Raw genomic sequence first — 57,671 nt, forward strand, 5'->3', positions numbered from 1 at the left:
CGCAAAAGACTTTGCGCACTATATTGCTCAATGCCTATTACTTGAGCATCATGCCCCAAGCGCCCTGTTTTCTTTCCAACACTTTGGATGCCCTCTGCATGAATGACCAACCCCGCAGTCTTGCCTCGACCCTGTTTCCGGTTGGCCTGCTACTTATCGCCATGGCTTCGATCCAATCGGGAGCCTCCCTGGCCAAAAGCATGTTCCCCATTGTGGGCGCCCAGGGGACGACAGCGCTTCGACTGGTGTTCGCCAGCATCATCATGCTTCTGCTACTAAAGCCCTGGCGCGCCAAATTCACCGCCAAGACACTACGTTCGGTCCTGGTCTACGGCATGGCCCTGGGCGGAATGAACTTCCTCTTCTATATGTCGTTGAGAAGCGTGCCACTGGGAATCGCCGTCGCCCTGGAGTTCACGGGACCATTGGCTGTTGCCCTCTATGCGTCACGCAGGGCACTCGACTTTGTCTGGATCGCCTTGGCTATCATCGGATTACTCCTGCTGATACCGACTGGAGCCACCGAGACTCCCATCGATCTGGTCGGGGCCGGTTACGCCCTGGGGGCTGGTGTCTGCTGGGCGCTGTATATCCTGTTTGGGCAAAAAGCCGGCGCCGAGCACGGAGTCCAGACCGCAGCGCTGGGTGTACTGATTGCTGCCTTGTTCGTGGCTCCTATCGGTATTGTTCACGCAGGCACTGCCCTGCTCACACCTGCACTGATTCCCGTAGCGCTGGGCGTCGCCATCCTGTCCACCGCCCTCCCCTACAGCTTGGAGATGGTTGCCCTGACACGCATACCAGCCCGAACCTTTGGCACCCTGATGAGTATCGAACCTGCTTTCGGCGCACTCTCTGGCCTATTGTTCCTGCATGAGTACCTATCCCTGGCGCAGTGGACCGCCATTGCCTGCATCATCTTCGCTTCCGTAGGAGCAACCATGACCATGCGCCGTGAGTCCAAACCATTAGTTGCAGCTGATTGAGACGCAAGTCTGGTAATTGGCGCTCAATTAGGCCATGTTTAGTCGGCTACTCAACGTCACCCAGGAAGTTGCCAGACAGGGATATCGCCAACGGTACTGCAGTCACACTCGGGCATCAGATCCGAGGCTAGCGATAAGGACGGGGATGAAACGATTTTTGATACTGTTGACCATACTTGCCATTGCAGGCTGTGCGGCAACCAGCAAGACCGAAGTCAAACGGGGTAAAAAAGGACTCCACATCAATTGCTCGGGCTTGTCCTCCTCATGGGACAAGTGCTACACCAAGGCAGCCGAGTCCTGCGGTCCGAAGGGCTACAAGGTGATCGCCAAATCCGGCGACACGGTTGAAGATCCGGGAGACTACCCTTTCGGCCTCAACCCTGCCGGTTACACCAGCCGCAGCATGATCGTCATCTGCAAATAGGTTGACCTGCCTGTTCTCAAGCAGCTACTGCAGTTGCTTGAGAATCTGTTCGTGGCTGGACGCCAGGATCTGCTGCTGGATATCCGGACTCACGAGCATCCGCGCCACCACCAGCGCACCTACACACTGTGACAGTATCGACCAGGCCAGGCTTTCGCTCCCCAGCGTTTGCGCCCAAGCCTGATGCAAGCGACAGATCAGATTCTCGGACTGTTGCCGCACCTCGACACTGCCCCGGGAAATCTCCGCCCCCAGGGCAGGAATGGCACAACCAGCTGCTGGTTGCTGCAAGTGCGCCATACTCAAGTACTGCTGCAGGCAACGCTGCAACTTCTCCTGATCGTGCTGCCCATGCCCACCCAAGCGCTCCAGGCTCTGCTTCAACTCACGCTCGACAATCGAACCAAATAGCTCGTCCTTGGAAGCGAAATGGCTATAGAACGCCCCACCGCTCAGGCCAATGGCTTTCATCAAGGCATCGACACCCACGGTGGAAAACCCTTCATTCTTGGCCTGGCCTGCGCTGCTTTGCAGCAAACGCTCCCGGGTTTCCTGCTTGTGACCGGCTGAATAGCGCATCCCTGAAAAGCTCCACCAGTGTTCTTGACGATCGAAAAATCATAGCATAACGTTCGTTTACCTAACGATCGTTTACTAAAGAGCGAACCCCATGACTACAACCTTGAACAAGAAAGTCGTACTGGTGGTCGGTGCCGGCGATGCCACAGGAGGTGCCATTGCCAAACGTTTCGCCGCAGAAGGTTTTATCGCCTGCCTCACTCGACGCAACGCGGACAAACTGCAGCCCCTGGTGCAAAGCATCCAGCATGCCGGAGGCCAGGCCCATGGTTTTGCCTGCGACGCCCGCAAGGAAGAGGAAGTGATCGCCTTGATCGAACAGATCGAAACCCAGATCGGCCCGATCGAAGCATTCGTTTTCAATATCGGCGCCAATGTGCCCTGCAGCATCCTTGAAGAAACCGCGCGCAAGTATTTCAAAATCTGGGAAATGGCCTGTTTTTCAGGTTTTCTCAATGCCCGCGAAGTGGCCAAGCGCATGGTCACTCGCAAACGCGGCACCATCCTGTTCACCGGTGCCACGGCAGGTGTTCGTGGCGCTGCGGGCTTTGCCGCCTTCGCCGGAGCCAAGCACGGCATCCGCGCCCTGGCCCAGAGCATGGCCCGGGAACTGGGCCCAATGAACATCCACGTCGCCCATATCATCGTCGACGGTGCCATCGATACCGACTTCATCCGTACCAGCTTTCCCGAGAAATACGCACTCAAGGACCAGGACGGCATCCTCGATCCCGTACACATCGCCGAGAACTACTGGTACCTGCACAATCAACCACGAGATGCCTGGACCTTCGAACTGGACCTGCGCCCCTGGAACGAGCGCTGGTAATCCGCCCCGACAAGAACAATCATCGAGACCGAATCATGAGCAAAACCGTGGAGTTCTTCTTCGACCTGGGCAGTCCGACCGCCTACCTGGCCTACACCCAGTTACCCAGAATCTGTGCCGAGACCGGCAGCCAGCTGACGTACCAACCCATGCTGCTCGGCGGCATATTCAAGACCACCGGCAATGCCTCGCCCATCAGCATTCCTGCCAAGGGCCGCTACATGCTGCATGATCTGGCGCGCTTCGCTCGACGCTATGAGGTCGAGCTTGAATTCAATCCGCATTTCCCCATCAACACCTTGCTGCTGATGCGTGCGGTGACCGGTGTTCAGATGCATCTGCCTGAGCGCTTCGTCGAGTTCATCGACTGCCTGTTCCGCGCACTCTGGGTCGAACAGCGCAACCTCAACGATGCCGTCGTCATCACCCAGGTCCTGGAGCGAGCCGGCTTCGATCCACAGCAGGTCCTCGACCTGAGCAATGACGAAGAGGTCAAGGCCCGGCTCAAGGACAACACCGATCTGGCATTGAAACGAGGGGTGTTCGGTGCCCCCAGCATGTTCGTGGGTGACGAGCTGTTTTTTGGCCAGGACCGCCTGGATTTTGTCCGCGAGGCTCTCGAGCGACATTGAACCCTGCACGCCCGGTCACACACCGGGAGTGCAGCTGGCCATCACCCGCCTTGCACGGGTGATGGTCGATTTCAGATCGCCGCCGTACGAACCTGCAACCACTCCAGCGCCGCCCCTTGCAACAAGGGGCTCAAGCGCTGGCGTACCTGGTCATGATAGGCGTTGAACCAATCACGCTCATCCTGGGTGAGCAGCGCAGGCTCCAGGCAGCGAGTGTCGATCGGGCACAGGGTCAGGGTTTCGAACGTCAGGAACTCACCGAACTCGGTACTCCCCGCCTCGCGGTTCAGCACCAGGTTTTCGATGCGTACCCCCCACTGCCCTGGTCGATATGTCCCAGGCTCGATGGACGTGATCATCCCCGGCTGCATTGCAGTCTGCGGCGCCGGTGCAGCCTGATAGGCGATAACCTGCGGACCTTCATGGACATTGAGGAAATAACCGACCCCGTGCCCAGTGCCGTGTCCGTAATCCACGCCGTCGGCCCAGATTGGCGCACGGGCAATGGCATCCAGCAGTGGCGAGAGGATCCCCTTGGGGAACCGGGCTCGAGACAAGGCGATGACCCCCTTGAGCACACGGGTGCAGTCACGCTTCTGCTCGGTGCTTGGCGTACCGATCGGCACCATACGGGTGATATCGGTAGTGCCCCCCAGGTACTGGCCGCCGGAATCGATCAGCAGCAGGCCATCGCCCTCGATCACCGCGTGCTCCTCGGCAGTGGCGTGATAATGCGGCATCGCACCATTGGCATTGAACGCCGCGATGGTGTTGAAGCTCAACGACACATAACCCGAACGCCGTTCACGGGCTGCCGTCAGGCGTTCGTCGATGGTCAGCTCGGTGATACGTTCATGACCCAGGGCACCGTCCAACCAGGCGAAGAACTCGCACAGCGCCGCACCGTCCTGCTCCATGGCCTGGCGAATATGCTCGGCATCGGCCAGGCTCTTGCGTGACTTGGCCAGGGTCGTGGGGTTGAGCCCTTCGACCAGCCGCACCTGCGGATCGAGGTGCTCCAGCAGCCCCACCGTGACCCGTGCCGGATCGATCTGCAGGCTCACATCACCAGGCACCGTACGCAGCGCCGCCGCCACTTGCGAATAATCACGCAGGCTGACGCCATCGGCTTCAAGCACCGCACGCAGCTGCGCATCGACCTTGTCCAGGGCCACGAACAGGGTGGCCTGCTGTTGGCTGATCAGGGCGAAGGAAACGAATACCGGGTTGAAGGACACATCAGCGCCACGCAAGTTGAACAGCCAGGCGATGTCATCCAGGGTGGCGATGAAATGCCAGTCCGCTCCCCGCTCCTTCAACGCCTCGCGCAGCATGGCGAGTTTTTCCACCCGGCTTTGCGTGGCCTGGGGCGGCAGGTGCTGGTAGACCGGCTGGTCGGGCAAGGCCGGACGATCGCTCCAGGCCTCCTGGAGCAAGTCGATATCAGTACGCAACCTGGCTCCGCGCTCTGCCAGCTTGTCGCCCAGGGTACGGGCCGAGGCCAGCGCCATGACCGCACCATCCACCGCCACCACGCCACCGGCCGGCGTCTGCTGCGCCAACCAATCCAGGGGGCCGGGCTGGCCTGGCTGCAGCTTCACCAACTCGATGCCACTGCCCTTGAGCTCCTTGCTGGCTTGTTCCCAGTACCGGCTATCGGCCCAGACACCCGCGAAATCCGCAGTCACGATCAGGGTGCCGACCGAACCGTGGAAACCCGACAACCATTGGCGCCCTTGCCAATAACCCGGCAGGTACTCCGACAAGTGCGGGTCGGCTGAAGGCACCAGCAAGGCATGGATGCCTTCACGGTTCATCAGTTGGCGAACGTGCGCCAGGCGCTGGGGAACCCCTGCGTTGGTCGAAGGCTGCGTACTCATTGTGTCTCCTTAACCGGCTAATCATTGTTATGGAGGGTCGGAAGCGCCCGACCCTCAGGTATTGGCCCCGACCCAGAATGCCGGAGCGCTGGAGGTTGTCGTCTTGATCAGTTGTACCGCGCGATCCACATCCTGCTCGGTGGTGAACCGCCCCAGGCTCAAGCGGATGGTCCTGCCAGCCTGTCGGGCATCGAGCCCCAGCGCCAACAGCACATGAGAGGGTGCATTGCTTGCCGAATTGCAGGCGGAGGTAGAGGAAAACGCCATGGATGCGCTCAATGCAGCCGCGTCGAACTCACCTTCATCGAAGGTCAGGCTCAGGGTATGGGGAATGCGCGAAGCAGCACTGCCATTCAAGCGCAGGCCAGGGACATCAGCCAATTGCTCCAGCAGTCGCTGGCGCAAGGAGACGATCTTCGCGGCCTCCTCCTCCCAGGCCTGGCCAGCCAACTCAAAGGCCGCACCCATGGCGGCAATCTGGTGGGTGGCCAGTGTCCCGGAGCGCAAACCGCCCTCATGCCCGCCACCATGGATCTGCGCCTGCACGTGCTGGCGGGCGCGAGAGCCGACATACAGCGCGCCGATCCCTTTGGGGCCATAGAGCTTGTGAGCGGAAAACGACATCAGGTCCACCGGCCAATGGGCAAGATCGATGGCGACCTTGCCCGCACCCTGGGCGGCATCCACATGGAGCAGGGCCCCCCGCTCGCGGACCGCTCGGCCAATCGCCGGAATGTCATTGATCGTGCCCAGTTCATTGTTGACCAGCATCAGCGACACCAGGACGGTATCGTCCCCCATGGCCTCACTCACAGCCTGGGGGGTGATCAGTCCATCGGCATCAGGGGCCAGGTAGGTCACCGCTACCCCACTGTCCTCCAGTTGCCGGGCCGTATCGAGCACGGCCTTATGTTCGATCTGACTGGTGATGACATGGCCACCGGCCAGGCCACGCGCCTGCATCACACCCTTGAGCGCCAGGTTATTGGACTCGGTCGCACCCGAGGTCCAGACGATCTGCTCCGGTTGCGCACCGACCAATTGCGCCACCTGCTGCCGGGCGTGCTCGACACTGCGGCGCGCCTGCTGGCCGAAGGCATGGGAGCTGGAAGCCGGATTACCGAAATTGGCGTCGAAGCCCAGACACTGGAGCATCACCTGGATGACTCGCTCATCCACCGGCGTGGTGGCGGCATAGTCGAAATAAAGAGGACGTGCGTTCATGGCTGAAAACCTGCGGGGCTTGTTCCCGGACCGGGTCGACTCGAAAAAGAAGCCTCATCGATGCCTCACTCGCAGAGGACGCATCAACGGCAGTCAGCGAAGCGATACCGACCCGATGCTTAAAGGAAGAGGACTTCATTTAAAAGTGCGTAGGAACGCTCCTAGCAACCAGCTTAACAGGCCAGGACCGCAAAATTGAAGTGGGACTTAACAAAGGCTGTCAACGAGCAGTGGCGCCAGGGACAGCACCAACAGCACCGCCATCCCCAGATTGAACAGGCGTAGCCAGCGCGGATTGCGCAACACATTGCGTAGCAGGCTGCCACAGGCCGCCCAAAGACTGACCGTCGGCGCATTGATCAGGGCGAACACCGCAGCAATCACCAGCACATTGGTGAAGTAGCCTTGCAACGGGGTATAGGTGCTGATAGCGCCCACGGCCATCACCCAGGCCTTGGGATTGACCCACTGGAAAGCCGCTGCGCCCCAATATCCCAAGGGTTGGCCCTGCCCCTGTTGCTCATCGGACATGGGACCTGAACGAGCGATCCGCCATGCCAGGTACAACAGGTAGGCCGCACCGACATAACGCAGCACGCCATATAACAGTGGGTAAGCCTGGAACACCGCGCCCAACCCCAGGCCGACCGCCAGCACCAGCACGAAAAAACCACAGCTGATGCCAAGAATATGCGGGATCGAGCGGCCGAAACCGAAGTTCACCCCTGACGCCAACAGCATGGTGTTGTTGGGCCCGGGAGTAATCGAGGTGACCAGGGCAAACAGGGCGAACGCCAACAGCAGGTCGGGCGAAAGGGACATAAGAGGCAGGTTTCCTGGACAAGATCGATCAGGATTCGACCCTAACCTGCGACTGCGGCGAAACCTACGGACAGTTGGCCAGAACTTCGACCCGTACAGTTGCTGTCAACTGGCGGGCTGATGACGACTGAGATTGCGCTGGGCACTCATTTCACCCTGGGTATCGAAAGCTGCGGAATGACCTGCCAACTCGGCCTTTTTCTGCTGGTACTCATCGAATGACAAGCCCCGTCGGTTCAGGGCCTCCAGCGCCAGCTCACGAGTTTCCTCGACGGTGTAAGGGCGCAATTCGGGAGCTTGCGGGCTGGCACAACCGGCCAGAACACTGGAAACCAATAACAGCAGGGCAACGGGAAAAGCCTTCATGGCGAACACCTGGAGCAGCTTGCGAACGATGGACACAGGCTACTCGCGGGCCCGACGACGCAAAAATCATCCCGCTCGATAGTCGCTATCGACTGTTTCGCGACCAGGGCAAGCCACTCTTCAATATTCCTTTAAGACCTATAAATATGGAAACAAGATCTTTTAAGGAATAACAACAACCCTCTATAACAACAGTATCCCGCTGCCAACTGTTGCCAGGGCAACTGTTGCGCTGGCAACAGTCGATCAACAAAACAGTGCTGGCCCAACAACAGGCAAAGCCGCTTTCAGGGCGTAAACCCCGTGATACCGGGCTTGCAGGCGTTGGTACAGCTCTTGCTCCAGAGCCTGGCATCACTCATCGCTCATCGAGCCACTGTTTACCAAGGAGCTGTCCATGTCCCGTCCCTTGAATGTCGTCGCGCTCTCCGGTGGAACCTGGCGTCCATCGCGGACCCTGGTCCTGACCCAGGCCTTGCTGGCCGAGCTCTCAGCCCAACTGCCCATCGACAGTCACCTGATCGAACTGGGCGACATTGCCCGGCCAGTCGGTGCGGCCTTGTCCCGCCAGGAACTGCCGGGCGAGGTCGAGGCGCAACTGCAGGCCATCGAGAACGCCGACCTGCTGATCGTCGCCGCACCGGTGTATCGCGGGTCCTATCCGGGCCTGCTCAAACACCTGTTCGACCTGATCGACCTCAACGCCCTGGTGGACACGCCGGTATTGCTGGCCGCTACGGGTGGTAGCGAGCGGCATGCCCTGGTCCTGGACCACCAGTTGCGCCCACTGTTCAGCTTCTTCCAGGCCCTGACCTTACCGATTGGCGTATACGCCACCGAGGCTGATTTCAGTGACTACCGAATCACCAGTGAGCTGCTGCAGGCGCGCATCCGCCTCGCCGCCGAACGAGCTGCACCGCTGTTTACCGCCCACTCGGACAAACTGTTGAAAATCGCCTGAGGAACAATCATGGATGTGTTCTGGTTTCTCCCGACCCACGGCGATGGTCATTTCCTGGGCACCACCCAGGGGGCTCGTCCGGTCACCCTCAATTACCTCAAGCAGGTGGCCCAGGCCGCAGACACCCTGGGCTATCACGGCGTGCTGATTCCCGCCGGGCGCTCCTGTGAAGACTCCTGGGTCATTGCCTCGGCCCTGGTGCCATTGACCGAGCGCCTGCGTTATCTGGTAGCGATCCGCCCCGGAATCATCTCCCCAACAGTATCGGCACGCATGGCCGCGACCCTTGATCGCCTGTCCAACGGTCGCCTGCTGATCAACGTGGTGACCGGCGGCGATCCCGACGAGAACCGTGGCGATGGTAGCTTCCTCAGCCACAGCGAACGCTATGAAGTCACCGACGAATTCCTGCACATCTGGCGTCGGGTCCTGCAAGGCGAGGCCGTGGATTTCCAGGGCAAGCACCTGCAGGTAGAAAATGCCAAGGCCCTCTATCCCCCGGTGCAAAAACCCTACCCACCGTTGTATTTCGGCGGTTCTTCCGAGGCGGCCCATGAACTGGCCGCCGATCAGGTGGATGTCTACCTGACCTGGGGCGAGCCGCCGGCCGCAGTGGCACAGAAGCTCGCCGACGTGCGTGAGCGCGCAGCCCGCAAGGGCCGTCGGGTGAAGTTCGGGATCCGCCTGCACGTCATCGTGCGCGAAACCGAGGAACAGGCCTGGAAGGATGCCGACCGCCTGATCGAGCACATCAGTGATGAAACCATCGCCGCGGCCCAACAATCTTTCTCGCGCTTCGACTCCGAAGGCCAGCGGCGCATGGCCGCCTTGCATGGCGGGCGCCGTGACCGATTGCAGGTCGCACCCAACCTCTGGGCCGGGGTTGGCCTGGTACGCGGTGGTGCCGGCACGGCCCTGGTGGGCAACCCACAACAGGTGGCCGAACGCATCAAGGAATACGCAGACCTGGGAATCGACAGTTTCATCTTCTCCGGCTACCCGCACCTGGAGGAGGCCTATCGCTTCGCCGAACTGGTATTCCCGCTGCTGCCGGAACCCTACGCCAGCCTGGCCGGTCGCGGTGTCACCAACCTGACCGGGCCGTTCGGCGAAATGATCGCCAATGACGTACTGCCCAACCACGCCTGAGACCTGCCGCCTGCCGTCGTCACGGCAGGCCTGCACCGCCCCTTCCCCGGCCACAAACGGCCCAGAACGAGGAACATCGCGTGACTGCCACACCGCAAAGCGCCCTGTTGTCCCCCCAGCAAACCGCCCGCCAGCTGGCCGCCGAGTTTGCCCTGACCGCCGTCGAACGTGATGAGCGCGGCGGCACCCCCAAGGCCGAGCGTGATGCCCTGCGCCACAGCGGCCTGCTGGCCCTGAGCATTCCCCGCCAGTTCGGTGGGCTCGGTGCCTCCTGGAGCGAAACCCTGGGAGTCGTCCGCGAATTCGCCAGGGTCGACAGTTCCATCGCCCATGTCTTCGGTTTCCACCACCTGATGCTGGCTACCGTGCGCCTGTTCGCCCGGCCCGAGCAGTGGCAACCCTGGTTCGAACAGACGGCACGCAAGAACTGGTTCTGGGGCAATGCCCTGAATCCGCTGGATACCCGCACGGTGGTCAGGAACCTGGGGGGCTGGCGCGAGTTCTCCGGCAAAAAAAGCTTCTGCTCCGGGGCCAGCGATTCGGAAATGCTCATCGCCTCGGCGGTGGACGAAAGCAACGGCGGCAAGTTGCTCATCGCCGCCATTCCCAGCGGCCGCAGCGGCATCACCCTGCACAACGACTGGAACAACATCGGCCAGCGCCAGACCGATAGCGGCAGCGCCACCTTCGAGCGGGTCAGGGTCGAGGAGTCGGAGTTGCTGCTGGACCCGGGCCCTCTGAGCACACCATTCGCCTGCCTGCGTCCACTGATCGCCCAGCTGACCTTCACCCATATGTTCCTTGGGATCGCCGAGGGCGCATTCGCCGAAGCCCGGCAATACACCCTCGGCGAAACCCGGGTCTGGCATCGCTCCAGCGCCCGGGACGTACGCCAGGACCCTTACATCCTCAGCCACTACGGCGAGTTCTGGGTGGCCCTGGAAGGCATACGCCTACTGGTGGAACGCGCCGCGACCCTGCTCGACCAGGCCTGGGCCAAGGGCGCCAAGCTCAGCGCCGAAGAGCGTGGGCACCTGGCCACGGCGATTGCCACCGCCAAGGTCGCCGCCAGCCGCCAGGGCCTGGAGCTGTGCAGCCGATTGTTCGAAGTCACCGGGGCACGCTCGACCCACGCCTCCCTGGGCCTGGACCGACACTGGCGCAACCTGCGCACCCAGACCTTGCACGACCCGCTGGACTACAAACTCCACGAACTGGGGGACTGGGCGCTGAACCAGGCGCTGCCGACCCCGACCTTCTATTCCTAGCCTTGCCTGCGGAGAATGCCCATGCAGCTACTGACCCTGCCCCTCTCGCCCGCCCTGGCGACTTCGATCCGTGCTACCGCCCAGGTATTCGAAGACCCGAAATCCCAGGCCCTGCTGGCACACCTGCAACAGGTGGCGCCGAGTGAGGCCAGCGTGCTGATCATTGGTGAGACCGGGACCGGCAAGGAACTGGTGGCACGGCATATCCACAACCTCAGCGCCCGCCGCCATCGTCCCTTCGTAGCGGTGAACTGCGGGGCCTTCTCGGAATCCCTGGTGGAGGCCGAGTTGTTCGGCCATGAAAAAGGTGCCTTCACCGGGGCCCTCAGTGCCAAGGCCGGCTGGTTCGAGGAGGCCGATGGCGGCACCCTGTTCCTGGATGAAATCGGGGACCTGCCCATGGCTATCCAGGTCAAGCTGCTACGGGTCCTGCAGGAACGTGAAGTGGTGCGCCTGGGCTCGCGCAAGAGCATCCCGATCGACGTCCGGGTCTTGGCTGCCACCAACGTACAACTGGAAAAGGCCATCAACGCCGGAAATTTCCGTGAAGACCTGTACTACCGCCTGGATGTGGTCAATCTGGAGTTGAGCCCGCTGCGCGAGCGCCCTGGCGATATCCTGCCGCTGACCCGGCATTTCATCGAGGCCTACAGCCAGCGCCTGGGCTACGGCAGCATCAGCATCAGCCCGGAGGCCGAACACAAGCTCAAGCACTACAGCTGGCCAGGCAATATCCGCGAGCTGGAAAACGTCATTCACCACACCCTGCTGATCTGCCGCGACGGCATCATCGCCCAGGGTGACCTGCGCCTGTCGAACATGCGTATCGAGCGCGCCGACGACAGCTACCCTGGGCTTGACGATTCGGCCGAGGGCTTGCTGGAACGAGCCTTCCAAAAACTCTTCGCGGAACAGGCCGGTGCCCTGCATGAAAAGGTCGAGGATGCCCTCTTGCGTGCCGCCTATCGTTTCAGCCACTACAACCAGGTGCATACCGCCAACCTGCTGGGCCTGAGCCGCAATGTCACCCGCACTCGGCTGATCAAGATCGGAGAGCTGGCAGTGAACAAGCGTCGCCCGATAGATGCCCCCAGCGAACGCACCCTGCAGCTGTCGATCTAGCTAACCGGCCAGGCGACAGTGCAAGGCGTTGTCATGGCTGCGGGCAATGCTGCTGCGTACCTGGAACGAGCCGAAGGTCACGGTCCTGGCCCGATAAGCGAGAATCAACTGCCAGAAATCCTGCTCCCCACTCTCGAATCCCTGGAAAGCCGCCTCGCCAGCTTCCCGGGTTTGCCATTGCAGGTAATTGAGCACACGCCGGCCATCGTCGCTGACCTGCACGCTGGCACTGAGGAAACCACCATGATCCTGGGCCAGGCGCTCACTCTGCTCGACCAGGGCCAATACCAGGGGTTCCTGTTGATGAGGCTCGATCTCGAACTCGATCAACTGGGTGAAGCTGTGGTTTTTTTCAAAGACGCTCATGGGTCATTCCCTACTGCGTAAGAGGATCTTGCGGCTGGATGTGCGGCAGGGTAAAACCTCTAGTTAAGTAAAGGTCAAGCCTGTTTTTCACTTTCGGTACCCTCCAGATGATCGATCACGACAGCATCCACAAGGAACTCACCGTCGGCCAGCTGGCGGCCCGCAGCGGGGTAGCCGTCACCGCACTGCATTTCTACGAAACCAAGGGATTGATCAAGAGCCAGCGCAACCAGGGCAATCAACGTCGCTACCCACGCTCGGTGCTGCGTCGGGTCGCCCTGATCAAGGTGGCCCAGCGCCTGGGTATTCCCCTGGCGGAAATCGGCCGGGCCCTGGCTACCCTGCCCGATGATCGCGCACCCACCGCCGCGGATTGGCAGCGCCTGTCGGAACAATGGAGCCGTGAGCTGGACGAACGTATCCAGCAACTGAGCCTGCTGCGCGAGCGCTTGAACCTGTGCATCGGCTGCGGCTGCCTGTCGATGGACGGTTGCCCACTGCGCAACCAGGGCGATTACCTCGGGGAAACCGGCCAGGGCGCCCGGCTACTGGAGCCCGATGCTCCCAACGACGACTTGCCATCCTAGCCAGCGCGGCTCGGCAACGGCCGCCGAGCCGCAGGCATCGCCAGGCAAACTGCCAGGGTTTTGTGACCCGGCTACACCTCGTCGGCCTATCCCACCCCTGCAACATTCCGGGTATAGAGTGAAATCTGCTTGTTCCCCCCACAATAAGAGCAAGGAGCCCCACCATGAGCGTCAAACCCATTCCCGAAGGCTTCATTGGCGTCACGCCCTACCTGGGTATTCGCCAGGCCGCCGAGGCCATCGAGTTCTACAAGAAGGCCTTTGGTGCCGTACAGACCCTGCGCCTGGACATGCCCGATGGCAGCGTCGGCCATGCCGAACTGATCATTGGTGGCGCCCCCATCATGCTCGGCAGCCCTTGCGAGGAGACCCCGATGGGCAGTCCGGAAGCCCACAAGACCTCGGTGGGCCTGCACCTGTATGTGGAGGATGTAGACAGCTACTTCGCCCGGGCGATTGCCGCTGGCGCCAGCGAAGCGGAACCGATCAAGGACCAATTCTATGGCGACCGTAGCGGCGCCCTGCGCGATCCTTTCGGGCATGTCTGGTTCATCGCCACCCGTAAGGAGAACCTGACGGTCGAGCAAATCAATGAGCGCGCCGTGCAGTTGTTCCAGCAACAGGCCCATTGACTCCCCCGGCGCCAGTTTCCACCGGAGCTGGCGCCGGCCCGACCAGCGGCAATCCCACCTCGCTTCCTATTTATCTTCCCACCTGTCGTTGCGATAAATGCCCTTGCCTGCAAGCTTCAACAGGCTCTGTAACATTTACTTTCATGTCGCCTTTCGGGATTTACGATTCTCATTCGTCTTAATTAGATGCAGCAGGCCGCGTTGGCCATGACCCTGCCCAGCGTGAACCACGCCAGGCCCGGTCCGGGTTCCAGTGCCGCTCCACTCCTCGAATCAAGACGCCCATTCAATGTCGAAGAAATCCCGCTCAAAAATCTGGTTTCTGGTGCACAGCTGGCTGGCACTGCCCATCTGGTTCTTCGTGCTGATCGTCTGCGTTACCGGCACCCTGGCAGTGGTCAGCCAGGAAATCGTCTGGCTGGCCAACCCCGATGTTCGCGCCAGCAAGCCCACCGATGATGCCCAACCGCTGAACTACGACCAGATCGTCCAGGCCATCAAGCGTGCAGAGCCCCAGACGCAGGTAGAGACCATCATCACGCCGGATGAAAGCCACTTTGCCCTCAGTGTCAGCGTCAGCTATCCGGACGGCCGCTCACCCACGCTCTACGTCAATCCCTATACCGGAGCCATCCAGGGCACGAGCCCGGACTTCGACTTCCAGGCCTTCACCCGTGCCCTGCACGGCTGGTGGCTGGTCCCCTTCACCAACGGCTACAGCTGGGGCTGGTACCTGGTGTCGCTCCTTGGCGTACCGATGCTCATCTCGCTGATTACCGGCCTGGTGGTCTACAAGAAGTTCTGGAAGGGCTTCCTCAAGCCGACATTGCGCCTGCGCCATGGCGCCCGGATCTTCTGGGGCGACTTCCACCGCCTGAGCGGCATCTGGTCGATCTGGTTCATTGCCGTGATCTCCATCACCGGTATCTGGTTCCTGATTCGCGCGATCCTGGGCGACAACCACATCAGCATCTCCAGCGAACCCATCGTCCCGGTAATCGCCCGGGAACAGGTGCCAGTCAGCGCCGACGGCAGCCCGACACCGATGATCAGCCTGGATCAGGCCATCGCTACCGCCACCCAGAAGATCCCTGGCTTCGATATCAGCTTCGTCAGCCTGCCAAGCAATGCCTACAGCCACCTGTACGTTGGCGGGCGCGGCTGGTATCCGCTGATGTTCCAAACCGCCAATATCAACCCCTATACCGGCTCCCTGGATGCCTCGCACCTGTTGGGCGACCGCTCCACCCTGGAGTTCGTCACCGAGTCCATGCGCCCCTTGCATACCGGTGACTTCGGTGGGATCTGGGTCAAGCTGATCTGGTTCTTCTTCGGCCTGGTACTGAGCATGATGGTCCTCAGCGGCCTGCTGATCTGGACCAAGCGCACCGCCCTGGCCACCGCCAACGCCCTCAAGCGCGAGGAAAAGGCCGCCCGTGCGCGCCCCGTACGTACCCCCACCCCGGCATTGAGCAGGGAAACCTCGGAGAGCCCACTGTGAGCCGGACCCACACCGCTACCCCTGACTCGCCCCTGAGCCGGTTCTGGCACAAATGGCGCTTTCACCTGAACATCCTGCTGGTGTTGATTCCCCTGGGTTTCATGCCCAAGTACTTCGCCGATGCCGCGCTGTTTCGTGGCGATAGCGGCCTGGGCGAACGGGAGATCGGCGAAGTCCAGGTCGGCCCCTGGAGCCTGCGCCTGGCCGAAATGCGCGATGAAGCGCCTCGCAGCGACGGCCCCGCCGGTTATCTAAAACGCTTCAACGCCGCCCTGTGCCAGGCCTGCATCGAACCGGTCAAGGCCACCTACCTGCGCATCGGCAAGCCTCGCAGCCTGCGGGCCGCCGGGGTGATCTTCTTCGGCAGCCCGTACCGCATGGGGGCCAGCCTGCCCATCCCGGAAAAGACCAAGGCCGACGCCGAACTGTGGATCACCATGGAAGGCTGGGACGGCAGCATGCACCAGGCGGCCATTCCCCTGAGCCAGGCCTCACCGGCCACCGTGGCCTGGCTCGAAAAACAAGGAGGCAAACCATGACTCGCGCACTCTTCACCCGGCGCCTCGGCGCCGCAGCCCTGCTGCTCGCGGGCACGACGTTCAGCCACAGCGCCCTGGCCCACAACCCGATGTGCGAGTGCAAGGCCATCGATGCCGAGCAGATTCGCTGCACCGGCGGCTTTTCCGACGGCAGTGGCGCCCCGGGTGTGACCCTGGACGTGATCGGCTACGACGAGACCATCCTGGTACCCGGCAAGCTGGGCAACGACTCGACCCTGACTTTCAAGAAGCCTGCCGCGGAGTTCTACGTACTGTTCGATGCCGGCCCCGGCCACGTCGTCGAGATCGACCAAGCGGATATCGAGGCCCAATGAACGCCACTACCCAAGTCGTGCGTCCCGCCGGCGCCGGTCACGAAACCCTCTATGTCCTGCTGCTGTGCCTGGTGATCCTGTGCAGCGCTGCCAGCGTGGTGCTGTGGCACAGCGAAGCGGACACCAGCAGTGCCATCGCCGCCCATCAACTGGATGCCCGCCGCGACCTGAGCGCCGGCGAACAAGGCATCTATGCCGACCTGCGGGTGACCCTCGACGAGATCCGCCTGCTGCTGGCCGAAGGTCAGGCCCTGCCCAGCCCCGAGCAACTGGCCGAGGAAGGTTTCGCCCCCTTCGCCCAGGACGCCAGCTCGGTCAGCCGCGGCGGACACGCCTGGCAGGCGCTGGACCAGGCCTACCTGGGGCTGAGCCAGAACCCCCAGGTAGCCGGCTCCTTCCTCATGCGCATCGCCCCCGAAAATGCCACCCAGGTAGACATCTGGCTCAACCGCAGTCCCTCGGCCAGCGTCCCCCACGACCTCGGCCAGCAACAGTTGATCGCTGCCGGCTGGCAGCAGGTGGTGGCGCAATTCGATGCCGGAGTGACCCGCCAGCACCGCCACTGAGTCCACGCCGTCCCCCGAGAGAAGAACACTAGCCCATGCCCATTTCATCTCCACGTCGCCCCGTCCTTCAGGTGTTGCTGATCAGCCTGCTGGCCCTGCTCCTTAGCCCCATGGCCAATGCCGATGCCGCCAAGCGCCTGCGCATCGGCATCACCCTGCATCCCTACTACAGCTATGTAGCCAACATCGTCGGTGACAAGGCCGACGTGGTGCCGCTGATCCCGGCGGGCTTCAACCCCCACGCCTACGAACCCCGCGCCGAGGACATCAAGCGCATCGGCACCCTGGACGTGATCGTGCTCAACGGCGTGGGCCATGACGACTTCGCCGACCGCATGATCGCCACCAGCGAGCGCCCGGACATCCCGGTGATCGAGGCCAACGAAAACGTACCGCTGCTGGCCGCCACCGGCGTCGCTGCTCGAGGTGCCGGCAAGGTGGTGAACCCGCATACCTTCCTGTCCATCAGCGCGTCCATCGCCCAGGTCAACAACATCGCCCGGGAGCTGGGCAAGATGGACCCGGCCAATGCCAAGACCTACACCCAGAATGCCCGCGCCTACGGCAAGCGCCTGCGGCAGATGCGCGCCGATGCCCTGGCCAAGCTGACCCAGGCGCCCAACGCCGACCTGCGGGTAGCCACGGTGCATGCCGCCTACGACTACCTGCTGCGCGAGTTCGGCCTGGAAGTCACCGCCGTGGTCGAGCCAGCCCACGGCATCGAGCCCAGCCCCAGTCAGTTGAAAAAGACCATCGACCAACTGCGTGAACTGGACGTCAAGGTGATCTTCTCCGAGATGGACTTCCCCTCCACCTACGTCGAGACCATCCAGCGCGAGTCCGGGGTCAAGCTCTACCCCCTTTCACACATTTCCTACGGCGACTACAGCGCCGACAAGTACGAGAAGGAAATGAAGGGCAACCTCGACACCGTGGTCCGGGCCATCCAGGAGGCCGGGGCATGACCGCCATCGAGACCCTGCTACGAGGCCCGGCCGTGGAATTCGACCAGGTCAGCCTGGTCCTGGGCCGCACCACCATCCTCGACCAGGTGACATTCCAAGTGCAGCCCGGCAGCGTGCACGCGCTGGTCGGCCCCAACGGCGGCGGCAAGAGTTCGCTGATCAAGACCCTGCTGGGACAGATGCCCCACCAGGGCCAGTTGCGCCTGCAATGGCCGACGAGCCCAGGCATCATCGGCTATGTACCCCAGGCCCTGGAGTTCGATCGTGGCCTGCCGATGACCGTGGACGACTTCATGGCCGCCATGTGCCAGCGCCGGCCGGCCTTTCTCGGCCTGAGCCGGCACTACGCCAAGGCCATCGGCGAAGCACTGGAGCGCGTCGGCATGCAGGACAAGCGCAAGCGCCGCATGGGCGCCCTGTCCGGTGGCGAGCGCCAGCGGGTGCTGCTGGCCCAGGGCCTGATCCCGGCGCCGCAACTGGTGGTCCTGGACGAACCCATGTCGGCCCTCGACGAAGCCGGGATCCAGGTCTTCGAACGCCTGCTCCAGGACTGGCGCCAGAGCGGCATTACCCTGTTGTGGATCGAACACGACCTGGAAGCTGTAGGCCGCCTGGCGGACCGGGTCACCGGTCTCAATCGCCGGGTGCTGTTCGACGGCCCGGCGCAGCAGACCCTGACGCCGGAGCGCCTGCTCAGCCTGTTTTCCACCCATCCACGAGCCGCCGGGAGCGCTGCCTGATGAGTTATGAAGCTTTCCGCCTGATGGTCCAGGGCTGGGCCTCTTCAGGCTACCTTCCGGAAGCCCTGGCCTACGGTTTCGTGGTCAACGCCCTGCTCGCCGGCCTGCTGATCGGCCCGGTGCTCGGCGGCCTGGGCACCCTGGTAGTGGTCAAGCGCTTCGCGTTCTTCTCCGAGGCCGTGGGCCACGCCGCCCTGACCGGGGTCGCCATCGGCATCCTCCTGGGCGAACCCTACACCGGCCCCTACGGCAGCTTGTTCGGCTACTGCTTGCTGTTCGGCATCCTGCTCAACTACCTGCGCAATCGCACCGGCCTGGCCCCGGACACGCTGATCGGGGTGTTTCTCTCGGTGTCCCTGGCCCTGGGCGCCAGCCTGCTGCTGATCCTGGCCGGCAAGATCAACGTACACATCCTGGAAAACGTACTGTTCGGCTCGGTGCTCACGGTCAATGGCGATGACCTGCTGGTGCTGCTGGTGGTCGGTAGCATGGTCCTGGGCCTGAGCCTGCCGCTGTACAACCGCATCATGCTGGCCAGCTTCAACCCACAGCTGGCGGCGGTGCGTGGCGTAGCGGTGAAGGCCCTGGACTACCTGTTCGTGATCCTGGTGACGCTGATCACCGTGGCCGCGGTGAAAGTCATCGGCGCGATCCTGGTCGGCGCCCTGCTGGTGATCCCGGCCGCCGCAGCACGCCTGCTCAGCCAGTCACTCAAGGGGTTCTTCTGGATCTCGGTGAGCATCGCCACCCTCTGCACCTTGTGCGGCATCCTGCTGCCGATCGTCTTCGACCTGCCGGTCCCCTCCGGCGCCGCGATCATCCTGGTGGCCGGCATCTGCTTCGCCCTGGCCGCCATCGCCCGCGGCACCGTCCCCAGCCTGAAAGGGAATATCGGATAAATGCACAATTCATCACCCAATCTGTCACTGCCGCGCCTGGCCTTGGTCCTGGTTCTCGGCGGCCTGCTCCATGCCCCGACTCTGTCGGCAGCGGACAATGTCCGCCAGGGCCCGGCACCCACCGCCACCCGACAACCACTGACGGTGCTGGCCTCGCTGCCGGTGACCTTCGGCCTCGGCCAGATCCTGCTGCAAGGCACCGACGTCAAGCTGGAGCGGGCCGCCCCGGCCAACCTGCCGGGCTCGCGGCAAACCGCCTACTTCACCGGGCGCGGCGCCCCGGCCCTGGGCAAGCTGGCCCAGGGTGCCGACGCGGTGATCGGCCTGCGCTCGATCTGGCCGGACGACCCGCTGTATCCCAATGCCCGGCGCAGCAATATCCGCATCGTCGAAATCGATGCCGCACGCCCCGTGGATGGCGCCCTGCCCGGCATCGCTCTGCAGCCGGGCAAGAGCGACGGCCTGAACGCCCAGCCATGGTTGTCGAGCAATAACCTGGGACGCATGGCCGACGTACTGGCGGCCGACCTAGTGCGCCTGGCTCCCTGGGCCAAACCGCAGATCGAGAGCAACCTGGCCAACTTGAAACAGCGCCTGCTCAAGCTCAGCGCCGACAGCGAGGCGCGCCTGGCCGAAGCCGACAACCTCAGCGTGCTGAGCCTGTCGGAACATTTCGGCTACCTGGTCAGTGGCCTGAACCTGGAGCTGCTGGAGGTGGATGCCCGGGCCGACAACGAATGGACGCCCGAGGCCCTGAAGAAACTGCAGGCTCGACTCAAGGACAACGACGTGGCCCTGGTCCTGCATCACCGCCAGCCGTCGGAAGCACTGAAGGCCGCCATCAGCGCCGGCGGCAGCCAGTTGCTGGTGCTGGAAACCGACAGCGCCGACCCTGCCAGCGAGCTGGAAACCAACCAACAGAAGATCATCCAGGCCCTGGCCCCGAAAAGCTGAGCCTGTAACCGTTGCCGAATCTGAAAACGGTCTGGGCGGCACCCCGTCGCAGGGCTGCAATGCGTCCATGACCTGGAGGCTCGGCAACGGCTACAAGTGGCGCGGCGGCGCTTACATATTTCCTCAAGATCGCGCTCATTTCCCGATGCTAGTCTGCGCCTCGCCTAAATAGACGCTAGGAAGAGCGCCATGAGCGATTACGTAAACCTCAACAAGACCAACTGGGACGAACGCGCACCCCTGCATGCTGCTTCGCCGGACTATTGCGTACAGCGTTTCATCGACGACCCGCAATACCTCTCCGACGTGGTGCGTTTCGACCTGCCGCTGCTGGGTGACATCCGTGGCCTGCGCGGCGTGCATCTGCAATGCCATATCGGCACCGACACCCTGTCCCTGGCCCGCCTGGGCGCACAGATGAGCGGCCTGGACTTCTCCCCCGCTTCCCTCGCCGAGGCCCGTACCCTGGCCCAGCGCTGCGACACCGCCATCGACTACCACGAGTCGGATGTATACAAGGCGGCCGATGTGTTGCCGGCGGCCAGCTTCGACCTGGTCTACACCGGCATCGGCGCCCTGTGCTGGTTGCCAAGCATCGAGCAATGGGCCCGGACCGTGGGCACCCTGCTCAAGCCCGGTGGCCGGCTGTTCATCCGCGAAGGGCACCCGATGCTCTGGGCGATCAACGAAGATCACAGCGACTCGCTACGGGTGGAGCTGTCCTACTTCGAGCGCAGCGAACCCTTGGTCTGGGACGACAGCAGCACTTACGTGGAGACCGACAAGGAGCTGGAGGCCACGGTCACCCACGAATGGAACCATGGCCTGGGCGAGATCATCAGCGCATTGCTGGGCCAGGGCCTGGAAATCACTGGCTTGGTGGAGCACCAGAGCATTCCATGGGAAGCCCTGCCCGGGCAGATGGACGCCGACGAACACGGCGAATATCGACTCAAGCATGCGCCCTGGCGCCTGCCGCTGAGCTACACCCTGCAAGCCGTCAAGCGAGCTTGAGCCCCAGGCACGAAAAAGCCCGCTGGACCGAACGTCCAGCGGGCTTTTTCATGGCAGCGAAGGCTTAGCCGGCAACCGCTTGCTGATCCATCTTCTGGCGCAGGCTCAAAGGACGCATGTCGGTCCAGACTTCCTCGATGTAGGCCAGGCAGTCTTTCTTGAAGCCGCTCTTGCCCACGGTGCGCCAGCCTTGCGGCACGGCCTTGTAGTCAGGCCAGATCGAATATTGCTCTTCATGGTTGACCACTACCTGGAACAGGATGTCGTCGCGGTCGAATACGGAAGTCATTGCTTGTCTCCATCACTGAATGAGTGCCGCCGCGCCCAGGCGCGGCGATGGTGTAGAAGTAACGAACCAGGGTCGTGGAAAATTAGAGGCTGGCCACGGCGGCGGCCACCGCCTTGCTGAAGATCTCCGCCACCTGGTCGATCTGCGCCGCGCTGATCACCAACGGCGGCAGGAAACGCACCACGCTGCCATGGCGCCCGCCCAGCTCCAGGATCAGGCCGCGCTTGAGGCACTCGCGCTGCACCAGCGGCGCCAGGCGTTGATGTTGCGGAGGATGCCCCAGGGCGTCCGGTGTACCTTGCGGGTCCACCAGTTCCACTCCCAGCATCAGGCCCCGGCCACGAACGTCGCCCAGTTGCGGGTAGTCGCGCTGCAGGATCAGCAGGTGCTCGCGCAGGCGCTCGCCCATGGCCGCCGCGTGTTCGGTCACCCGGTGTTCCTTGAGATAGCGCATCACCGCGGAACCTGCGGCCATGGCCATCTGGTTGCCACGGAAGGTGCCGGCATGGGCGCCGGGCTGCCAGGTATCGAGCCAGTCGCGATAGACCATCACCGCCAGCGGCAAGCTGCCACCGATGGCCTTGGACAGCACCACCACGTCCGGAATGATCCCGGCATGCTCGAAGGCGAACATCTTGCCGGTGCGTCCGAAACCGCTCTGGATCTCGTCGACGATCAGCGCCACCCCGGCTTTCTCGGTGATACGGCGCAGGCCGCGCAGCCATTCCAAATCGGCCGGGATCACGCCCCCCTCGCCCTGTACCGTCTCGACGATCACCGCTGCCGGCAACGCCACGCCGGCTTCCGGATCGCAGAGCAGGTTCTCCAGGTAGTTCAGGTTGGCCTTGACCCCGGCGGCGCCACCGAGCCCGAACGGGCAACGATAGTCATAGGGGAATGGCAGGAACTGCACGCCGTTGTTCAACAGCCCGGCCAACGCCCGCTTGGGTCCCAGGCTGCCCATCAGGCTCAGCGAGCCCTGGCTCATACCGTGGTAGGCACCCTGGAACGACAGCACGGTGCTGCGCCCGGTGGCGGTCCGGGTCAGCTTCAGGGCCGCCTCCACCGCATCGGTGCCAGTGGGCCCACAGAACTGGATCTTGGCCTCGGCGGCCAGGGCTTCGGGCAACAGGCCGAACAGGTCCTGGACGAACTGGTCCTTGACCGGCGTGGTCAGGTCCAGGGTCAGCAGCGGCAGTTCATCGGCCAGTACCTGCTGGATCGCCGCGATCACCACCGGATGGTTGTGGCCCAGGGCCAGGGTGCCGGCACCGGCCAGGCAATCGATGAAGCGCCGCCCCTCGACATCCTCGACGTGGATACCGCTGGCGCGCTTGAGGGCCAGGGGAATGCGCCGCGGATAACTGCGGGCATTGGACTCCTGGCGATTCTGGCGAGCCAGCAGGGGCGACTCGTCGAACTGGTAGAGCGTCTCGGCCACCGGGGCGGCAAGCCCCACCGGCTGATCTTCCATAAGGCTGGTAACGGCTGACATCTGTGGAACCCTCACGCTGCAATTTGAGCAAAACGGCCACCGGCCGGATGCGCAGCCGAGAGGGGGTGCGCATTGACAGGTTTTCCTGTTCTGAAAACGCACCAGCAGCGTCGGGATTTACACCTTGGATCGGGGAAATTGCCCAAAGGCCCGTCCTGGGCCAGGAAGGCTCAAGCGCGCCGGGCAGGCAGGGTCAGTTCCACCCGCAGGCCATCGGGCTGGCTGTCGAAATGCAGCTCGCAGCCACAGCGCTGGACGATGGCCTGGACGATCGCCAGCCCCAGGCCGCAACCGCTGCTCTGGCTGTCACGCCAGAAGCGCTGGGTCAGGTGTTGCAGATCCGCTTCGGGAATCCCCGGGCCGTGGTCCCGCACCTGGAAACGCACCCGGCCGGCGACCAGCTCCAGGTTCAGCTCCACCGGACACTCTTCGGGCGTATGGCGCAGGGCATTGTCCAGCAGGTTGCGCAAGGCGGCGATGGCCAGGGTCGAGGGCATATCCACCGCAGCGCCAGCCGCTGTCGGCTCCAGATTCAACTGGACCCGCTGGCGGGCGCCGACGACCGCGTCCTGGATCGCCAGGCGCGCCACCTGTTCCGCCGTGCACTGCACGCCGTCATCGAACGACAGGCTGCCCTCGACGCGAGCCAGCAACAACAGTTGCTCCAGGGTCCGATGCATGCGATCAGCGCCCTCCTCGGCCCGGGCCAATGCCTGGTCGTGGGCCGCGCCCTCGGTCATTCGCGCCACTTGCAGGTGGGTCTTGATCGCCGTCAGCGGGCTGCGCAGTTCATGAGCGGCATCGCCGGTCAGCCGCCGCTCGCGCTCGATGGTCCGGGCAATGCGCTGGAACAGCTGATTCTGGGTTTCCAGCAGCGGGCGCAACTCGCTGGGCATGGGCTGGATCTGCAACGGCTCCAGGGAATCGGCGCTGCGGCGCATCAGGGCATCACGGATGCGGTTCAGCGGCGCCAGGCTCTGGCCGATCCCCAGCCACAACAGCCACAGGCAACCCAGCAGGGCCACGCCCACCGGCACCGAAGCCGCCAGCAGGATCGACAAATTCAGGGCCTCGCGCTCCACCTGGCGGTCGGCGGTGGTGATACGCAGGTCGCCACGCACCAGGGTGAAGGTGCGCCAGGGCGCGTCGTCGATCATCTGGTCGTGAAACCCCAGCTTCTCGGCTTCCAGCGGGTGATCGGGAGTACTGTGGCTACGGGCCAGGATCTGTCCGCGCAGGGAGCTGACCTGGCAAGCCATGCCGCCGGGAATGCTCAGGGCACCACTGTCGATGTGATCGTGCGGGCCATGGGACGGTAATGCCGGCATCTGCTCCAAGAGGCCCGCGACCATTCGCGCCGAAGCCACCAGTCGCTGGTCCAGGGAAAACATCATCTGGTTGCGTAGATCACTGAGCATCCAGGCCGCGGCCAGGGTCCAGATCAGGATGAAGGCAGCGCCCAGGGTGATGCTCAGGCGCAGGCGCAGGCTCCTCACTTAGCGACTCTCCTCGCCATCCGCCGGCCCCAGGCGATAGCCCAGGCCCCGTACGGTCTCGACGATGCCATTGCCGAGCTTGCGCCGCAGGTGATGGATGTGCACGTTCAGGGCGTTGCTCTCCAGCTCGTCGTTGAAGCCATAGACGCTGTCCTTGAGCTGCTCGCTGGACAGCACCCGGCCACGGTTGTGCAGCAAAGCCTGGAGCAACGACTGCTCGCGCCGGGACAGGTCCACCGGCTGCCCGCCGAGCAAAGTCTCGCGGGTGCTGGGGTCGTAGGTCAGGCGTCCGTGCTCGATCAGGTTGACGCTGCGTCCCGCCGCCCGGCGCAACAGGGTATGCAGGCGCGCCGCCAGCTCGCGCAGGTCGAAGGGCTTGAGCAGATAGTCGTCGGCCCCGGCCTGCAGGCCGTCGACCCGATCGGTCACCGCGTCCCGGGCGGTGAGGATCAGCACCGGGATCTCCAGGCCCTGCTGGCGCTGCTGCTTGAGCAGTTTCAGGCCATCTTCATCCGGCAGGCCAAGATCCAGTACCATCACGTCGAAATCGGCCACGCCGAGCATGGCCCGCGCCGCCGAAGCGGTGGCCACATGCTCGACCGTCAGGCCCTGGGCCGTGAGGCCAGCGACGATCCCGCTGGCGATCAGCTCATCATCTTCACAGACAAGTACGTGCATGGTCGGTCCTGTACAAAGGGCGTTGATTAAGCAAGCGGCGGATTAAGCGGACATTATGCCCGCCCGCTCCGGGCCACAAGGCGCGGTTTAATCATCGGTTAATCAGGGCCGGCCATTGTGCTCGCAACTTGCACCGGTTTAAGGCTTGACCATGCGTCGATTGTTCATCCTGTTGTTAATGCTGTTCACCACCCTGGCGCAAGCCGGCAACAATCCGTTCGAGGTCAAGCCCGACTTCCTGCCGGTGGGCCAGGCGTTCGTATTCAGCTCCGAGCGCCTGCCCTCGGGCGAGACCCAGCTGTTCTGGCAGATCGCCGACGGCTACTACCTGTACCAGAAACGCCTGAAGTTCGACGGCCTGCCGCCGGAGCAGCAGCCGAGCCTGCCGGCGGGCGAAGCCCATAGCGACGAATTCTTCGGCGACCAGACCGTGTACCGCCAGGGCCTGGAGGTGAAACTGCCAGCAACCGCCACGGGCAAGGTCAAGCTGGGCTGGCAAGGTTGTGCCGACGCCGGCCTGTGCTATCCACCGCAAACCCTGGAAGTGGACCTGGGCGGAGCCCCGGCCGTGGCGGCCAACGCTAGCGTCCAGGGCGCAGACACCGCGGCAGCCCAAGATCAACTGCTGGCCAACGACTTGCAACAGAAATCCTGGGGCCTGGGCCTGCTGGCGTTCTTCGGCTTCGGCCTGCTGCTGGCCTTCGCTCCCTGCTCGCTGCCAATGCTGCCGATCCTCGCCGGCATGGTGGTGGGCAGTGGCGCCAGCCCGCGCCGGGGCCTGGCCCTGGCATCCAGCTATGTGCTGTGCATGGCCCTGGTGTACGCCGGCATGGGCGTGATCGCCGCCCTGCTGGGCAGCAACCTGCAAGCCTGGCTGCAGCAACCCTGGGTCCTGGGCAGCTTCGCCGCGTTGTTCGTGCTGCTGGCCTTGCCGATGTTCGGTTTCTTCGAATTGCAGATGCCGGCCTTCCTGCGCGATCGCCTGGAAGGCGCCAGCCGCCAGCGCCAGGGCGGCAGCCTGATCGGCTGCGGGGTCCTCGGCGCCCTGTCCGCGCTGCTGGTGGGCCCGTGCATGACCGCGCCCCTGGCCGGCGGCCTGCTGTATATCGCCCAGACTGGCAATGCCCTGTTTGGCGGCCTGGCGCTGTTCGCCCTGGGCCTGGGTATCGGCCTGCCGTTGTTGCTGCTGGTGACCCTGGGCAACCGCTTCCTGCCCAAGCCCGGCCCCTGGATGAACCTGCTCAAGGGCGTGTTCGGCATCCTTTTCCTCGGCACCGCCATCTACATGCTGCGTCCGGTGCTGAACGCCAGCCTGTGGATCGGCCTGTGGGGTGCCCTGGCCCTGGTACTGGCCTACTGCGCCTGGCAGCAACGGGTGATCGCCGGGCGCCTGCTGCACCTGTTCGGTGCCGGTGCGTTGCTGTTCGGCATCTGGGGCAGCGTGCTGCTGATGGGCGCCGCTGGCGGCAGCGACGACCTGCTGCACCCGCTGAAGGTCTATAGCGGCAGCGCCCCCGCCAGCAACGCCAGTGCCCACGACGCCTTCACCACGGTCAAGACGCCTGCCGAGCTGCAAGGCGCCCTGGACAGCGCTCAGGCCCGGGGCCAGTGGGTGCTGCTGGACTACTACGCCGACTGGTGCGTGTCGTGCAAGATCATGGAGAAGACCGTATTCGGCCAGCCCCAGGTCCTGGAGGCCCTGAAGGACGTGCGCCTGCTGCGCCTGGACGTGACCCTGGATAATGCCGACGGCCGCGAACTGCTCGGCCGCTACAAGGTACCGGGACCTCCCAGCATGCTGTGGATCGGCCCGGATGGCAGCGAACGCCGCAGCCAACGCATCACCGGCGAAGTGGATGCCGCAACCTTCCTGCAACGCTGGACCCAGACCCTGGAAGCCCGCTGATGCTGACCTTTACCATCGGCACCTTCGCCATCGCCCTCAACCACCTGCTGCTGATCAGTGCCCTGGCCCTGGCCACGCTGGTGGGCTGGCGCGTGGCCAAGCGCGGCGGTGACAACCCGGAGTCGGTGCTGTTCTCGCTGTTCCTGATTGGCATGCTCGCCGCCCGGGTCAGTTTCGTCATCGCCTACTGGAAGCACTACCGGCACGACCTGTGGATGACCATCGACCTGCGCGACGGCGGTTTCCTGGCCTGGCCCGGGGTGCTGGTCATGCTCCTGGCAGCCCTGGCCTGGGGCTGGAAACGCCCGGCCCTGCGCCGCCCCCTGGGCGCCGGGATCGCTACCGGCCTGGCGTTCTGGCTGCTGGCGACCCTGTCCCTGAGCCTCTACGACCAGGGCACGCGCCTGCCGGAAGTGGCCCTGCGCAACGCCAACGGCGACACCGTGCAGCTCACCGACTACCAGGGCGGGCCGCTGGTGATCAACCTCTGGGCCACCTGGTGCCCACCCTGCCGGCGGGAAATGCCGGTGCTGGAAAAAGCCCAGCAACAACGCCCGGACCTGACCTTCCTGTTCGTCAACCAGGCCGAGAGCATGCAGAGCGTCGCAACCTTCCTGGCCACCCAGGAACTGAACCTGGACAACGTACTGTTCGACGGCAGTGGCCGCCTGGGCAAGGCCGTGGGTTCCATGGCCCTGCCCACCACCTTGTTCTACAGCGCCGACGGCCGCCTGCTGGGCAGCCATCTCGGGGAACTCTCGGAGGCCAGCCTGGCCCGCGCCCTGGAGAACTTCGACGGCATCCATCCGACTCCGGTCGCCCCCTCAAGGAAACCCCCATGCCCTTCATCCGCCACCTGCTGAGCCTGTCCCTGGGCGCGGCACTGCTCAATGTCCCACTGCTGCAGGCCGAGGAACTGCCCGCGCCGATCCGCAAGATCGAAGCCAAGGGCGCCAAGATCATCGGCAGCTTCGACGCTCCGGCTGGCCTCAAGGGTTATGCCGCGCAGTACCAGAACCGCGGCATGACCCTGTACCTGACCGCCGATGGCCAGCACGTGCTGCTGGGCAACCTGTACGACGCCGACGGCAAGGACCTCAGCGCCGAACCGCTGCAGAAACTGGTCTATGCACCGATGGCCAAGGAAGTCTGGGGCAACCTGGAGAAAAGCGACTGGATCGCCGACGGCAAGGCCGATGCGCCACGTATCGTCTACCTGTTCAGCGACCCCAACTGCCCCTACTGCAACATGTTCTGGGAACAGGCCCGGCCCTGGGTCAAGGCCGGCAAGGTGCAACTGCGGCACATCATGGTCGGCATCATCCGCGAGGACAGCCCAGGCAAATCCGCCGCCCTGCTGGCCGCCAAGGACCCGAGCCAGGCCCTGCAGGATCACGAGAAGGCCGGCAAGGGCAGCAGCCTGAAACCCCTGCAAAGCATCCCCAAAGCGATCCAGGCCAAACTCGACGCCAACATGAAGCTCATGGAGGAACTGGAGTTGTCGGCCACCCCGGCGATCTTCTACCTCGACGACAAGGGCGAGCTGCAACAACAGCAAGGTGCCCCAGCCCCGGGCAAGCTGACGCAGATCCTCGGCCCCAAGTAATCAGCCAGAACACGCAGCGCCTGCAGGACTCGGCATTGGCGAGTGGGATCAATCATGCTCGGGGGCTTCGCGAGCCAGGATAACGTCCAGCTCGCCAGCCTCCTCACGTTCCTCAAGAACACCCCTCACCTGATCGATCCACACTTGTTCCGAAGCGATCCCCGCCCACGACTGGCTGCCGAAGCCGTGATACGGCCGGTCGTCGAAGGTGCTGATGAGCAGTTGGTTCAAGCGCGCAGTCTCCAGGTTCTTGCGCTGGATCTGCACCTGCAGCGCCCCCAGTACCTTCTGCTGCTCCTGCGGATTCGGGGCGTAGGCCGTCACCCGCGGCGAGCTGAGCACCAGGAACTGCGGCGGCAGGTTCTCATCGATGGCGGCCTGCAAACGATAATGCCCGTCAAGAATCAGGTAGCTGTTCAGGCCGCTGACATACCACAACAGGATCGGCGGCAAGCTGCCTTCACGGGCCTTCTTGCGCCACCACTTCAGGCGCCCGGCCAGCGGATCGACGCCATGCAGGCCAACCACCGCGCCACCCCCTGCCCAGAGTTCGACCCAACGCGCCGGGCCAGGCTGGCGGTTGTCGAGAATGTTGCGGCCGTCGATGGTCCACTGCGGCATATGGCTCAGGGCATCTTCGCCGCCTTTGAAGTACCACTGGTCGATGCCGCTGGGCAGTGATCGCCCATAGGGGTGGGCAGCAGGCTGCAGGGCCCGCACCAACCAATAGCCGGGGTAGAGAAAATCCGCTTGATGTCGCAGCAACTGCTGGACGAAAAACCGACTCCAGGCCTTGAGCTGCAGGGACGGGGCGAGACGCGAGTGTTGTTCCACCTGGGGCGAATCGATGGGCTCGACCAGGGTTTGCGGCAGTTGCCCAAGCAACTGGTTACGCACCAGCCACACCCCGTAGAGACAGCGCGACATGGTGGCCCACAGCAGCGTCTGGCCTCCCACGACCAACTGCATGCGCCGGTTATCGCCACTGAGCAGGCGCAGGTTCGGCTTGCCGTTGGCCGGGTGCCTGACGTCCACCCCAAGGCCGCTCCAGTTGCCAGCCAGATCCTCGATATCCCGCCAGAAAACCTGTTCCACCATCGTCCCTAATCCCCTGCCCTGTGGCGCGCGGGCGCGACTATAACAGAGGCCCCGTCAGCCACACCGGGCAATCACTGCGTCCACCTCACCTTCGAGCCCCTGCCCGATCAGGCACTGGCGCACCTCATCGCACCACTGTTCCTGGGGTTCATTGCCGGCCCAGGCCTAGGTCGCGCTGACGTAGTGCGGCCGATCGTCGAAAGCCTGGATCAGCACTCGGTTGAGGTTCTCGGTACTCAAGGTCTTGTTGCGCGGCACCGCATCGCCACGCTTGCGCAGCGAATCCATGACCCGTTGCCGATGCTCGAGGCTCGGCGTGAAGTCGCGCGCGCAGGTAGCACTGAGGACGATGAAGGACGGCGCGAGATTTTCCGCGATGGCGGCCTGCAAACGGTAGTGCCCATCGATCACCAGGTAGGACGCCAGTCCGCCGACGTACCACAACAGCACCGGTGGCAGGCTGCCCTCCCGGGCCTTCTTGCGCCACCACTTGAGCCGCCCCGCCTGTGGGTCGACGCGATGCAGGCCGATGAGCTTGCCGCCGCCGTGCCACCAGTCGATCCACTCCAGGGTCTGGGGTTGCAGGTTGTCGAGAAAGTCCTCGCCATACAGGAACCAGCTGGGCACGTGGGTCAACGGGTCGACCCTCGAGGTGAAGCGCCATTTGTCCAGGCCGTGGCCGGTACTGGACGGTTCCGGCACCAGGCCCTGGGCCAGCCAGTAACCAGGGGTGAGGAAGTGCCGGGCGCTGGCGCCCAGACGGCTGACGAAATAGCGGCTCCAGGCCTTGATCCGCAGCTCAGGCGCCAATGCCGCGTGCTGTTCGACGGTGGGTGAGTCGATGGGGGCGAGCAACCGGCATTCAGCGCCATCGGCCAGCGGCTTGCGCACCAGCCAGACACCGCCATGGTCCCGGGCAATGGTGGCCCAGAACAGCGGTGTGTCGTGGTGCATCAGCTTGAACCGGGCATTCTCGCCGGTACGCAGGTACAGCGGTGGCTTGTCCGTGGCGCCGGGTTCGACCTCGACGCCCAGGCCGCTCCAGTGGCCCAGAGTGTCTTCGATATCGTGCCAGTAAAGCTGCTCTGCCATGGTTCCGGTCCTTGAATGAAAACGCCCGGCGCAGGTACGTGGACCTGGGCCGGGCGCGATCATAACAGAGGGCTTGAGGGGCTATTGGCCAACAGAACCTGACTGGCCAGCGAACAAGGCCCCGTCACCCTTGGGTCACAAGCCCTCCAGCTCAGCCATCAGGTCGCTCAGGCGATCGACCTTCTCCTCGCTGATTTCATTGGCCCCCAGTCCGTCGATGTAGGCCGCCAGCTCCTGCACCGTGCTGCATTCGAACATCGCCCGCAGTGGCACGTTGCGTTGCAGGGTCTTCTGTACCCGCGAGGCGATCTGGGTAGCCAGCAGCGAGTGCCCGCCCAACTCGAAGAAGTTGTCGCGCACCCCCACCCGTTCCACCTTGAGCACTTCGGCCCAGATGTCCACCAGGGTCTGCTCCAGCTCGCTGCTCGGGGCCAGGTAGTCCTGGCTCTGCAACTGGCCGATCTCCAGGGCCGGCAGGGCCTTGCGATCGAGCTTGCCGTTGGCGTTGAGCGGCAGGCGCTCCAGCCACAGCCAGTGCAGCGGCACCATGTACTCCGGCAACTCGGCGCGCAGGCGCGGCTTGATCCGCTCCAGGCACTCGCTTTGCCCCAGGCCCGAATCGCTGGCAACCAGGTAGCCCACCAGGTGCTTGCCATTGACGCCCTCCTGCACCCCGACCGCAGCATCCCGCAGCTCCGGTTGTTCGTGCAGGCGCGCTTCGATCTCGCCCAGTTCGATGCGGTAGCCACGGATCTTCACCTGATGGTCGATCCGCCCGACGTACTCCAGCACGCCGTCGCTGCGCCGGCGTGCCAGGTCGCCGGTGCGGTACAGGCGTTCGCCCGCAGCACCGAACGGATGGGGCACGAAGGCTTGCACAGTGCGCAACGGGTCGCTGACGTAGCCACGGCCGACACCGGTACCGGCCACGCACAGCTCGCCCACCGCACCCAGGGGCACCAGCTCCAGGGCTTCGTCCATCAGATACAACAGGTTGTTATCGGTGGGCGTGCCGATGGGCAGGTAGCTGCCCCGGGTCGAGGCCAGGTCCACGCGGAAGAAGGCCACGTCGTCGGAGCACTCCGCCGGGCCGTAGGCGTTGACCAGGCCGATCTGTGGATAACGCAGCAGCCACTGGTGCGCCAGCTCCGGTGGCATGGCCTCGCCGGTGGGTAGCATCCAGCGCAGGCCGTCCAGGGCGATGGCGTCCTGGGCCAGCATGCCCTGGATCAGCGACGGCACGCTCTCCAGCACCGTGATGCCCTGCTCCTGGACATGGGCCAGGAGCCCCTGGGGATCATGGGCGATGGTATTGGGCACGATGTCCACCCGAGCGCCGAACAGCGGCGCGGCAAGGAACTGCCAGACCGAGATATCGAAGCTCTGGGAGGCGGTCTGGGCGATCACATCGGCCTCGCTCAGTTGCAGGTACGGCACCTTGCTCAACTGGTTGTTGAGCATGCCGCGCTGCTCCACCATCACGCCCTTGGGCAGGCCGGTGGAACCGGAGGTGTAGATCACGTAGGCGAGGTTGTCCGCACGGCTGTAGCGTCCGGGATTGTCCTCGCGCCCAGCCCCGGCCTGGACGTCTTCCCAGACCAGCAAGCGCGGACGACCGGCGCAGCCGAACTCGTCCAGCAGGGCCTGGGCCTGTTCACGGCAAGCCTGGGTACAGACCAGGATCGGCGTGCGACTGAGCTCGATGATGCGGCCCAGGCGCTGACCCGGCAGGCCCGGGTCCAGGGGCAGGTAGCCGGCCCCGGCCTTGAAGCTGCCGATGATCATGCCCAACAGCTCCAGACCACGCTCGGCCAGCAGGGCCACCGGCTGGTCGAAATCCACGCCCTGGGCCACCAGGGCATGGCCCAGGCGGTTGCTGCGCAGGTTCAACTCGGCATAGCTATGGCTCTGTTCCAGGCAGCTGGCGGCGATACGCTGCGGATGCGCGGCCACCTGGGCCTCGAACAACTCCACGTAGCTGCGCTCCAGCGGGTACTGGTGCTGGCTCTGGTTGCAACCGGCCAGCAGGAAATCACGCTCCTCCTCGCCCAGCAACGGCAGCTCGGCCATGTCGCCATTAAAGCCCTGCATCAGCGCCAGCAGCAGGCGCTTGAACTCGCCCAGCATGCGCTCGATGGTCGCCTGCTCGAAGTAGCGCTGGTCATAGGACAGGTGCAGCCCCAGGTCGTCCCCCGGGTAGCAGACGGCCGTGATCGGGAAGTTGGTGTGGGTGCGGCCGGAGTCCGAACTGGCGTTCAGGCTCTGGGCCCGGTCCAGTACCGAGACCTCCACCGGGGCGTTCTCGAACACGAACAGGCTGTCGAACAGCGGCTGGCCCTTGGGCAGCTCGCTGGTTTCCTGGATCGCCACCAGCGGCAGGTACTCGTACTCACGCAGCTGCATGTTGCTATCTAGCAACTGGCCCAACCACTGGCGCACGCTGCAGCGCTGGCCATCCTCAGGCAACTTGACCCGCAGGGCGATGCTGTTGATGAACAGGCCGACGGTGCGCTGCATCTGCGGCATGTCCACCGGCCGCCCGGCCACGGTGACGCCGAACAGCACGTCACGGTCGCCGCTCATGCGCCGCAGCACCAGGGCCCAGGCCGCCTGGGCGAAGGTGTTGACGGTCAACTGGTGCTGCTGCGCCAGCTCGCGCAATTGCGCACCGTCCCGTGGATCGAGCCGGGTGTAGCAGTCGCCGACGATCATGCCGCCGCTGTCGCCGGCATGCTCGCGCAGGAACGGCCGGTCACTGGGGATCGGCGTGGTGCGTTCGAAGCCCGCGAGATTCTGCCGCCACCACTGGCGCGCCTCGGCCAGGCTCTGGTGTTGCAGCCAGCCGATGTAGTCGCGGTAGCGCGGCGGTACAGCCAACTGCGCCTCGCGGCCTTCGCCCAGGGCGGTGTAGATCTCGAAGAAGTCGTTCATCAACAACGAGCGGCACCAGGCATCGATGAGAATGTGGTGGTTGCTCATCATGAACCAGTAGCGCGCGGCGCCGACACGGATCAGCCGCAGGTGGAACGGCGCCTGGTTGAGCAGATCGAAACCGGCCTCGCGCTCGGCTTTGTGCAGGGCTTGCAGACTGGCTTCTTGTTCAGCCTCCGGCGCATCGCTCCAGTCCAGGTACTCGATCGGCGTGCTGCCCGGCTTGTGGATAACTTGCAGCATGTCCTCGCCCACGTTCCAGCAGAACGAGGCGCGCAGGGCTTCATGCCGGGCCACCACGGCCTGCCAGGCCTGGGCGAAGCGCTCGGGGTCCAGTTCACTGTTGATGCGGTAGCGGTCCTGCATGTAGTAGAGACCGGTGCCCGGCTCCAGCAGGGTGTGCAGCAACATGCCTTCCTGCATCGGCGTCAGCGGATAGACATCCTCGATCTGCGCCGCGGGTACTGGCAGGGCATCGAGCTGGGCCTGGGTCAAGCGCGCCAGGGGGAAGTCCGACGGCGTCAAGCCACCGGCATCATCCTTCAGGCAATGGGTGATCAGGCTCTGCAGCTCACCCAGGTAGGCCGCCGCCAGCTCGGCAATCAGCTCAGGGTCGAAGCGCTCGACGCTGTAGGTCCAGCGCAGCACCAGTTCACCGCCGTAGACCTGGCTGTCGATGCTCAGCTCGTTGGGCAGCGGTGCCTCCAGGGCATGGGCCGGGCCGACTGACTCGTCCAGCGGACGCAGCAGCGCATCGCTACCGAAGCTCTGGTCGAACTGCCCCAGGTAGTTGAAGGTCACCGGCGCCAGCGGCAGCGCCGCCAGGGCCGCTCGGCAGGCGTCATCGGCCAGGTAGCGCAGCACGCCATAGCCCAGGCCCTTGTGCGGCACACCGCGCAATTGCTCCTTGATCGCCTTGATCGAGGCGCCCTGCCCGGCGGCTTCTTCCACCTGCAACGGCGTCAGGCGCAGCGGATAGGCGCTGGTGAACCAGCCCACGGTGCGGGTCAGGTCGATCTCGTCGAACAACGCCTCGCGGCCGTGTCCTTCCAGTTGCACCAGTGCCGAAGGCTGCCCGCTCCAGCGGCACAGCACCCGGGCCAGGGCGGTAAGCAGCAGGTCGTTGACCTGGGTGCGATAGGCCGCCGGGGCCTGTTGCAGCAGTTGACGGGTGCGCTCGGCATCCAGGGTCACGCTGTGGCTGCGGGCATGCTGGTGTTGCTGGCCACCGTCCGGCTGCAACCCTGGCAATTGCGCCGCCGGGCCGGCCAATTGCTGTTGCCACCAGTCCAGTTCCTCACGCAGCGACTCACTGCCGGCGTAGGCCTGCAAGCGGCTCGACCAGTCGCGCAGGGCGCTGGTCTTGGCCGGCAACTGCACGGCCTGGCCCGCCTCCAACTGGCGATAGACGTTCTGCAGATCCTCCAGCAGTACCCGCCAGGACACGCCGTCCACCACCAGGTGGTGGATGGCCAGCAGCAGCCGCTGCTCACCCTCCGGACCGTCCACCAGCACCGCGCGCAGCAGCGGTCCATGCTCCAGGTCCAGGCTGCGCTGGGCGTCGGCGAACAAGGTTTCGCAGGTCGCCATGGACGGCACCCGTACCTGCCACAGCAACGGCGCATCAGACAGCGGCAAGTACTCGGCGCGCCATTGTTCGTTGCTCTGGTTGAAGCGCAGGCGCAAGGCGTCGTGTTGTTCCACCACCGCCAGCAGTGCCTGCTCCAGGCGCTGGGCATCCAGGGGCGCTACCGGCTCCAGCAGCAGCGCCTGGTTCCAGTGCTGCGGCTGCGGGATGCGGCTATCGAAGAACCAATGCTGGATCGGGGTCAGCGGTGCCTCGCCGCTGAGCAGTCCTTGCTCGGCGCCGATGCGCTGGCTGCGGCTGGCCACTCGCGCCAGGGTCTGCACGGTCTGGTGCTGGAACAAGTCACGCGGGGTGAAATGGATGCCCAGTTGGCGGGCGCGACTGACCACCTGGATCGACAGGATCGAATCGCCGCCCAGTTCGAAGAAGTTGTCGTTGAGGCCCACTTGCTGCACGTTCAGCACATCGCACCAGATGCGCGCCAGGCTCTGCTCCAACTCGTTACTCGGGGCCACGTACTGCTGGCGATTGAGCTCCGGGTCCGGCACCGGCAAAGCCCGGCGATCGAGCTTGCCGTTGGCGGTCAGCGGCATGCTGGACAGCAGGATCAGGTGAGTCGGCACCATGTAGTCCGGCAACTGGGTCTTCAACTGCTGCTTGAGGGCTTCCCGCAGCTCGGCTTGCGCCGCCTCGTCCTGCCCGGCGACCTCGGTCACCAGGTAACCTGCCAGTTGTTTGCCCGATGGCGCATCCAGCGCCAGCACCACCGCTTCGCGTACCGCAGGATGATCCAGCAAGCGGGATTCGATTTCCCCCAGCTCGATACGGAAGCCGCGGATCTTCACCTGATGGTCGACCCGGCCGATGTATTCCACCTGGCCGTCGGCGCACTGGCGCACCAGGTCGCCGGTGCGATACAGGCGACCGCCAGCGCCGCTGAACGGGTCGGCGACGAAACGCTCGGCGCTGAGGCCCGGGCGACGATGGTAGCCCTGGGCCAGGCCCGCGCCGCCGACATACAACTCACCGGTCGCGCCTTGGGGCACCAGCGCCAGGTCGGCATCGAGGATATAGGCCACCCGCGCACCGACGATGCTGCCGATGGGCACGCTGGCCACGCCTTCGGCCAACTGCTCCGGCGCCAGGCTGGCCAATGGCATGACCACGGTTTCGGTCGGACCGTAGGCGTTGAAGAACAGGATCGGCTGGAAGGCCGCGCGAATGCGTTGCAGGTGCTCGCCAGTCAGGGCTTCGCCACCGGTAATGCACATGCGTACTGCCAGGGTTTGCTGCTGGGTCGCCAGGTGCTGGGCCAACTGGCTGCCATAGCTGGGGGTGAAGCCCAGGATGCTGACCCGATGCTGGCGGATCAGCTGGCAGATTTCCTCGGCGTCCCACTGGCCCTGGGCCCGCAACACCACCTGGGCACCGCTGAGCAACGGCACCAGCAAGCGCTCGGTAGCGGCGTCGAAGTTGATGGAATAGAAGTGCAGCTCGCAATCGTCGGCACGCATGCCGAACCGGCGGATCACCGCCTGGCAATGCATGGCGATTTCCCCATGGGAGACCACCACGCCCTTGGGCAGGCCGGTGGAGCCGGAGGTGTAGATCAGGTAGGCCTGGTGTTGCGGCAGGCTGACCAAAGGCAGCTCGCTGGCCGGGTAGTCGGCCAGTAGTGCACCGTCTTCCTCCAGACACCAGCGCGCCACGCCTGCCGGCAGTTCGCCGAGGGCCTGGAACATCCGCGCATCGCTGAGCAGCAGGCCGATGCCGCTGTCCTCGATCATGTAGTGCAGGCGATCCAGAGGGTATTCCGGGTCCAGCGGTACATAGGCGCCGCCGGCCTTGAGGATCGCCAGCAGGCCGATCACCATTTCCAGCGAGCGCTCCAGCGCCAGGCCGACCCGCACCTGCGGGCCCACCCCACGTTCGCGGAGCATCCAGGCCAGGCGATTGGTGCGGCTGTCCAGTTCGCTGTAGCTCAGGGTCTGGCCGGCGAAGGTCAGCGCCGGGGCATCCTGGCGAGCCCGGGCCTGCTGGCTGAACAACTGCTGGATGCATTGGTCCAGGCGCTGCTCGCCGGCTTCGCTGCCCAGGCTATCGAGCAGTTGGCGCTGCTCGTCCGGCTGCAGCAATGGCAGTTCGCACAGGCGCTGTGCCGGATCGCCCAGCAACGCCTCCAGCAGGTTGCGCCAATGGGCAGCCATGCGCGCGATGCGCGGCTCGTCGAACAGGTCGGTGCTGTAGGTCAGGCAGCAGCCCAGGCGCTGGTCCAGGTCGGTGACTTCCAGGTTGAGGTCGAACTTGGTGGCCCGGGCATCGTTGACCAGGTACTCCACGGTCATGCCCGCCAGTTGCCGGCTCTGCTGGAACTCCCAGCGCTGGACGTTGCACATCACCTGGAACAGCGGGTTGTAGGCGGCGCTGCGCGGCGGTTGCAGGGCCTCCACCAGATGGTCGAACGGCAGGTCCTGGTGGGACTGGCCCTCGATCACCGTCTGGCGTACCTGCTCCAGCAACTGGCCGACGCTCATCTGTCCATCCAGCTGGCAGCGCAGCACCTGGGTATTGAGGAAGGCCCCGATCAGGCCTTCGCTTTCCGGGCGGATACGGTTGGCCACTGGCGCGCCGATGCGCAGGTCGGTCTGGCCGCTGTAGCGATACAGCAGCACCGACAGGGCGGCGGTCATGGTCATGAACAGGGTCAGGCCCTGCTCGGCATTGAAAGCCCGGACCCGGGCCGCCAGTGCGTCGCCAAGATCGAAGCGGTAGAGCTCGCCCTGGTGGCTCTGTACCGCCGGCCGCGGCCGGTCGCTGGGCAGCTCCAGCAATGGATGCTCGCTGCCCAGTTGCCCGGTCCAGTAGTCCAACTGGCGCTGGCGTTCGCCGGACTCCAGCCACTGGCGCTGCCACACGCTGTAGTCCAGGTACTGCACCGGCAGCGGTTCCAGCGGCGAATCGCGATCGTCGAGGAAGGCTTCGTACAGCGCTCCCAGCTCACGGGCGAAGATGTCCATGGCCCAGCCTTCGGTCACGATGTGGTGCAGGGTCAGGACGAAGTAGTGTTCCTGATCACCGGCCTTGACCAGGCAGGCCCGCAGCAAAGGGCCGGTTTCCAGGTCGAAGGGCTGGTGCGCCTCGCTGTCCGCCAGTTGCTGCAGGCGCTGTTGCCGCGCCTCGGGAGCCAGGGCCGAGAAGTCCTTCCAGGCCATGCGCAGGCCGGTGTCGGCATGCACCTGCTGGCGGGCCACGCCGTTGATGCTGGGGAAGGTGGTGCGCAGGGTTTCATGGCGCAGGATCAGCGCTTGCAAGGCCGCCTCGAAACGCCCGACATCCAGCACACCGCTCAGCCGCGCCATGCCGCCGACGTTATAGGCCGGGCTGTCCGGCTCCATCTGCCAGAGGAACCACATGCGCTGCTGGGAATAGGACAGCGGCACCGGCTGGCTGCGATCGACCTGGGCGATCGGTGGCTGCTGGTTGTGCGCCCCGGTCTCCTGGATCAGTCGCACCTGTTCGGCAAAGGCCCCCAGCTCGCTGGCCTCGAACAGCACGCGCAAGGGCAGCTCCACGTCGCAAGCCTGGCGAGTGCGGGAAATGATCTGGGTGGCCAGCAACGAATGGCCGCCCAGGGCAAAGAAATCGTCCGTCAGGCCGATGCGTGGCTGGCCCAGCACCTCGCGCCAGATCGCCGCGATCTGCTGCTCCAGCGCGGTGCCGGGCTCGACATGCTCGCGCACCTGCCATTGCGGCTCGGGCAGCGCCCGGCGATCCAGCTTGCCACTGGGGCTCAGGGGCATGGACTCAAGGCGCACCAACTGCGCCGGCACCATGTATTCGGGCAGCTCGGCGGCCAGGGCGGTTTTCAGGCGCGCGCTGTGCTGTTGTTCATCTTCTTCGTCGGCATGGGCCGTGTAGTAGCCGATCAACTGCGCTCCGGCCTGGGTCTTACGCACCAGCACCGCGGCCTGGGCTACGCCGTCCTGGGCGAGCAGGCGCGCTTCGATCTCCTGGGGTTCGACCCGGAAGCCCCGCAGCTTGACCTGCTGGTCGAGGCGACCGAGGTATTCCAGTACGCCATCGGCGCACCAGCGCACCCGATCGCCGGTACGGTACAGGCGCGCCCCATCGGCACTCAGTGGATCGACGACAAACCGCTCGGCACTCAGGGCGGCCCGCCCCAGGTAGCCCCGGGCCAGGCCCTGGCCGCTGATGCACAGCTCGCCGGGTACTCCAGCCGGCAGCACGTTGAGTTCGGCATCCAGCACGCGGCAGATCACGTTGCCCAAGGGACGACCGATGGGCGAACGCTCGCCGTCAGCCACCGCGCAGTGCCAGTGGGTGACGTTGATTGCGGTTTCGGTCGGGCCATAGCGGTTGTGCAGTTGCACGCCCGGCAGTTGTTCGAGCAGGCGATTGCGCAACTCGGCGGGCAAGGCTTCGCCACCGGAGAACACCCGGCGCAGGCTATGGCAGCCGGCGCTGAGCGGCTCATCGACAAACAGTTGCAACAGCGGCGGGACGAAGTGCAGCGTGGTCACGCCATGCGTCTGCACCAGTTGGGCGATACGGTGCGGGTCGCGATGCTCGCCGGGAGCGGCAATGAGCAAGCGGCAGCCGGTGATCAGCGGCCAGAAGCATTCCCATACCGATACGTCGAAGCTGATCGGGGCTTTTTGCATCAGCACCTCGTCAGCCTGCAACTGGTAGCTGTCCTGCATCCATTGCAGGCGCTCCATCAGCGCAGCGTGGGTATTGCCGACGCCCTTGGGTTGGCCGGTGGAACCGGAGGTGTAGATCACATAGGCCAGGTTGTCGCCATGCAGGTGCAGGCCCGGGGCCTGGCTCGGCCAGTTGTCGAGCTTGAGGCTGTCCATGGCGATGGCGCTGACACCCTCGATGGCCGGCATGCGCTCGAGCAGGTGGGTCTGGGTCAGCAGCAGCTCGACGCCGCTGTCGCCAAGCATGTAGGCCAGGCGTTCGGCGGGGTAGTCCGGGTCCAGGGGCACATAGGCACCGCCGGCCTTGACGATGGCCAGCAGGCCGATCAGCAGTTGCGGCGAACGCTCGGCGGCGATGGCCACGCACACGTCGGGGCCGACCCCCTTGTCCCGCAGGTAGTGGGCCAGGCGGTTGGCCTGGGTGTGCAGTTCGGCAAAACTCAACTGGCCACCCTCCCACACCAGCGCGGTGCGTTCCGGGGTCAGCTGCCATTGTTCATGCAGGCGCTCCGGCAGCCAGCGCTCGGCCGGCGCACAGGGGGCCACGCTCCACTGTTGCAGCTGCTCGGCCTCTGCTTGGCTCAAGAGCGGCAGGTCGCCCAGGGCCGCCTCAGGTTGCTGGCAGGCATATTCCAGCAGGCTGATGAAGTGTCCGGCCAGGCGCTCGATGGTGGCCGCCTCGAACAGCTCGTCGGCGTAGTCGAAGGCCAGGCTCAGGCGTCCGTTGCGATCTTCCTCGGTGTGCAGTTGCAGGTCGAACTTGGCCTCGCGGCTGTGCCACGGCAGCTCTTCGGCCAGCAACCCGGGCAGGCGACGCAGGGCACTGAGGTCGCGTTGCTGGTGGTTGAACATGACCTGGAACAGGCCTTGCTCGCGGGCCTCGGGGAAGGCTTCCAGCAGCTGTTCGAACGGCAGGTCCTGGTTGGCCTGGGCGCCCAGGGCTGCCTGGCGAGTCTGTTGTAGCAACTCGGCGAAGGACTGGCGCCCATGCAACTGGCCGCGCAAGACCTGGGTGTTGATGAAGAAGCCCAGCAAGCCCTGGGTTTCCAGGCGCGGGCGGTTGGCATTGGGCACCCCAACGCGGACATCGCCCTGGCCGGTGTAGCGGTAGAGCAGCGTCTGGAAGGCTGCCAGCAGTAGCATGAATGGCGTCACCTGCTGGGCCTGGGCCGCCTGGCGCACGGCCTCGCTGAGGTTTGCACTCAAGCGCTGGCCGTGGCGCGCAGCACTGTGCCGGACCTGGGCCGAGCGCGGATGATCGGTGGCCAGGCTCAGGGCTGGGGCTTCATCGGCCAGCTGCTGCTTCCAGTAATCCAACTGGCGCTGGCCTTCGCCCTGGGCCAGCCACTGGCGCTGCCAACTGCCGTAGTCGGCGTACTGCAGGGCCAGCGGCGCCAGCTCCAGGGCCTGGCCCTGGGCGAAGGCCGCATACAGGCGCGAGAATTCGTCGATCAGCAGGTTCAGCGACCAGCCGTCGGCAATGATGTGGTGCAGGGTCAGCAACAGTTGATGTTCTTCATCATCCAGGCGCACCAGGGTCGCCCAGTACAAGGGGCCCTTCTCCAGGTCGAACTGGGTGTGGGCCTCATCCTCGCGGATCTGCCGGGCCCGGGCTTCGCGTTCGGCCGGCGGCAGGTCGCTGATGTCGATCAGTTGCAGGTTGAACTCGCAGGGCTCATCCACCTGTTGCAGGGCTTGGCCATCTCGCTCGAAGAAACGCGTGCGCAGGGCTTCGTGACGCTCGAGCAGTTGCTGGAAGCTGGCACGCAGGGCGTCTTCGTCCAGTTCGCCACGCAAGCGCAGGCCACCGGGAATGTTGTAGGCGCTGCTGCATGGGTCCAACTGCCAGGTGATCCACAAGCGATTCTGGGCCAGGGATTGCGGCAACGGCTGCTGGCGCGACAGGGCGTTGATCGCACCCTGGGCACTGCCACCGTCCTGCTGCAAGCGCGCAACCTCGGCGCTGAACGCCGCCAGGGTCGGGGCCTCGAACAACAGGCGCAGCCCCAGTTCCAGGCCCAGCTCCTGGCTCAGGCGGGCCATGACCTGGGTGGCGGCGATGGAGTTGCCACCCAGCAGGAAGAAGTGATCGTCGGCGGCCACCGCAACGCATTGCAGTTGCTCCTGCCAGATGCGCCCGATCAGGGCCTGCAATTCATTGCCTGGCGCTTCGCCGGTGGCGTCCTGGCTCGGCGTCGAGGCATCCGGGAACAGCGCGTAGTAATCCAGGCTGCCATCGGCCAGGCGAGTACGGCAGGCCGAGCGTTGCAGCTTGCCGCTGGAGGTCTTGGGCAAGGCCCCGGGATTGAGCAGCACCACCACGCTGGGCGCTTCCTGGCAGGCTTCGGCGACCGCCTGGCGAATGGCCTTGATCAGCGCCTCGGGCGGCAGGATCTTCTGCACGCTGCGGCTGATTTCAGCGGCGATGCCAATGCCTTCCTGGCCCTGGTCGGTGACCGCGAACGCTGCCACCCGGCCTTTGCGCACCACTTCCACTTCGCGCTCGATGGTCTTCTCGATGTCCTGGGGATACAGGTTGTGCCCGCGCACGATCAGCAGGTCCTTCAGGCGCCCGGTGATGTACAGCTGGCCATCGCGCATGAAGCCCAGGTCGCCAGTGCGCAACCAGGTGCGGCCGGCGTGCTGGACGAACGTCTTGGCGCTCGCTTCGGGGTTGCGCCAGTAACCATGGGCGATGCTCGGCCCGGCGGCCCAGACTTCGCCGATGCGGTTATCGGGCAGCTCGCAAAGCTGCTGCGGGTCCATCAACAGCACCGCGTGCTCCGGCTGGCTGAAGCCGCAGCTCATCATCGCGCTGCCCTGCCCCGGTTCGGCACGGTTCTGCGCCAGGGCCTGCTCGTCCAGGTGCAAGGCCGGGATGCCCTGGCCCCGCACACCACCGGCGACGAACAGGGTGGCTTCGGCCAGGCCATAGGACGCCAGGAAGTTATCGGCAGTGAAACCGCAGGCACTGAACTTCTCGGCAAAGCGCTCCAGGGTGTCGAGGCGGATCGGCTCCGAGCCGGAATAGGCCACGCGCCAACCGCTCAGGTCGAGGCGTTCCAGGGCCGACTCACTGACCCGCTCGCTGCACAGGCGGTAGGCAAAGTCCGGGCCGCCACTGATGGTGCCGCCGTATTCGCTGATGGCTTCCAGCCAACGCAGGGGCCGCCCCAGGAAATAGGCCGGGGACATCAGCACGCAGGGCACGCCACTGAAGATCGGTTGCAGCAGGCCGCCGATCAGGCCCATGTCGTGGTACAGCGGCAACCAGCTGACGATCACATCGTCCGGATTGAGGTCGATGCCGAAGCCGCGGCGGATCAGCATCTCGTTGGCCACCAGGTTGCCATGGCTGACCTGCACGCCCTTGGGCAAGGCCGTGGAACCGGAGGTGTATTGCAAGAAGGCGATGTCATCGTCCGCCAACTCGACGGGCTGCCAGCCCTCGGCCAGGGCGCTGTCCAGGGTATCGACGCACAACAGTTGCGGCGCCCCCTCGGCCTTGAGCTCGTCCATCTGCAACAGGGCCTCACGCAGCCCGGCGCTGGTCAGCAGCAGCCGCGGCTCGGCGTCGGCCATGATCGAGATCAGCCGTTCCTGGTGATGGCGCCGGGCCGACTCTGGCGGATAGGCCGGCACCGCGATCACCCCGGCATACAGGCAGCCGAAGAACGCCGCGACGTAGTCCGGGCCGCTGGGGAACAGCAGCACCGCCCGGTCGCCGAACTCGGCATCGGCTTGCAGGGCCGCGGCGATGGTGCGCGCCCGCAGATCCAGGTCCCGGTAACTGAGGACCACGTTCTGCTCCTGGTCTTCGGCGAGGAAACGCAACGCCACTTGATCAGGTGCCAGGACCGCCCGGCGTTGAAGGGCTTGGGCCAGGGTACTGGGGAGTTCGAACGCGTCCGTCATGGGTTTTCCTGCCAGGATTGTGCTTGCAATGGAGAGCGGCCCCTGTCCTGACATGCCCTGATAACTATCGACGAATCAGACAGTTACAAGTGGACCATGGATCTCAGGAAGGCGCCGTGGCCGGGTCTGTTACCCGGAATCATTCTCCAATGGGAACGGATGACGTCTTGAAATAATTAGTCCGCATCCTGCTCTGCAAACCCTGCTTGGGAACGGAGGCGAGCACCCGTTCGCAATTTGTAAATCAGGAGAGCATTAGTTCTTTTTCTCAATTGACAATCATTATCATTCAGCCTAATTTGTCGCTCGATGTGTAGGACGCGTCTGACGCTTCAGTAGTCCCACTACCCTCTTTGCAACAAGGTGATTTCCATGACGGAACAAGTATCCACAAGCAGGTGCGATTCACCGTTACTCCAGGCATTTGTCGATAACAGGCTGATCCTGGTCAAGATTGCAGCGCGTATCACCGGCTGCCGGTCACGAGCTGAAGATGTGGTTCAAGACGCGTTTTTCCGCTTGCAATCGGCACCGCAAATCACCTCCTCGTTCAAGGCTCAGCTCAGCTATCTGTTCCAGATCGTGCGCAACCTGGCCATCGATCACTATCGCAAGCAGGCGTTGGAACAGAAGTATTCGGGCACCGAAGAGGAAGGTTTGAACGTAGTCGTCCATGGCGCCTCACCTGAAACCTCCCACATGAACTTCTCTACCCTGGAAAATATCGCCGATGCCTTGACCGAGCTGCCAACCCGCACTCGCTACGCATTCGAGATGTATCGCCTGCACGGCGTTCCACAGAAGGACATCGCCAAGGAACTTGGTGTCTCGCCGACCCTGGTGAACTTCATGATTCGCGATGCACTGGTGCATTGCCGCAAAGTCTCGGGTAATCGCCCCGATACCTTCGCCCGTCGCTGAGCCGCGACCGATGCCGGGCTACCCGGCCAATGCCGTTCATCCCTCGAGCAGGCCGCTCTGCCCCAAAACCCGCAAGGCCGCGCGCTTGTGCAGCAGATCAAACTCCCGCTGGCAGTACCGACAACGGTCAGGCCCGGCACAAGCGGACTCATGGACAAACGCCGGGGGCCCTTCGCAACCCGGTGGGTCCAGGTACAAAGCGTGGACCTGGGCCGACAACCAGAATGCCAACCGTTCCTGCCGTGCCGCTTCGGCGGCCTGGATCTGGATGGAGGGTTCCTGGACGCTGTTCGCCCCTGGCTGGAACAGCGCCTGGCGGGCGGCAATCCCATCGATACCAACCACCATGCTGGCGCGCAGTGCGTCAATGTTCAGCGGGTTCACAAGGGCCATGACCAGATCACCGTCGGTTGGACAATCAACCAAGTGACGTGGGCCATCGAAGAAAATTTAGCCCGCCCGGCCGAACCGCGACAATGTCGGCCTCAGGCCTGAGGCACGGGCGAGACCACGATGCGGTACGGATCGAAGATCTTCAGCAACTGGCCGCTCTCGCGCAGTTTTTGCAGCAACCCGGCAAAGTCCTGGGCCGTGATGGGCGCGTTGGGACGGATCAGCGTGTAGTGGTGGTAGACCTGGTCGATCCGCTCGGAGATCAGCAACTGGTCGGTGCTGTCGATATTGCGTGCCAGGAAGTCGCTGAGATAGGAACGGGTCACCAGGGCGATATCCGCCCTGCCCCGCAGGACCATCAACAGGTTGCTGTCATGGGAATAGGTCAGCGTGGCGTCATAGGTGTCGGTGAGATACTTGGGGTCGGCGTTGAACTGGGCAAAGGCATAGTGATAACCGCTGAACAGCGCCAGGCGCTTGCCCTTGAGATCGGCGAAATAGTCCTGGCCACGCCCGGGCTGGCGCTGGGCGACGAAGATCTCCGCATCCTCGAGCCCCATGTCGACGCTGGTGTGTTCGATACCCTGCCACCCCCAGGCCGGGTTCTCGAAGATCGCCATGTCCACCCGGCCCTGCTGGAAATCCCGGAATCGGCGGGGAATGGAGGTAGGCACCAGGACGAACTGATAATCGCTCTGGGACTGGTTGAGAGCCTCCACCAATTGCGGCAGCAGGCCGGTGTCGGCCCCGGTTTCAGGGCGCACCGTATAGGGTGGGAAGTGCGCCGCGGCGACCCGTACCAGTTGCGCCGGGAAAACCGGGCCGATCCAGAGTGTTGCCAGCGCCAGCAAGAGCATTCGCAAGGCCGATCGCAACGGCAAGGACATCAAGGCAACACACCTCGGACAAAAGAATAGGGATGCCGTAAAGCTAGGCGTTTTCAGTTACGGAGACAATCTCGCAACCGACAATTAATCAGCGCGTCAATGCTCCTTGAGCACCAGCAACAAGGCTTCCTGAGCCAATTGCTCCAGGCTCATGCTGCCCTCGGCGCGAAACCAGGTAGTGGTCCAGGACAGGGCGCCGGTGAGAAAGCGTCGGGTGATGAACACATCGCCCTTGATGAATCCTGCCTCCTTGGCCTCCCCCAGTACCTGCAGCCAGATCTGCTCGTAGACGTCGCGCAGGGCCAGGACCGCCGCCTGGCCTTCGGCCGACAGCGAACGCCACTCGTAGACCAGCACCGCCATGGCTTCGCCGCTGCCCCCCATGATCGACTGCAATTCGCAGCGAATCAGTGCCAGCACGCGCTCGCGCACGCTGCCGGCCTCGGCCAGCTCGGCGCGCATCAAGGCCGTGTTGTAGTGAATGGTTTCCTGCATGACCGCCCGCAGGATGTCGTCCTTGCTCTTGAAGTGGTGGAAGATGCTGCCGGACTGGATACCCACCGCACTGGCCAGGTCGCGCACGGTGGTGCGTTCATAGCCCTTGTTGCGAAACAGGTGCGCTGCCGTGCGCAACAACTTGCCCCGCGCACTATCGGGATCGGTCACTTGCCCACTGGCGATCAGCTCGCGTACTACCTGCTGGGCCTTTTGCTCGTCCACCGGTGTTCTCCTACCTTCACTTCATCGATAGCCCTGGGGCCGGGCCCGTTAAAACCGGGCATGCGCGCGCAATTTAAGCTCCTCACGACCCCCAAGCAAGCGCTTGGGTAGAAGAATAGATCAAGGCATTTACAAACCAAGCGCTTGCTTGGTAGCCTCCGTGCAGTTCTTTTCTAGAGAGCCCTGCCATGACCAAGACCGTACGAATCGGCTGCGCCAGTGCCTTCTGGGGCGACACCAGCAGCGCCGCTGCACAACTGGTACAAGGCGCTCGCCTGGACTACCTGGTGTTCGACTATTTGGCCGAAATTACCCTGTCGATCATGGCCGGGGCGCGCATGAAAGATCCTGGCGCAGGCTATGCCACGGATTTCGTCGAAGTCCTCGCCCCGCTACTGGCCTCGATCCATACCCAGAAGATCCGCGTCATCAGCAATGCCGGTGGGGTCAACCCCCAGGCTTGTGCCGACGCGTTGCGCGCCGCCTGTACCAAGGCCGGCGTACCGCTGAAGATTGCCGTGCTGCTGGGCGACGACCTGCAACCACAGCTCAAGGAGCTGGCCGGCGCCGGTATCGAGGAAATGTTCACCGGCGCTCCACTGCCCCCCCTGTGCGTCTCCACCAACGCCTACCTCGGTGCCCCGGGAATAGTCGCCGCCCTGGAACTGGGGGCCGACATCGTCATTACCGGGCGCGGGGTCGACAGCGCCGTGGTCAGTGCCGCTCTGGTGCACGAGTTCGCCTGGTCCTGGCAGGACTACGACCGCCTGGCCCAGGCCGCCCTGGCGGGGCACATCATCGAGTGCGGCGCGCAGTGCACCGGTGGCAACTTCACCGATTGGCGCGACGTACCGGACTACGAGCACATCGGCTTCCCCGTGGTGGAGGTCCAGGCCGACGGTCGTTTCGTGGTGAGCAAGGCACCCGGTACGGGCGGCCTGGTCAGCCCGCTGACGGTGGGCGAGCAACTGCTGTATGAGATCGGCAACCCCCAGGCCTACCTGCTGCCGGATGTGATCTGCGATTTTTCCCAGGTGCAATTGCGCCAGGAAGCGGCCGACCGAGTCAGCGTCCAGGGCGCCCGGGGCATACCCCCCAGCCATCAATACAAGGTCAGCGCCACCTACCCGGACGGTTTCCGCTGCACCGCCAGTTGCCTGCTGGCCGGCATCGACGCGGTGGCCAAGGCCCGTCGGGTCAGCCAGGCGATCATCGACAAGACCAGCGAGATGTTCAGCCAGCGCGGCTGGGGCCCCTACAGCGAAGTGAACATCGAACTACTGGGCAGCGAGGCCACCTATGGCCCCCACGGCCAGCGCCAGGACAGCCGCGAAGTGGTGATCAAGCTGGCCGTGCGCCACCCGAACAAGGCGGCCCTGGTGCTGTTCTCCCGGGAGATCGCCCAGGCCGCCACCGGCATGGCCCCGGGACTGACCGGCATCGTCGGCGGGCGGCCGACGGTGTACCCGGTGATCCGCCTGTTCTCCTTCCTGCTGGACAAGGACCGCTGCCACCTGGAAATCGACTTCGCCGGCCAGCGCCATGCCTGCTCCCTGCCTGAACCCGACCCGCTGGACCCAGGCGCCCTGCCCGTTCCCCACCCGCTGCCCAGGCCCCAGGGCCAGGCCGATGCCAGCGTGCCCCTGGTCAAGCTGGCGGTGGCCCGTTCCGGCGACAAGGGCAACCACAGCAACATCGGGGTCATGGCCCGCCACCCCGACTACCTGCCGTGGATCGCCGAGGCCCTGGCCCCGGAAGTCCTGGTGGACTGGATGAGCCATGTGCTGGACCCGGTCCACGGCCGGGTCCAGCGCTGGTACCTGCCAGGCACCCACAGCCTCAACTTCCTCCTGGAAAACGCCCTGGGCGGCGGTGGCGTCGCCAGCCTGCGCATCGACCCCCAAGGCAAGGCCTTCGCCCAGCAACTGCTGGAAATCCAGATCCCGGTGCCCCAGCGCATCGCCGACGCCGTCAATTAAGGAGCTGCCGTGGTGTACGACTCGATCTTCAAAACGCAATTGTTTGCCGGCCAGACCATCCTCGTCACCGGCGGCGGCAGTGGCATCGGCCGTTGCACCGCCCATGAGCTGGCGGCCCTGGGCGCCCGGGTGCTGCTGGTGGGGCGCAAAGCGGAAAAACTCCAGCAGGTCGCCGGCGAGATCGCCGAGGACGGTGGGCTGGTGGACTGGCAGGCCTGCGACATCCGCGACGAGGAGGCGGTCAAGGCCCTGGTCGGTGAACTGATCGAGCGCTTTGGCCCGATCCATGGCCTGGTGAACAACGCCGGCGGCCAGTACCCGGCGCCTCTGGCCTCGATCAACCAGAAGGGCTTCGAGACCGTGCTGCGCACCAACCTGGTGGGCGGTTTCCTCATGGCCCGGGAAGTGTTCAACCAGTCCATGAGCAAGCACGGCGGCAGCATCGTCAACATGCTCGCCGACATGTGGGGCGGCATGCCCGGCATGGGTCATTCCGGCGCTGCGCGCTCGGGAATGGACAACTTCACCAAGACCGCCGCCTACGAATGGGGGCATGCCGGGGTACGGGTCAACGCCGTGGCCCCGGGCTGGATCGCCTCCAGCGGCATGGACACCTACGAAGGCGCCTTCAAGGCGGTGATTCCCACCCTGCGCGAGCATGTGCCGCTCAAGCGCATCGGCAGCGAATCGGAAGTCAGCGCGGCCATCGTGTTCCTGCTCAGCCCCGGCGCGGCCTTCATCAGCGGCAGCACCTTGCGCATCGACGGCGCCGCCAGCCTCGGCAGCCGCGCCTGGCCCCTGGGCAAGGCGCGCAACAGCCACTCGTACAACGGTTTTCATCGGGCCTACCTGCCCGATGTGCTCAAGGGCGAGGAATAAGCCATGCCGGTGATCCAATCCCAACTCGATCCCCACAGCGCGCAATTCGCCCAGAACCACCAGGCCATGCTGGCCGGCCTGCAACAGCTGCGCGACATCCAGCAACACCAGTTGGACAAGGCCGCCGAAGCCAAGGCCAAGTTTGAAAAGCGTGGGCAGTTGCTGCCCCGGGAGCGCCTCAACCTGCTGTTGGACCCGGGCGCACCGTTCCTCGAACTGGCCGGCCTGGCCGGCTACAAGCTGCACGACGACAAGGACGGCAGCCAGGCCGGTGGCGGCCTGATCGCCGGCATCGGCTATGTCTGCGGGGTGCGCGTGCTGGTAGCGGCCAACAACAGCGCGATCAAGGGCGGCACCATTTCCCCCAGCGGCCTGTACAAGTCCCTGCGCCTGCAGCAGATCGCCATGGAGAACAAACTGCCGGTGGTGACCCTGGCCGAAAGCGGCGGCGCCAACCTCAACTACGCGGCGGAGATCTTCATCGAAGGTGCGCGCAGCTTCGCCAACCAGGCGCGGATGTCGGCCATGGGCCTGCCGCAGATCACCGTGGTGCATGGCTCGGCCACGGCTGGCGGCGCCTACCAGCCCGGGTTGTCGGACTACGTGGTGGTGGTACGCGGCAAGGCCAAGCTGTTTCTCGCCGGGCCGCCCTTGCTCAAGGCCGCCACCGGCGAGGTGGCCACCGACGAACAGCTCGGCGGCGCCGAAATGCACGCCCAGGTTGCCGGTACCGCCGAGTACCTGGCGGAAAACGATGCCGACGGCATCCGTATCGTTCGCGAGATCGTCAGCCTGTTGCCCTGGAATGCCCAACTGCCGACACAGCCGCCCAGGACCTGGAGCGAACCGTTGTACCCGATAGAGGAACTGCTGGGGCTGGTTCCCGACGACCCGAAGAAACCCTACGACGCCCGGGAAATCGTCGCGCGCCTGGCGGACGGCTCGCAGTTCCTGGAATTCAAGGGCGAGTTCGATGCCCAGACGCTCTGCGGTCACCTGCAGATCCAGGGCCGGGCCTGCGGTTTCATCGGCAACAACGGCCCGATCACCCCCCAGGGCGCGAGCAAGGCCGCGCAGTTCATCCAGCTTTGCGACCAGAGCCAGACACCGCTGCTGTTCTTCCACAACACCACCGGTTTCATGGTCGGCACCGAATCCGAGCAGCAAGGGGTGATCAAGCACGGCTCGAAGCTGATCCAGGCGGTGGCCAACGCCCGGGTACCGAAGCTGACCATCGTGGTCGGCGGCTCCTACGGCGCCGGCAACTATGCGATGTGCGGCCGCGGCCTGGACCCGCGTTTCATCTTCGCCTGGCCCAATAGCCGTACCGCGGTGATGGGCGGCGCCCAGGCCGGCAAGGTGCTGCGCATCGTCACCGAGGCCAAGCACGCCAAGAACGGCCAGGAGGCCGACCCGAAGATGCTCGACATGCTGGAGCAGGTCACCGCGCAGAAGCTCGACAGCCAGTCCACCGCACTGTACGGCAGCGCCAACCTGTGGGACGACGGGCTGATCGACCCGCGTGACACGCGCACCTTGCTGGGCCTGCTGCTGGACATCTGCCATGAAGCCCAGGTGCGCCCGCTGCAACCCAACAGCTTTGGTGTGGCGCGGTTCTGATCGCGCAGAACGGCCCGCAGGTAGTGGGCCACAACGATCCGCTGGCGACGTCACTCAACTTGAGAAGGACAACAACAATGATCTTCACCCAGGAACACGAAGAACTGCGGCGCACGGTGCGCAATTTTGTCGAGCGCGAGATCAACCCCCATGTCGATGAATGGGAAGAAGCCGGGCGCTTCCCCATCCACGAGATTTTCCGCAAGGCCGGCGAGCTGGGCCTGCTGGGCATCTCCAAGCCAGAGAAGTTCGGCGGCATGGGCCTGGACTACAGCTACTCGGTCGTTGCCGCCGAAGAGTTCGGCACCATCCGCTGCGGCGGCATTCCCATGTCCATCGGTGTGCAGACTGACATGTGCACCCCGGCCCTGGCGCGCTTCGGCTCCGATGAACTGCGCGACGAATTCCTGCGCCCGGCCATCAGCGGCGAGCAGGTGGGCTGCATCGGCGTTTCCGAGGTCGGGGCCGGCTCCGACGTGGCCGGGCTCAAGACCCACGCCCGCAAGGACGGCGACGACTACGTGATCAACGGCAGCAAGATGTGGATCACCAACTCCCCCAGCGCCGATTTCATCTGCCTGCTGGCCAACACATCGGACGACAAGCCCCACGTCAACAAGTCGCTGATCATGGTGCCGATGAACGCCCCTGGTATCAGCCTCAGCCCGCACCTGGACAAACTCGGCATGCGCAGCTCGGAAACCGCCCAGGTGTTCTTCGACAACGTGCGGGTGCCCCAGCGCAACCGCATCGGCCACGAAGGCGCCGGGTTCATGATGCAGATGCTGCAGTTCCAGGAGGAGCGGCTGTTCGGCGCGGCGAACATGATCAAGGGCCTGGAGTACTGCATCGACAGCACCATCGAGTACTGCAAGGAGCGCAAGACCTTCGGCAACCCGCTGATCGATAACCAGGTGATCCACTTCCGCCTGGCCGAGCTGTCCAGCGAGATCGAGTGCCTGCGGGCCCTGGTGTACCAGGCCACCGAACAATACGTGCGCGGCCAGGACGTGACCCGCCTGGCCTCCATGGCCAAGCTCAAGGCCGGGCGCCTGGGCCGCGAGGTCAGCGACAGCTGCCTGCAGTACTGGGGCGGCATGGGTTTCATGTGGGACAACCCGGTGGCCCGGGCCTATCGCGATGTGCGCCTGGTGTCCATCGGCGGCGGTGCCGACGAGATCATGCTGGGGATCATCTGCAAACTCATGGGCATCCTGCCCGGGAAGAAGAAATGAGCCTGTTGCCGAGTTGCCAGACCCTATTGCTGGAATCACGCGACGGCGTGCTGTTCATCACCCTCAACCGCCCCGAGTGCCGCAACGCCATGAGCCTCGAGATGGTGGCGGAATTGCGCACGGTGCTGGCCGCCGTGAACGAGCGCCGCAGCATCCGGGCCCTGGTGCTGCAGGGCGCTGGCGGACACTTCTGCGCTGGTGGCGACCTCAAGGACATGGCCGGCGCCCGGGCCAGGGGTGCCGCGGCCTACCGTGAATTGAACCGGGCCTTCGGCGCGTTGCTCGAAGAAGCGCAGAAAGTCCCCCAGGTGCTGGTCTGCGTACTGCAGGGCGCGGTGCTCGGCGGCGGTTTTGGCCTGGCCTGCGTCAGCGATATCGCCATCGCCGAGCACTCGGCGCAGTTCGGCATGCCGGAAACCAGCCTCGGCCTGCTGCCGGCACAGATCGCCCCGTTCGTGGTCCGGCGCATCGGCCTGACCCAGGCCCGGCGCCTGGCGCTGACCGCCGCCCGCTTCGATGGCGAAGAGGCCCGGCAACTGGGCCTGGTGCACTTCGTCGAGAACGATGCCACGGCGCTGCAGGAGCGCCTGGAGCAGCAACTGGCGCAGGTCCTGCGCTGCGCCCCTGGGGCCAATGCACAGACCAAGGCCCTGCTGCTAGCCAGCGTCGACCAGCCCCTGGGACCGCTACTGGACCAGGCCGCCGACGACTTCGCCCAGGCCGTCAGCGGTGAGGAAGGCACCGAAGGCACCCTGGCCTTCGTGCAGAAACGCAAACCGTCCTGGGCCGGCTGACGCCCCACACAGACACAGGAAGCCTACGATGCCCGCGTTCACCAAGATCCTGATCGCCAACCGTGGCGAAATCGCCTGCCGGATCCAGCGCACCGCCCAGCAGCTGGGCTATCGCACCGTCGCCGTATTCAGCGACGCCGACGCTGAGGCGCCCCATGTGCGCATGGCGGACGAAGCCGTGCGCATAGGCCCCGCGCCGGTCCAGCAGTCCTACCTGGATAGCGCCACGATCCTCGATGCAGCCCGGCGCAGCGGCGCCGATGCCATCCATCCCGGCTATGGCTTTCTTTCGGAGAACGCCGAGTTCGCCGCGGCCTGCGCGGCTGCCGGCATCACCTTCATCGGCCCCAGCGCCGCGGCCATCGAGCTGATGGGCAGCAAGCGCCGCTCGAAACTCGCCATGCTCGAGGCCGGCGTGCCCTGCATCCAGGGCTACCAGGGCGAAGAACAAGACGATGCCACCTTGCAGCGCGAAGCCCAGCGCATCGGTTATCCGTTGATGATCAAGGCCAGTGCCGGTGGCGGTGGGCGCGGCATGCGCCTGGTACAGGAACCCGGGCAACTGCTGGAGCAGATCAGGACCGCACGCTCCGAGGCGCTGCACGCCTTCGGCAGCGACGAACTGATCCTGGAACAAGCGCTGGTCGAGCCGCGCCATGTGGAGATCCAGGTCTTCGGCGATCACCACGGGCAGTTGATCTACCTGGGCGAGCGCGACTGCTCGATCCAGCGCCGCCACCAGAAGATCGTCGAGGAGGCACCCTGCCCGGTCATGACCCAGGAGTTGCGCCAGGCCATGGGCGAAGCGGCGCTCAAGGCCGGACGGGCCGTGGACTATGTTGGCGCCGGCACCGTAGAGTTCCTGCTCGATGCCCGGGGGCAGTTCTACTTCCTGGAAATGAACACCCGCCTGCAGGTGGAGCACCCGGTTACCGAACTGGTCACCGGCCTGGACCTGGTGGCCCTGCAACTGCAGGTGGCTGCCGGCGAGCCACTACCGCTGAAGCAGGAACAGGTGCGATTGTCCGGCCACGCCATCGAAGTACGCCTGTATGCCGAGAACCCGGCCCAGGGTTTTCTGCCACAGACCGGCCAGGTGCTGCGCTGGGAACCGGCGCCGGGCATCCGCACCGATCATGGCGTACAGGAAGGCCAATGGGTCAGCCCCTTCTACGACCCGATGCTGGGCAAGCTGATCGCCCACGGCGCCACCCGTGAGGAGGCCCGGCGCAAGCTGCTGCGCGGCGTCGAGGATTGCGTGTTGCTGGGCCTGGAAAGCAACCGGCGCCTGCTGGCCAACCTGCTCGGGCACCCGGTGTTCGCCAGCGGCCAGTTCAGCACGGCATTCATCGCCGAACACTTTGCCGAGGATCCGAGCCTGCAACCGCAGCTTCCCGGCCACGAGGAACTGGCCATCGCCGCCGCGTTGTTTCATCACCACGGCGCCAAGGCCCATGCCGGGCCGCTCGCCGCCTGGCGCAATAACGCCGGTGTAGCGCTGCACTACGGCCTGGGACAGGAGGAACGGCACTGGTCCTTGCAACTGAGCCCGGGGACCGCAGGCCTGGTGCAGGTCCACCAGGCAGGGCAATTAGTGGAGTTGAAGGTCTGCAGCGCCGACGGTCGCCGGGCCATCCTGGAGGTTGGGGGCATCCGCCGGCACTACGCCTACCACCTGGAAAACCAGGAGCTCTGGCTGCACAGCCGACAGGGCAGCCTGCACCTGCAGGATCGAACCCATGCCCCGGTCCAGAGCCAGTTGAGTGCCCATTCGGGAACGCTCAAGGCACCGATGGATGGCGCCATCGTCGACGTGCTGGTGAGCGAGGGCATGCGCGTCAGCAAGGGCCAGCTATTGCTGGTGCTGGAGGCGATGAAGATGGAGCATCCGCTCAAGGCCGGAATCGACGGGATGATCACCCGGGTCCAGGTCGGCCTCGGCGACCAGGTGAAGAACCGCCAGGTACTGCTGGAGGTGGAATAGGCCGGCAGGCGGCCATCGATGCCGGCCACGGAGTACTCCGCCTGGCGCTGCCCCCTAGGCGGATTCCCCGGCTTTGGCTACGCTCAAGCGTCATCAAGAAGGTTGAAGGCTGGAATTCGTAATGCCCCACTGGCTGGTAATAGATTTGGAAGCCACGACGGATGAAGGGGGCTGGCCGGTGAGCGAGATGGAAATCATCGAGATCGGCGCCACGCTGGTCAACCGCCAAGGCCGGGAACAGGACCACTTCCAGCGCTTCGTGCGTCCCCTGCGGCGCCCGATGCTGACGCCGTTCTGCCGCGAACTGACCCACATCACCCAGGCCAACATCGACGCCGCCGCGCCCTTGACCGAAGTCTGGAGCCAATTCGAACGCTGGCTGACCCAGCATCAGCCGCGCCTGGAAGGCTGGGCCAGCTGGGGCGACTACGATCGCAAGCAGTTGCAGTTGGAGTGGCACAACCAGCACTTGCACAGCCTGCTCAACGATGTCCCCCATATGAACCTCAAGCAGCGCTTCGCCAAGGCCCGGCGCCTGGAGCGCCCCCTGGGCCTGAATGCCGCCTTGCAACTGGCGGGCATGCAGTTCAACGGCCAGCAGCACCGGGCGCTGGAAGATGCACGAAATACGGCGCGCCTATTGCCGCTGATTCTTCCCTGATGGCGACAGGTGACGGCCCTTCGGGCCTTGTGCATACTGGCCGGCCTTTTTGACCCATTCTTGAGGAATCGCCCATGTTTAAAGTCAACGAGTACTTCGACGGCACCGTCAAGTCGATTGCCTTCGGCACGGCCGAAGGTCCCGCCACCATTGGCGTCATGGCCCCGGGCGAATACGAATTCGGTACCGCGCAACGGGAAATCATGCACGTGGTTTCCGGCGCCCTGACCGTCAAGCTGCCAGGCAACGACGAGTGGCAGACCTTCGCTGGCGGCAGCCACTTCAACGTACCGGCCAACAGCAAGTTTCAGCTCAAGGTCGCGGTGGACACCGCCTACCTGTGCGAATACCGCGGCTGATCCCTCGCCCGGTTTTTAGCAACGCATGAAAAATGCCCGTCCCCCCACCAGGAGACGGGCATTTTTTTGCCTCGCCAAGGCTATTCGAGAACGGTCACCGGCATGCCCACCTGCAACTGGCCATGACCGTCGTTGACCAGGTTCTGGCCGAACATCGCTCCATCCTCCCGGGCCCGGTACTTTTGCAAGGTCGCCAGGGGCTCACGATCAGCACTGCGCTCGCCCGTCTGCGGATCGATGGTGGTGAGGATGCAGCGCGAGCAAGGCTTGACCACGCGGAACTCGACATCGCCGATACGCACCCGCTTCCAGTTGTCCTCGGCGAACGCTTCGCTGCCCTCGACCACCAGGTTGGGCCGAAACCGCAGCATCTCCAAGGGGCGGCCAACCCGGCTCGCCAGGTCGTCCAGGGAGGCCTGGCCGATCAGCAGCAAGGGAAAACCGTCGGCAAAGGCGACTTGGTCATCATCCTTGCCGTAGCCGGCGGCGGTGGTCCGCGCCCGCTCCAGCGGGACCTGCACCAGGCGCGTGGGCTTGCCGATGAATTCGCTGACCCAGGCCCCGGCCTCGTCGCCGGCATCGGGCACCCGCAAGGTGTCCTGCCAGATGGTCACGCCGCGCAGGGCCGCCGTCTCATTCGGCAGCGCCACCTCCAGCGGGGCCAGGCCCGGGGCACTGAGGGTCAGGCCGCCCTGGGCATTCCACAATGCCGAGAGCTGGCTCATCCGTCCCACGGCACGCTGGGTCAGGAAGCGTCCGCTGGCCTCATCCACCAGCATCCAGCGGCGATCGCCCTCAAGGCCGAGCTTGTCCAGGCCGATCTGTTGCAGGGTCTCGCCCCTGGCGGATTTCAACGGATACCGATAAAGCGCGCTAAGACGCATGTCCTGCTCCCTACGGGGGAAAAACGCCCACCCTATACCAGCGCCCCGGTGAAACAAAGATCCGTGACACTGGCTCGCCGGCCTCAGGCGTCGACTTCATCCAGCAGCAGGCGCTGGCGCACCACATCCACCAGCTTGTCGGGCTGGAACTTGGAGAGGAAGTTGTCGCAGCCGACCTTCTTGACCATGGATTCGTT

At 64.6% G+C, this 57,671-nt stretch carries 49 protein-coding genes (1 of these 49 cut by a window edge); 31 read left to right on the forward strand and 18 right to left on the reverse strand.

What is annotated here, in order from left to right; translation table 11 throughout:
* Positions 1-98: 98 nt before the first annotated feature.
* Positions 99-986: a threonine/homoserine exporter RhtA gene (gene rhtA / locus ATY02_RS25660; RefSeq protein WP_068585592.1), complete on the forward strand. Its 888-nt coding sequence runs from the start codon at positions 99-101 to the stop codon at positions 984-986.
* A gap of 145 nt (positions 987-1,131) precedes the next feature.
* Positions 1,132-1,413, forward strand: a complete 282-nt coding sequence (locus ATY02_RS25665) for a hypothetical protein (RefSeq protein ID WP_068585586.1) — start codon at positions 1,132-1,134, stop codon at positions 1,411-1,413.
* Between the two features lie 24 nt (positions 1,414-1,437).
* Here ATY02_RS25665 and ATY02_RS25670 read toward each other — a convergent pair whose 3' ends face one another.
* A complete protein-coding gene (locus tag ATY02_RS25670) occupies positions 1,438-1,992 on the reverse strand; it encodes a TetR/AcrR family transcriptional regulator (protein ID WP_068585583.1) in 555 nt (184 codons plus the stop codon).
* 91 nt (positions 1,993-2,083) lie between these two features.
* On the opposite strand from ATY02_RS25670, the gene ATY02_RS25675 reads away from it, so the two are divergent.
* A complete protein-coding gene (locus tag ATY02_RS25675; RefSeq protein ID WP_068585580.1) occupies positions 2,084-2,821 on the forward strand; it encodes an SDR family oxidoreductase in 738 nt (245 codons plus the stop codon).
* Between the two features lie 35 nt (positions 2,822-2,856).
* Positions 2,857-3,453, forward strand: coding sequence for a 2-hydroxychromene-2-carboxylate isomerase (locus ATY02_RS25680; RefSeq protein WP_068585577.1), 597 nt, complete (start codon positions 2,857-2,859; stop codon positions 3,451-3,453).
* 71 nt (positions 3,454-3,524) lie between these two features.
* On the opposite strand, the gene ATY02_RS25685 is transcribed toward ATY02_RS25680, so the two are convergent.
* From ATY02_RS25685 to ATY02_RS25700, 4 genes are all read right to left on the reverse strand, one after another.
* Positions 3,525-5,333 (reverse strand): aminopeptidase P family protein, encoded by a 1,809-nt coding sequence (locus ATY02_RS25685; RefSeq protein ID WP_068585573.1) that lies wholly within the window; start codon positions 5,331-5,333, stop codon positions 3,525-3,527.
* A 54-nt stretch (positions 5,334-5,387) separates the two neighbouring features.
* The gene (locus tag ATY02_RS25690) at positions 5,388-6,557 is read right to left on the reverse strand and encodes a cysteine desulfurase family protein (RefSeq protein ID WP_068585569.1); all 1,170 of its coding nucleotides are present in this window, start codon (positions 6,555-6,557) and stop codon (positions 5,388-5,390) included.
* A gap of 207 nt (positions 6,558-6,764) precedes the next feature.
* Positions 6,765-7,379, reverse strand: coding sequence for a LysE family translocator (locus tag ATY02_RS25695; protein ID WP_068585566.1), 615 nt, complete (start codon positions 7,377-7,379; stop codon positions 6,765-6,767).
* 105 nt (positions 7,380-7,484) lie between these two features.
* Positions 7,485-7,745 (reverse strand): hypothetical protein, encoded by a 261-nt coding sequence (locus ATY02_RS25700; protein WP_068585589.1) that lies wholly within the window; start codon positions 7,743-7,745, stop codon positions 7,485-7,487.
* A gap of 397 nt (positions 7,746-8,142) precedes the next feature.
* Between ATY02_RS25700 and msuE the strand changes: the two genes are divergently transcribed.
* The 4 genes from msuE (at position 8,143) to ATY02_RS25720 (ending at position 12,245) form a co-directional block, all read left to right on the forward strand.
* The gene (gene msuE, locus ATY02_RS25705) at positions 8,143-8,706 is read left to right on the forward strand and encodes an FMN reductase (protein WP_068585563.1); all 564 of its coding nucleotides are present in this window, start codon (positions 8,143-8,145) and stop codon (positions 8,704-8,706) included.
* Between the two features lie 9 nt (positions 8,707-8,715).
* Positions 8,716-9,855, forward strand: a complete 1,140-nt coding sequence (gene ssuD, locus ATY02_RS25710; RefSeq protein WP_068585560.1) for an FMNH2-dependent alkanesulfonate monooxygenase — start codon at positions 8,716-8,718, stop codon at positions 9,853-9,855.
* Between the two features lie 80 nt (positions 9,856-9,935).
* Positions 9,936-11,123 carry an acyl-CoA dehydrogenase family protein gene (locus tag ATY02_RS25715; RefSeq protein ID WP_068585557.1) on the forward strand — a complete coding sequence of 396 codons (1,188 nt, stop codon included), beginning with the start codon at positions 9,936-9,938 and terminating at the stop codon, positions 11,121-11,123.
* A gap of 21 nt (positions 11,124-11,144) precedes the next feature.
* A complete protein-coding gene (locus tag ATY02_RS25720) occupies positions 11,145-12,245 on the forward strand; it encodes a sigma-54 interaction domain-containing protein (protein ID WP_068585554.1) in 1,101 nt (366 codons plus the stop codon).
* Here the strand turns inward: ATY02_RS25720 and ATY02_RS25725 are convergent, their stop codons facing one another.
* A complete protein-coding gene (locus tag ATY02_RS25725; protein ID WP_068585551.1) occupies positions 12,246-12,611 on the reverse strand; it encodes an antibiotic biosynthesis monooxygenase in 366 nt (121 codons plus the stop codon).
* A gap of 107 nt (positions 12,612-12,718) precedes the next feature.
* Here ATY02_RS25725 and soxR point away from each other — a divergent pair, with 107 nt between their 5' ends.
* The 11 genes from soxR (at position 12,719) to ATY02_RS25780 (ending at position 21,343) form a co-directional block, all read left to right on the forward strand.
* Positions 12,719-13,198: a redox-sensitive transcriptional activator SoxR gene (gene soxR, locus ATY02_RS25730; protein WP_068585548.1), complete on the forward strand. Its 480-nt coding sequence runs from the start codon at positions 12,719-12,721 to the stop codon at positions 13,196-13,198.
* Positions 13,199-13,362: 164 nt separating this feature from the next.
* Positions 13,363-13,830: a VOC family protein gene (locus ATY02_RS25735; RefSeq protein WP_068585546.1), complete on the forward strand. Its 468-nt coding sequence runs from the start codon at positions 13,363-13,365 to the stop codon at positions 13,828-13,830.
* Positions 13,831-14,119: 289 nt separating this feature from the next.
* Positions 14,120-15,331, forward strand: coding sequence for a PepSY-associated TM helix domain-containing protein (locus ATY02_RS25740; protein ID WP_068585543.1), 1,212 nt, complete (start codon positions 14,120-14,122; stop codon positions 15,329-15,331).
* Complete coding sequence (locus ATY02_RS25745) at positions 15,328-15,870, forward strand: thiamine pyrophosphate-binding protein (protein ID WP_068585540.1); 543 nt, start codon at positions 15,328-15,330, stop codon at positions 15,868-15,870. Before ATY02_RS25740 ends, ATY02_RS25745 begins: the two co-directional genes overlap by 4 nt.
* The gene (locus ATY02_RS25750) at positions 15,867-16,205 is read left to right on the forward strand and encodes a hypothetical protein (RefSeq protein ID WP_068585538.1); all 339 of its coding nucleotides are present in this window, start codon (positions 15,867-15,869) and stop codon (positions 16,203-16,205) included. The genes ATY02_RS25745 and ATY02_RS25750 overlap by 4 nt, the downstream gene beginning before the upstream one ends.
* Positions 16,202-16,771, forward strand: a complete 570-nt coding sequence (locus ATY02_RS25755; RefSeq protein WP_068585535.1) for a DUF6162 family protein — start codon at positions 16,202-16,204, stop codon at positions 16,769-16,771. The genes ATY02_RS25750 and ATY02_RS25755 overlap by 4 nt, the downstream gene beginning before the upstream one ends.
* Positions 16,772-16,806: 35 nt before the next feature.
* Complete coding sequence (locus ATY02_RS25760; RefSeq protein ID WP_068585532.1) at positions 16,807-17,736, forward strand: metal ABC transporter substrate-binding protein; 930 nt, start codon at positions 16,807-16,809, stop codon at positions 17,734-17,736.
* A complete protein-coding gene (locus ATY02_RS25765; RefSeq protein WP_068585526.1) occupies positions 17,733-18,476 on the forward strand; it encodes a metal ABC transporter ATP-binding protein in 744 nt (247 codons plus the stop codon). Before ATY02_RS25760 ends, ATY02_RS25765 begins: the two co-directional genes overlap by 4 nt.
* Positions 18,476-19,375 carry a metal ABC transporter permease gene (locus tag ATY02_RS25770; RefSeq protein WP_068585524.1) on the forward strand — a complete coding sequence of 300 codons (900 nt, stop codon included), beginning with the start codon at positions 18,476-18,478 and terminating at the stop codon, positions 19,373-19,375. Before ATY02_RS25765 ends, ATY02_RS25770 begins: the two co-directional genes overlap by 1 nt.
* On the forward strand, positions 19,376-20,329 hold the full coding sequence (locus ATY02_RS25775; protein ID WP_068585520.1) for a metal ABC transporter solute-binding protein, Zn/Mn family: 954 nt from the start codon (positions 19,376-19,378) through the stop codon (positions 20,327-20,329).
* Between the two features lie 189 nt (positions 20,330-20,518).
* Entirely contained in the window at positions 20,519-21,343 is an 825-nt protein-coding gene (locus tag ATY02_RS25780) for a class I SAM-dependent methyltransferase (RefSeq protein WP_068585518.1), read from the forward strand.
* A 64-nt stretch (positions 21,344-21,407) separates the two neighbouring features.
* Here the strand turns inward: ATY02_RS25780 and ATY02_RS25785 are convergent, their stop codons facing one another.
* From ATY02_RS25785 to ATY02_RS25800, 4 genes are all read right to left on the reverse strand, one after another.
* On the reverse strand, positions 21,408-21,632 hold the full coding sequence (locus ATY02_RS25785) for an MbtH family protein (protein ID WP_022639965.1): 225 nt from the start codon (positions 21,630-21,632) through the stop codon (positions 21,408-21,410).
* A gap of 82 nt (positions 21,633-21,714) precedes the next feature.
* The gene (locus ATY02_RS25790; RefSeq protein ID WP_068585515.1) at positions 21,715-23,127 is read right to left on the reverse strand and encodes an aspartate aminotransferase family protein; all 1,413 of its coding nucleotides are present in this window, start codon (positions 23,125-23,127) and stop codon (positions 21,715-21,717) included.
* 170 nt (positions 23,128-23,297) lie between these two features.
* Positions 23,298-24,623 (reverse strand): ATP-binding protein, encoded by a 1,326-nt coding sequence (locus ATY02_RS25795; RefSeq protein ID WP_068585512.1) that lies wholly within the window; start codon positions 24,621-24,623, stop codon positions 23,298-23,300.
* A complete protein-coding gene (locus ATY02_RS25800) occupies positions 24,624-25,301 on the reverse strand; it encodes a response regulator (RefSeq protein ID WP_022639968.1) in 678 nt (225 codons plus the stop codon). It abuts the gene before it with no gap.
* Between the two features lie 151 nt (positions 25,302-25,452).
* Here ATY02_RS25800 and dsbD point away from each other — a divergent pair, with 151 nt between their 5' ends.
* The 3 genes from dsbD to dsbG are packed head-to-tail and all read left to right on the forward strand — an operon-like array spanning position 25,453 to position 28,813.
* Entirely contained in the window at positions 25,453-27,207 is a 1,755-nt protein-coding gene (gene dsbD, locus ATY02_RS25805) for a protein-disulfide reductase DsbD (protein WP_068595485.1), read from the forward strand.
* Positions 27,207-28,070 carry a TlpA disulfide reductase family protein gene (locus tag ATY02_RS25810; protein WP_068585598.1) on the forward strand — a complete coding sequence of 288 codons (864 nt, stop codon included), beginning with the start codon at positions 27,207-27,209 and terminating at the stop codon, positions 28,068-28,070. The genes dsbD and ATY02_RS25810 overlap by 1 nt, the downstream gene beginning before the upstream one ends.
* Positions 28,046-28,813, forward strand: a complete 768-nt coding sequence (dsbG, locus tag ATY02_RS25815; protein WP_022639972.1) for a thiol:disulfide interchange protein DsbG — start codon at positions 28,046-28,048, stop codon at positions 28,811-28,813. Before ATY02_RS25810 ends, dsbG begins: the two co-directional genes overlap by 25 nt.
* A gap of 48 nt (positions 28,814-28,861) precedes the next feature.
* On the opposite strand, the gene ATY02_RS25820 is transcribed toward dsbG, so the two are convergent.
* The 3 genes from ATY02_RS25820 to ATY02_RS25830 all read right to left on the reverse strand — a co-directional run bounded on the left by ATY02_RS25820 (position 28,862) and on the right by ATY02_RS25830 (position 44,158).
* Positions 28,862-29,911 carry a hypothetical protein gene (locus tag ATY02_RS25820; RefSeq protein ID WP_068585595.1) on the reverse strand — a complete coding sequence of 350 codons (1,050 nt, stop codon included), beginning with the start codon at positions 29,909-29,911 and terminating at the stop codon, positions 28,862-28,864.
* Positions 29,912-30,076: 165 nt separating this feature from the next.
* The gene (locus ATY02_RS25825) at positions 30,077-31,003 is read right to left on the reverse strand and encodes a hypothetical protein (protein WP_228022223.1); all 927 of its coding nucleotides are present in this window, start codon (positions 31,001-31,003) and stop codon (positions 30,077-30,079) included.
* Positions 31,004-31,138: 135 nt separating this feature from the next.
* Complete coding sequence (locus ATY02_RS25830) at positions 31,139-44,158, reverse strand: non-ribosomal peptide synthetase (protein WP_068595482.1); 13,020 nt, start codon at positions 44,156-44,158, stop codon at positions 31,139-31,141.
* Between the two features lie 372 nt (positions 44,159-44,530).
* On the opposite strand from ATY02_RS25830, the gene ATY02_RS25835 reads away from it, so the two are divergent.
* Positions 44,531-45,079, forward strand: coding sequence for an RNA polymerase factor sigma-70 (locus tag ATY02_RS25835; RefSeq protein WP_068585644.1), 549 nt, complete (start codon positions 44,531-44,533; stop codon positions 45,077-45,079).
* Between the two features lie 36 nt (positions 45,080-45,115).
* Here the strand turns inward: ATY02_RS25835 and ATY02_RS25840 are convergent, their stop codons facing one another.
* The 3 genes from ATY02_RS25840 to ATY02_RS25850 all read right to left on the reverse strand — a co-directional run bounded on the left by ATY02_RS25840 (position 45,116) and on the right by ATY02_RS25850 (position 47,079).
* On the reverse strand, positions 45,116-45,472 hold the full coding sequence (locus tag ATY02_RS25840; RefSeq protein ID WP_068585641.1) for a pyoverdine biosynthesis protein: 357 nt from the start codon (positions 45,470-45,472) through the stop codon (positions 45,116-45,118).
* Between the two features lie 92 nt (positions 45,473-45,564).
* Complete coding sequence (locus ATY02_RS25845) at positions 45,565-46,359, reverse strand: substrate-binding periplasmic protein (protein ID WP_068585637.1); 795 nt, start codon at positions 46,357-46,359, stop codon at positions 45,565-45,567.
* A 96-nt stretch (positions 46,360-46,455) separates the two neighbouring features.
* Positions 46,456-47,079 carry a TetR/AcrR family transcriptional regulator gene (locus ATY02_RS25850; RefSeq protein WP_068585634.1) on the reverse strand — a complete coding sequence of 208 codons (624 nt, stop codon included), beginning with the start codon at positions 47,077-47,079 and terminating at the stop codon, positions 46,456-46,458.
* Positions 47,080-47,267: 188 nt separating this feature from the next.
* Between ATY02_RS25850 and ATY02_RS25855 the strand changes: the two genes are divergently transcribed.
* The 8 genes from ATY02_RS25855 (at position 47,268) to ATY02_RS25890 (ending at position 56,590) form a co-directional block, all read left to right on the forward strand.
* Positions 47,268-49,058 carry an acyclic terpene utilization AtuA family protein gene (locus ATY02_RS25855; protein ID WP_068585631.1) on the forward strand — a complete coding sequence of 597 codons (1,791 nt, stop codon included), beginning with the start codon at positions 47,268-47,270 and terminating at the stop codon, positions 49,056-49,058.
* A gap of 9 nt (positions 49,059-49,067) precedes the next feature.
* Complete coding sequence (locus tag ATY02_RS25860; protein ID WP_068595479.1) at positions 49,068-49,937, forward strand: SDR family oxidoreductase; 870 nt, start codon at positions 49,068-49,070, stop codon at positions 49,935-49,937.
* A gap of 3 nt (positions 49,938-49,940) precedes the next feature.
* Positions 49,941-51,557: a geranyl-CoA carboxylase subunit beta gene (gene atuC, locus ATY02_RS25865; protein WP_068585624.1), complete on the forward strand. Its 1,617-nt coding sequence runs from the start codon at positions 49,941-49,943 to the stop codon at positions 51,555-51,557.
* Between the two features lie 77 nt (positions 51,558-51,634).
* Entirely contained in the window at positions 51,635-52,792 is a 1,158-nt protein-coding gene (atuD, locus tag ATY02_RS25870; protein WP_068585621.1) for a citronellyl-CoA dehydrogenase, read from the forward strand.
* Positions 52,789-53,586, forward strand: a complete 798-nt coding sequence (locus tag ATY02_RS25875) for an enoyl-CoA hydratase/isomerase family protein (RefSeq protein WP_068585619.1) — start codon at positions 52,789-52,791, stop codon at positions 53,584-53,586. Before atuD ends, ATY02_RS25875 begins: the two co-directional genes overlap by 4 nt.
* A 28-nt stretch (positions 53,587-53,614) precedes the next feature.
* Positions 53,615-55,570: an acetyl/propionyl/methylcrotonyl-CoA carboxylase subunit alpha gene (locus ATY02_RS25880; RefSeq protein WP_068585617.1), complete on the forward strand. Its 1,956-nt coding sequence runs from the start codon at positions 53,615-53,617 to the stop codon at positions 55,568-55,570.
* 121 nt (positions 55,571-55,691) lie between these two features.
* On the forward strand, positions 55,692-56,231 hold the full coding sequence (locus tag ATY02_RS25885) for an exonuclease domain-containing protein (RefSeq protein ID WP_068585614.1): 540 nt from the start codon (positions 55,692-55,694) through the stop codon (positions 56,229-56,231).
* Positions 56,232-56,305: 74 nt separating this feature from the next.
* A complete protein-coding gene (locus ATY02_RS25890) occupies positions 56,306-56,590 on the forward strand; it encodes a pyrimidine/purine nucleoside phosphorylase (protein ID WP_068585611.1) in 285 nt (94 codons plus the stop codon).
* Positions 56,591-56,670: 80 nt separating this feature from the next.
* On the opposite strand, the gene ATY02_RS25895 is transcribed toward ATY02_RS25890, so the two are convergent.
* Together ATY02_RS25895 and ATY02_RS25900 are read right to left on the reverse strand one after the other, a co-directional pair.
* Positions 56,671-57,474 (reverse strand): MOSC domain-containing protein, encoded by an 804-nt coding sequence (locus ATY02_RS25895; protein WP_068585607.1) that lies wholly within the window; start codon positions 57,472-57,474, stop codon positions 56,671-56,673.
* Between the two features lie 83 nt (positions 57,475-57,557).
* Positions 57,558-57,671: the 3' end of a chemotaxis protein CheV gene (locus ATY02_RS25900; protein ID WP_068585605.1), read on the reverse strand. 822 nt of this gene lie beyond the right edge of the window; the window shows 114 of its 936 coding nt (coding positions 823-936); its start codon lies beyond the right edge, outside the window — the gene reads right to left on this strand; it ends in the stop codon at positions 57,558-57,560.

It is taken from the genome of Pseudomonas sp. BIOMIG1BAC (genome assembly GCF_001705995.2).
Lineage (GTDB): Bacteria > Pseudomonadota > Gammaproteobacteria > Pseudomonadales > Pseudomonadaceae > Aquipseudomonas > Aquipseudomonas sessilinigenes.

Excerpts from the sequence above, each read along its gene's own strand:
- rhtA (WP_068585592.1), top strand. The coding sequence starts at position 99 with ATGAATGACCAACCCCGCAGTCTTGCCTCGACCCTGTTTCCGGTTGGC.
- ATY02_RS25665 (WP_068585586.1), top strand. The coding sequence starts at position 1,132 with ATGAAACGATTTTTGATACTGTTGACCATACTTGCCATTGCAGGCTGT.
- ATY02_RS25670 (WP_068585583.1), bottom strand. The coding sequence starts at position 1,992 with ATGCGCTATTCAGCCGGTCACAAGCAGGAAACCCGGGAGCGTTTGCTG.
- ATY02_RS25675 (WP_068585580.1), top strand. The coding sequence starts at position 2,084 with ATGACTACAACCTTGAACAAGAAAGTCGTACTGGTGGTCGGTGCCGGC.
- ATY02_RS25680 (WP_068585577.1), top strand. The coding sequence starts at position 2,857 with ATGAGCAAAACCGTGGAGTTCTTCTTCGACCTGGGCAGTCCGACCGCC.
- ATY02_RS25685 (WP_068585573.1), bottom strand. The coding sequence starts at position 5,333 with ATGAGTACGCAGCCTTCGACCAACGCAGGGGTTCCCCAGCGCCTGGCG.
- ATY02_RS25690 (WP_068585569.1), bottom strand. The coding sequence starts at position 6,557 with ATGAACGCACGTCCTCTTTATTTCGACTATGCCGCCACCACGCCGGTG.
- ATY02_RS25695 (WP_068585566.1), bottom strand. The coding sequence starts at position 7,379 with ATGTCCCTTTCGCCCGACCTGCTGTTGGCGTTCGCCCTGTTTGCCCTG.
- ATY02_RS25700 (WP_068585589.1), bottom strand. The coding sequence starts at position 7,745 with ATGAAGGCTTTTCCCGTTGCCCTGCTGTTATTGGTTTCCAGTGTTCTG.
- msuE (WP_068585563.1), top strand. The coding sequence starts at position 8,143 with ATGTCCCGTCCCTTGAATGTCGTCGCGCTCTCCGGTGGAACCTGGCGT.
- ssuD (WP_068585560.1), top strand. The coding sequence starts at position 8,716 with ATGGATGTGTTCTGGTTTCTCCCGACCCACGGCGATGGTCATTTCCTG.
- ATY02_RS25720 (WP_068585554.1), top strand. The coding sequence starts at position 11,145 with ATGCAGCTACTGACCCTGCCCCTCTCGCCCGCCCTGGCGACTTCGATC.
- ATY02_RS25725 (WP_068585551.1), bottom strand. The coding sequence starts at position 12,611 with ATGAGCGTCTTTGAAAAAAACCACAGCTTCACCCAGTTGATCGAGTTC.
- soxR (WP_068585548.1), top strand. The coding sequence starts at position 12,719 with ATGATCGATCACGACAGCATCCACAAGGAACTCACCGTCGGCCAGCTG.
- ATY02_RS25735 (WP_068585546.1), top strand. The coding sequence starts at position 13,363 with ATGAGCGTCAAACCCATTCCCGAAGGCTTCATTGGCGTCACGCCCTAC.
- ATY02_RS25740 (WP_068585543.1), top strand. The coding sequence starts at position 14,120 with ATGTCGAAGAAATCCCGCTCAAAAATCTGGTTTCTGGTGCACAGCTGG.
- ATY02_RS25750 (WP_068585538.1), top strand. The coding sequence starts at position 15,867 with ATGACTCGCGCACTCTTCACCCGGCGCCTCGGCGCCGCAGCCCTGCTG.
- ATY02_RS25755 (WP_068585535.1), top strand. The coding sequence starts at position 16,202 with ATGAACGCCACTACCCAAGTCGTGCGTCCCGCCGGCGCCGGTCACGAA.
- ATY02_RS25760 (WP_068585532.1), top strand. The coding sequence starts at position 16,807 with ATGCCCATTTCATCTCCACGTCGCCCCGTCCTTCAGGTGTTGCTGATC.
- ATY02_RS25765 (WP_068585526.1), top strand. The coding sequence starts at position 17,733 with ATGACCGCCATCGAGACCCTGCTACGAGGCCCGGCCGTGGAATTCGAC.
- ATY02_RS25770 (WP_068585524.1), top strand. The coding sequence starts at position 18,476 with ATGAGTTATGAAGCTTTCCGCCTGATGGTCCAGGGCTGGGCCTCTTCA.
- ATY02_RS25775 (WP_068585520.1), top strand. The coding sequence starts at position 19,376 with ATGCACAATTCATCACCCAATCTGTCACTGCCGCGCCTGGCCTTGGTC.
- ATY02_RS25780 (WP_068585518.1), top strand. The coding sequence starts at position 20,519 with ATGAGCGATTACGTAAACCTCAACAAGACCAACTGGGACGAACGCGCA.
- ATY02_RS25785 (WP_022639965.1), bottom strand. The coding sequence starts at position 21,632 with ATGACTTCCGTATTCGACCGCGACGACATCCTGTTCCAGGTAGTGGTC.
- ATY02_RS25790 (WP_068585515.1), bottom strand. The coding sequence starts at position 23,127 with ATGTCAGCCGTTACCAGCCTTATGGAAGATCAGCCGGTGGGGCTTGCC.
- ATY02_RS25800 (WP_022639968.1), bottom strand. The coding sequence starts at position 25,301 with ATGCACGTACTTGTCTGTGAAGATGATGAGCTGATCGCCAGCGGGATC.
- dsbD (WP_068595485.1), top strand. The coding sequence starts at position 25,453 with ATGCGTCGATTGTTCATCCTGTTGTTAATGCTGTTCACCACCCTGGCG.
- ATY02_RS25810 (WP_068585598.1), top strand. The coding sequence starts at position 27,207 with ATGCTGACCTTTACCATCGGCACCTTCGCCATCGCCCTCAACCACCTG.
- dsbG (WP_022639972.1), top strand. The coding sequence starts at position 28,046 with ATGCCCTTCATCCGCCACCTGCTGAGCCTGTCCCTGGGCGCGGCACTG.
- ATY02_RS25820 (WP_068585595.1), bottom strand. The coding sequence starts at position 29,911 with ATGGTGGAACAGGTTTTCTGGCGGGATATCGAGGATCTGGCTGGCAAC.
- ATY02_RS25825 (WP_228022223.1), bottom strand. The coding sequence starts at position 31,003 with ATGGCAGAGCAGCTTTACTGGCACGATATCGAAGACACTCTGGGCCAC.
- ATY02_RS25830 (WP_068595482.1), bottom strand. The coding sequence starts at position 44,158 with ATGACGGACGCGTTCGAACTCCCCAGTACCCTGGCCCAAGCCCTTCAA.
- ATY02_RS25835 (WP_068585644.1), top strand. The coding sequence starts at position 44,531 with ATGACGGAACAAGTATCCACAAGCAGGTGCGATTCACCGTTACTCCAG.
- ATY02_RS25840 (WP_068585641.1), bottom strand. The coding sequence starts at position 45,472 with ATGGCCCTTGTGAACCCGCTGAACATTGACGCACTGCGCGCCAGCATG.
- ATY02_RS25845 (WP_068585637.1), bottom strand. The coding sequence starts at position 46,359 with ATGTCCTTGCCGTTGCGATCGGCCTTGCGAATGCTCTTGCTGGCGCTG.
- ATY02_RS25855 (WP_068585631.1), top strand. The coding sequence starts at position 47,268 with ATGACCAAGACCGTACGAATCGGCTGCGCCAGTGCCTTCTGGGGCGAC.
- atuC (WP_068585624.1), top strand. The coding sequence starts at position 49,941 with ATGCCGGTGATCCAATCCCAACTCGATCCCCACAGCGCGCAATTCGCC.
- atuD (WP_068585621.1), top strand. The coding sequence starts at position 51,635 with ATGATCTTCACCCAGGAACACGAAGAACTGCGGCGCACGGTGCGCAAT.
- ATY02_RS25875 (WP_068585619.1), top strand. The coding sequence starts at position 52,789 with ATGAGCCTGTTGCCGAGTTGCCAGACCCTATTGCTGGAATCACGCGAC.
- ATY02_RS25880 (WP_068585617.1), top strand. The coding sequence starts at position 53,615 with ATGCCCGCGTTCACCAAGATCCTGATCGCCAACCGTGGCGAAATCGCC.
- ATY02_RS25885 (WP_068585614.1), top strand. The coding sequence starts at position 55,692 with ATGCCCCACTGGCTGGTAATAGATTTGGAAGCCACGACGGATGAAGGG.
- ATY02_RS25890 (WP_068585611.1), top strand. The coding sequence starts at position 56,306 with ATGTTTAAAGTCAACGAGTACTTCGACGGCACCGTCAAGTCGATTGCC.
- ATY02_RS25895 (WP_068585607.1), bottom strand. The coding sequence starts at position 57,474 with ATGCGTCTTAGCGCGCTTTATCGGTATCCGTTGAAATCCGCCAGGGGC.